This window comes from Methylobacterium planeticum, assembly GCF_008806345.1.
GTDB classification, from domain to species: domain Bacteria; phylum Pseudomonadota; class Alphaproteobacteria; order Rhizobiales; family Beijerinckiaceae; genus Methylobacterium; species Methylobacterium planeticum.
The window spans coordinates 167,039-222,128 of sequence record NZ_VZZJ01000001.1 but is presented as its reverse complement, the minus strand read 5'-3'; the positions used below and the strand labels follow the sequence as shown (position 1 = coordinate 222,128).

The window sequence follows — 55,090 nt, the reverse complement described above, 5'->3', positions numbered from 1 at the left end:
GCGGTTTCACGCGAGCAATCCTGGGCCAGCAACGTGCCGGCGCAGACGAGCGCGACCGAGAGCAATTCAGACATGACGGACCCCTTGTTCGAATGGTCGAAAGGTCCGCGGTGGTGCTCTGGCGCTCGAGCCGCCGCGTGATTATTGCCTCGGCGTGTTCCTCACTCACTTCTATCTTCGACTTAGCACGGCCTATGCCAGCCTCGTCTGTTAAATGCCTCACGCACGCGCGTGTTGCGCCTGCGCCTCACCCGGATCTTCGGTGCCGTCGACGGTCGGCACCGGGCTGTCCCGGCCGCGATCAGTCGCGGGTCGCGAGCCAAGTCGGCTCCGGATCCTCGCTCGGCATCAGGATGGCGACCGCGTCGAGGTCGACCGTGTAGTTCTGGGTCAGCAACTGCCAGACCTCGGCCTGCGACCCCGCCTTGCGGCGCAACCCGTCGAGGGCGCGGGACAGCAGGCTGGGGCTGGTCAGGGTGGGACGGGTGAAGAGGGGATCGGCGTTGAGCATCGGTCTCGTGATCCTGGACGACCTGATCAGGATCGAGCGCCATGGTTAATGGAAGGTTTACCTATCCTGGCCGCACGCGTTCGTTTTTCTTCCATCAATCCCGATCTCCGGGTCGAGAAGGCCTGGAGTTGCTTTGAAAAGTATCTTTTGGACTTCTTGCGGGGATGTCACGGGAGAGATCGAGCAATCTTTCGAGATATCTGGTGATTTTCCATTGAGTTTAGGTGCGGAGAGGCGATCGAACGATCTCGGGGAGCGTGATAAATACAGAACAACGGGGCCCTGCTTTGCGCTCGGGATCCGTTACGGCTCGCTGCAGGCGAGCACGTCCATGCCCTCGATCACGCTGGCGGCCCGTGCGCGCAGGACGCGGGACAGATTTGGGTCATCGGCGAGGCGAAGGGCGTCCCGCTTGAGGGTCCGGTCGCAGCCGCAGGAGCGGCTCCGGGCCTCGTCGTAGCAGGCGTCGTGGCGCTGGCAGGCGGCATCGAGGGCGTCCACCGGCGCGCGCGCCTGGCCGTCGGCGTCCAGGCCGCGGTCTCCCGGGCCGCAATAATTGCCGTGGTAGAGGTTCCGGCCGGTGACGACCTCCGCGACCGACCCGTCCGGCAGCGATTCGCGGGCGCGCTGGTCCTGGGTGTTGAGGGCGTTGGCCGGGCCGCCGGCCTGGGATCCCGATTGCTTCTGGAAGGAGGGGATCGGCGGCGCGTCCTCCGGCGTCGGCCCGCCGATGTCGGTGGGGGAGCCCTGCGGCGAGACCGCGTCGATGCCGCTATCCGGCGTCTGGGCCGCGACGCCGGTGGCGAGGAGGGCCGCGAACAGGAGGGGCAGGAGGCGCAGGCATTGCGTGGTCAAGGCGGGGTCCGCTCCGGTTGTGGCCGCCAGGAATGTGCAACCGGTCGTCCCGGTTCCGCCGGGCATCCCGGTTCCGCCGGGCATCCCAGTTACGCCGGGCATCCCGGGCCGCCCGGGACCCGAAGGCCGCGCGGGGGCGTGGCCGCCACTCTGGACCGGATTTTGCGCGGGTCGTGACTTCGCAGGGCGCCCGCACTCATGTAGAAGCCCGCCCGCGTCCGCCATCGATTTTGTCGCCCGGCTCTCAGAGGACCACGATGACCGACCTGCCGAACGTGCACGTGCGCGCCGAAGTCCTGGCCCAGGCCCTCCCGCATATGCAGCGCTACGATCAGGAGATCGTGGTCATCAAGTATGGCGGCCACGCCATGGGCGACCGCGCCGCGGCGGAGGATTTCGCCGAGGACATCGTGCTCCTCGAACAATCCGGCCTGAAGCCGATCGTCGTCCACGGCGGCGGTCCGCAGATCGGCCGGATGCTGGAGCGGCTCGGGATCCAGTCGGAATTCCGCGGCGGCCTGCGGGTCACCGACGAGGCCACCGTCGAGGTGGTCGAGATGGTCCTGGCCGGCTCGATCAACAAGCAGATCGTCGGCTGGATCTCGGCCGAGGGCGGCCGGGCCATCGGCCTGTGCGGCAAGGACGGGAACATGGTGCGGGCCAAGCGGGCGCTGCGCACCGTCAAGGACCCGGAGAGCCAGGAGGAGAAGGCCCTCGATCTCGGCCTCGTCGGCGAGCCCGAGCATGTCGAGCGCGGCGTCCTCGACGCGGTGCTGAAGGCCGAACTGATCCCGGTGCTCGCGCCCGTCGCCTACGGGGCGGACGGGCAGACCTACAACGTCAACGCCGACACCTTCTCGGGGGCGATCGCCGGGGCCCTGCGGGCTAAGCGCCTCCTCCTCCTCACCGACGTGCCGGGCGTCCTCGACAAGGACAAGAACCTGATCCCGGAGCTGACCGTGGAGGATTGCCGCCGGCTGATCGCGGACGGCACCATCACGGGGGGCATGATCCCCAAGGTCGAGACCTGCATCTACGCCATCGACCAGGGCGTCGAGGCGGTGGTCATCCTCGACGGCAAGGTCAACCACGCGGTGCTGCTGGAGCTGTTCACCGATTACGGCGCCGGGACCCTGATCCGGCGCAAATGAATCCCGTCGCGGCCTAGCGCGGCGGGGAGAGGTTTCCTTTCGCGGCCAAGGCATCCATCTTACCCTGCCCTGGCCGCGCAGACCCGCGCGCCGTTCACGAAACGCGAGAGCCTTGTTCCTTCCAGGCGAGAGCCATTTCACCACCGTCGAGTCCCGGGGGTTCCGAGACGTCGACACCTGGGTCTTCGACCTCGACAACACGCTGTATCCGAGCGACGCACGGGTCTGGCCGCAGGTCGACGAGCGCATCACCCTCTACGTCATGCGCCTCTACGGGCTCGATGGGCTGTCGGCCCGCGCCCTGCAGAAGCACTTCTACCACCGCTACGGCACCACCCTGAAGGCCCTGATGGTCGAGGCGGCCGTGGACCCGCACGACTTCCTCGATTTCGCCCACGACATCGACCATTCGACGATCAAGCTCGACCCGGCCCTCGGCGAGGCCATCGAGCGGCTGCCCGGGCGCAAGCTGATCCTCACCAACGGCTCGCGCCGCCACGCCGAGAACGTCGCGGCCAAGCTCGGCATCCTCGACCATTTCGAGGACGTGTTCGACATCGCGGCGGCGGATTTCGTGCCGAAGCCCGAGCGCTCGACCTACGAGCGCTTCCTCGCCCGGCACGGGGTCGATCCGCGCCGCTCGGCCCTGTTCGAGGACATCGCCCGCAACCTCGTGGTCCCGTACGACCTCGGCATGACCACCGTCCTGGTGGTGCCCCGGGTCATCGACCCGTTCCGCGAGGCCTTCGAGCAGGAGGCGGTGCGCGAGGCCCATATCGATCATATCACGAACGATCTCGCGGCCTTCCTGCAGGATTGCGTCCTGCCCGTCTCGGGCGAGGCCCCGTGACGGAGGCGGGACCGATGGCGGATCTCGCGGAGGCCCGGGCCCCGAGCCTCGCGGCCATCGAGGTGCTGGCGCACGAGGCCTTCGGACGCCTGCCCGAGGCGTTCCGGACGCTGGCGGCGGGCGTGCGCATCGCCGTCGAGGACTTCCCCGACGACGAGACCCTGGCCGAGATGGCCTGCGAGAGCGAGTTCGACCTGCTCGGCCTGTTCCGGGGCGTCGGGCTGGCGCAGGCGGGCGAGGTCGTGACCGGGCAGATGCCCAACATGGTCTGGCTCTACCGGCGCCCGCTCCTCGATTACTGGGCGGAGCACGACGAGACCCTCGGCCACCTCGTCACCCACGTCCTCGTCCACGAGATCGGCCACCATGTCGGCCTGTCGGACGCCGACATGGCGGCGATCGAGGCGGCGGCCGACGCCTAGCCCGGGTTGCCCTCGTCGCGGACCCGCCGCAGCAAGCTCACCTTCGGGCGCCGCGAGCGGAACTGGCCGCGCTCGATCGAGACGAAGACCAGGACCGTGATGGCCAGGGTGGTGAGCCACCACATCACCGTGAGGCCGACGCCGACGCACGCGATGGTGAAGGCGGTGGCGAAGGCCGCCATCGCGCCGGGCACCAGGGCCGGCGCGCCGCGGCCGCTGCGGCGCACCGAGGCGTAGAGCGCGAAGGCCGCCGCGAGGGCGCCGACGATTCCGAGCTCGTACCAGAACTCGAACAGCATCGTGGTCGGGGCGTTGGCCGGCAGCAGCCCGACGAAGCGTCCGCGCAGGGCGGTCTCGAAGCCGTGCCCGGTGACGAGGCGCACCGGCTCGGTGGTGACGACCTTCTGCCAGGCCTTGAGCGAGAGCACGCCTGGCGCCACCGGCCCGAACAGGGCCGCGCCGACCGGGCGCGCCACGAAGGGCAGCAGGGGCGCGAGGGCCAGCAGGAGCGCCGAGAGCCCCGCCGTGACGACGACGCCGAGGTTCTGGCGGGCGCTCGTCAGCGCGAAGGCGAGCGCGCCGATGCCGAGGGCGACGATCTGCGTCGAGTTCGGCGAGACCGCGAGGGCGCCGGCCACCACGAGGGCGATGGCCAGCGCCTCGCGGTCGCGTTGGCGCGAGCGCAGCCAGGCCACCGCCGGCCAGACCAGCAGGGCGAGGAGCGTCAGCCCGCGGTCGAGGGCGTTGTCCTCCTCGGGCCCGCCGCGCATCAGCGTGTCGCCGAACACCCCGATCATGATCGCCACGATGGCGGCGGCGGTGACGCCGAGGGGCAGGAGGTAGAGATTCGCCGAGCGCATCCGGTCCGGCAGGGCGAGGTAGCCCGCCAGCGTCAGCAGGATCGTGGCGATCAGGTTGAGCAGCCGCTCCGTCGCCTGGCCCGGGAACGGCGTCCAGATCAGCGACAGGGCCGACCACAGGATCACCAGGATGCCGGCGAGGAAGGCCGGCGCCGTCAGGAGCTGCGTGGCCGCCGGCCGGAGCGGGCGCTGGCGGTTGTCGATGGCGCTCGCGAGAATCAGCAGGATCACGGCGATCGGGGCGAGGACGACGGTGGCGCGGCGCGCCACCTGCGCCACCACGGGCACGATCACGAACAGCCCGAAGAAGCCGACGCGGCGCAGGAGGGCCGCGGCATCGAGCGCCGGATCGACGGTGGGATTGGACGCGCGCGCCATGATGCGACTGACAGACCGTGAGCCGGCGCGGGGGCCTCGTCGTCCGCGCGCGTGCTCCTCCCTCGTAGTTCAGCTGTGCCGGGGCCGCTGTAGACCCTGGGCAACACATGATGTCACAACGGCTTGCCGCTGTGCAGGGCACCCATGCGCCCGCAGGGCCCTCAGGCGGCCCTCAGGCGGCTGTCGGCTCGGCGCGCGGGCGCCGGCGGGCCATGCGGCGCCCGACATCCGAGAGGACGCGCCAGCCGCCCCAGCTCGCCAGGAACCCGAGGAGGCCGGCGACGAGGCCGTCGACGGTGGTCGGCACGGCGGGCTTGTAATCCTGGTAGGTGGCGCGGGCGAGCGACAGGTCGGGGTCGCGGATCACGGCGGCGAGCCGCCCGAGCGGGCTCGTCGACCCGGTGAGCGCCTGCTGCTGCGCCGAGAGCCGGGCGAGGCGCTCGATGTCCGAGCGGGCGGCCTCGCCGCGGCGCGCCACCAGGGCGTCGGCGTTGCCGCGCAGGCGGTCGACGGCGCCCTCCGGGCTGTTGCCGGTGGCGCGGGCATCCGCCTCGAGGGTCTGGACCGAGCGGCGCAACTCGTCGACGGTGCCGCCGAGGCGCTGGGCATATTGCTGCGCGAATTCGGGCCCCTGCGCCGCGATCACGCCGCCGAGGAGCCCGAGCGCGAGGCCGAGGGTGCGGATCACACGGAACACGAACGTCACCTCCGCCAATGGACGTTGAGCCAGAAGAGCACGACGGGAGGTAAGGTTCCAGACGTTGCCCGGGTTGTGCCGGGCGCCGCCCCGTCCCCGCCCCTCAGGCCGGCAGCGTCAGCAGGCCCGCCGCGCCGTCACCGCACCCGAAGGCGAGGCGCGCCCCCCGGGCATCCCAGGCGAGCGCCGTCACGCCGCTGCCGCGCTGGGCCGGCCGCACGAGCAGCTCCGAGGCGTCGGTGAAGCGCACGAGCAGGATGCAGCCGTCCTCGTAGCCCATCGCCAGGACCGGAGCCTTGGGGTGGAACGCCACGCGGGAGACCCGGGCCGGGCGCACGCCGCATTCCCGCGGGGCCTTGCCGGTGGGGCCCTCCTTCGAATCGAAGGGCCAGACGATCGTGGCCTCGGCCCCGCTGGTGGCGAGCCAGTGCCCGTCGGAGGACCACGAGACCGAGCGGACCTTGCCGGGGTAGCCCGACATCCGCATGTGGCCGCGGTCCGGCTGCAGGCGCCAGCCGTGCAGGGCGTTCTCCTGCATGGTCGTGACGACGAAGCGCCCGTCGGGCGACCAGGTCACGTCGATATGCGAGCCCTTCCACGCGATCACCTCGGGCGCGCCCTCGTGGTTCGGATACCAGAGGCTGACGCCGTTGTAGTGGGCCACCGCGAGGCGGTAGCCCTTCGGCGCGAAGGCGAGGCCGCGGGCGGTGGAGGGCGCCGTCAGCGCGCGCTCGCGGCCCTTGGCGTCGCGCGCGGTCACGGTGCGGCCCGCCGCGTAGGCGAGCCCGCCATCCGGATGCAGCGCCAGCGCGTCGATCCAGGCCCCGCCCCTGGCGGCCGCGATCTCGGTGGAGCGCCCGTCCGCCCGGGTCTCGACCACGCGCCCGTCGTCGCCGCCGGTGACGAGCCGGGCCGGGTCGCCGGCGGCGACCAGGATGCCCCCGTCGGGATGCGCGGCGACGTCCGCCTCGGCGCCCTCGCGCACGAGGCGCACCCGCCCGTCCCCGAGGGCCAGGGCCAGCGTGTCCTTGAGCCAGTGGGCCGCGGTGACGTGGGCGCCCGCCTGGATCGGCGCGACGTGGCCCGTGAGAGAGGGGGCGGGGCTGGTCGTGGAGCTCATGCGGAAAAGCCTTGCGGAGCGGAAGGTCTCGGGGCGGTCTCGTCGGGGCAAGCCCGCGGGGACCGGACCGGGTGGGCAATTCAGGGCGATGTCTGGACGGGCGCGGGCCTGCGGGCAACGATGATGGCGGCCATGATCGACAGCAAGGCCGTGATCGTTGCCGGAACCACCAGCGCGGCGAGGCCGATCCGGCCGTACACGGCCGTCCCGGCCGCAGCGCCGGCGAGGAGCGCCAGCCAGACCGCCCCGTCCCCGGCCCAGCCATAGGCCGGGCCCCGGCGCGACAGGGCGAGGGCGACCTTCTGGCCGAAGCTGAACAGGGCGCCGGTCACGAAGGTGGTGCCGGCGCGAAACCCCTGGACCTGGACCAGCACGGCATTCTGCGCCCCCATGGCGAGCGCCATGAACAGGGAGGCGAGCTCGAGATCCGGGGTCGTCAGCCCGATCGACAGGGCGCCGAGCACGGTCAGGGCCTCGAAGGCGAGGACCACCGGCGTCGCCCAGCGCGGCGCCGTCACCACCGAGAGGCCGCCGCCCAGGACGGCGCCGAGGAAGAAGGTGAAGATCAGGAGCGCCGGCAGGATGGCGTGATGGAAATCCTGGCGCCCCAGCGCCACCGAGAGCTGCGTGGTGTTGCCGCTCATGAACGACGTGTAGAGGCCGCCGAGCCGGATGAAGCCGAGCGCGTCGACGTAGCCCGCGAGCGCCGTGAGGATCAGGCCGTAGGCCAGGAGCCAGGATCTGTTCATGAATCCGAGAACGCGGAACGGGGCCGTAACGCTTCGTTAACCCTTTGGGCCTTTCCGTGAAGGCGCGGGCGGGCAGGGTTAAAGGTTCGCTCACCAAACCTGAGCAATTCGAGAGGTTCACGGCGAACATCGGCGCGAGCGGGCCCGTTGGTCCGGCGATCCGACATCGCGGCCGTCGCCGCGCGCCGGGTGAGTTGGAGTTGCGTCATGATCCCCTTCGCCTGCGCTGCCCTCACTGCCCCCGCCTTCCTCAATGGCGTCGCCGAGACCGTGCTGGTCGTCGAGGACGAGGCCGCCGTCTGCGAACTCATCGTCGAGGCCCTGCTCGACGAAGGCTACCGCGTGCTCAGCGCCGCCGACGCGGTCGAGGCCGAGGCCATCCTGGCCCGCGAGAGCGTGGACCTGCTCTTCACCGATATCGATCTGGCCCGCAACACGAACGGGATCGCGCTGGCGCGCCGCGCCCGCAGCCAGCGCCCGGACCTGCCCGTGGTCTACACGTCGGGCGGCCGCGGGAGCCTTTCGCAGGCCGACGCCGTTGCCGAGTCGATCTTCGTCCCGAAGCCCTACCGGCCGAGCCAGCTCGTGGCCCTCACGAACGGCATCCTGCGCCGCAGCCATCCCCACCACGCCTGAGCGGCCGGAACAGACGCGGCCCGCAGCCGGAGCCACAGCCATGCGCCTCGCCCTCCCCCTGATCCTCACCCTGCTGCTCCACGGCGGTGCCGCCGAGGCCGCCTGCGACGTGAAGGGCGCCAAGCTCGAGGAGGCGATCGCCCAGAAGAGCGAGCTGCGCGAGACCGCCAACAAGCAGACGGTCCGGGACCTGCGGACCCTGCGCGACGCCGCCATCGTCCTCGACACCTACAAGTACGGGGCCGAGTGCGAGCGCCTGATCGAGATCGTCAAGGCGCTCGCCGCCAACCCCGAGAAGACGATCGAGCAGGGCGGCGACACCGACGAGGACAAGGCCGAGAGCCTGGAGCAGGCGCGCGAGCCGAAGGCGCCCCCGCCGGCGGATTCGAGCACGGCACCCCGGCAAAAATAATCCGTGTACGACGTGTCCGGGCGGCGCACTCGGCCCCGCTTCGCGCGTTCTAGCCCGGCTGGCGCGCCCGAGGGGCCGCCGGATCCGGCGTGAGGCGAGGAGTACGGGGCGGCATGGCGGGGGGCGCGCAGAACGGTCATTCGGCGATCGCGCACGGAGCGCGCGACCTGCCATCCGTCATCATCGACGATTACAACATCGAGCTGGCGAACGAGGAGGGCTTCATCGGCGACCGGGTCTCGAAGGGGGCCTTCCGCGACCTCGTGGAGGATTGGCGCGAGAAGCTGCGCCAGCTCGGCGACGATCCCCTCGGCGACATCCCGAGCCAGGACATCAGCAAGAAGCGCCTCGACCGCCTGCTGCTTTCCGACGACGTGCTCGGCGCCGGCCTCGTCTTCGGAGCCGTGGAGGATTTCGCCCAGGAGCTCGCGACCGTCGTGCGCCGCTTCCTGCGCCAGAAGGATTGGCGCGACACGCAGGCGATCGTGGTGGGGGGCGGCTTCAGCGACAGCCGCATCGGCCACTTCACCATCAGCCGGGCCGCCGTGATCCTGCGCGCGGGCGGCCTCGAGGTGCATCTGGAGCCGATCCGCAACCATCCGGACGAGGCTGGCCTGATCGGGGCCGCCCACCTCGCCCCGGCCTGGATCTTCTCGGGCTACGACAGCCTGCTCGCCGTCGATATCGGCGGCAGCAACTTCCGGGCGGGCGTGCTGGTGACGAACCGCAAGAAGGCGCCGGACCTCTCGCGCGCCGCGGTCTGGCGCTCCGAGCACTGGCGCCACCGCTGCGAGGAGCCGGCGCCCTCGCGCGACGCCGCCGTCGACCGCCTCGTCGGCATGCTGCGCGAGCTGATCATCCGGGCGGAGCGCGCCCGGCTCAAGCTCGCCCCCTTCATCGGCGTAGGCTGCCCCGGACTGATCGAGGCGGACGGGTCGATCACCCGCGGCGGCCAGAACCTGCCGGGCAACTGGGAGAGCAACCGCTTCAACCTCCCCGAGGCCCTGCGACAGGCGATCCCGGAGATCGACGGGCACGAGACCATGGTGCTGATGCACAACGACGCCGTGGTGCAGGGCTTGAGCGAGGTGCCCAACATGGGCGCCTACCAGCGCTGGGGCGTGCTCACCATCGGGACCGGCCTCGGCAACGCGCGCTTCACCTATCGCAACCGGGAGAACGAGACGTCGGCGGAGGCGTGATCGCCGCGACGCAGGCCACCGGATCGAGGCCGCCGCCGCATCGGCCCGCTCACCGCGCCCGGTCGCCCGTGCGCAGCTTTGACAGGGCCCGCGAGAGCTTCTGCGCCATCTGCTCGCGCAGCTCCTCGGTCACCTCGATGTCGACGAGGCGCCAGGTCCAGCCGCGCAGGCGCAGGCGGATCCGCAACTGCCGGGCGCGGGGCGCCGAAGGCGGCACCGCGATGACCACGGTGCGGAAGCCGCGCATCTCGGAATGCGCGTAGAGCGACAGGAGACGGCCGAGCCCCTCGATGTGCAGGCCGGTCTCGCGCGAGGCGGTGGCGGGCTTCGGCATGTCGAGGGTCTCGGGCCAGCCGTCGTCGAGGAGGTCGACCACGGTCTTCGGGGTCACCATCGTCTCGGCAAGCGCGAGCGCCACGGCGACCGCGGCCTCGTTCAGGCGCTGGCGCTCGCGCGGCTCGAGCCCCGCATCCTCCGCGATCGTGGACCGGGCTGCGGCGGTGGTCTGGCGCACGAGCGAGAGGCGCAGGGTCCGGAAGTTGACGTGGCGGTCCACATAGTCGACGTCGCGCGCCTCCACCGCCCGGGCGAGTTCGTACAGCGCCCAGAACGGCGTCAGGGTGAAGGTCAACCACCCGAGGGCAATGAGGATCGGGACCGACCACCAGCGCATGGCCGGACCTCAGGCCGCCGGCGGCGTGCTCACGCCCCCGCGTGCCATCGGGCATGCCGCGAGAAGGCCGACACCACGGCGTCGTAGACCGGCCGCTTGAACGGGATGATCAGCCCCGGGATGGCCTCGAAGGCCTCCCAGCGCCACGTCTCGAACTCGGACGGATGCTGGCCGCCGCCGGGGCGGACGACGTCGATCTCCGCATCCTGGCCGAGGAAGCCGAAGGCGAACCACTTCTGGGTCTGGCCGCGGTAGCGGCCCTTCCAGGCCTGCTTCATCACGTCCGGCGGCAGGTCGTAGGGCAGCCAGTCCGGCAACTCGTCGAGGAAGCGGATCGCGCCGTCCGGGACGTTCGTCTCCTCGTAGAGCTCGCGCATCGCGGCCGCCCGAGGGTCCTCCCCCGGATCGATGCCGCCCTGCGGCATCTGCCAGGAGAAGTCGCCGGACACGTGCTCGGGCCCGCCCTCCTTGCGACGGCGGCCGATGAAGACGCGGCCCGAACGATTGATGAGGGTGATCCCGACACAGGGGCGATAGGGCAGCCCGGCGGGATCCCGGCCGGCATCGAACTCGTGCGCGCGCGTCATCGGCGGGACCATAGGGCAGCCGCTCTCGTCGCCGCAATGGAGGAAAGCGCGCCGGACCTCCGGGGATCGGCTTAATCGGCCTTGGAGAGCCGCGTTCCGCCGCCGGCGGGGCGCAGGATCGCGCTGACGGGCACGAGGCGCAGCCCGCGGGCCTCGAGATCGCGCGCCCAGCGGGCGATTCGCTCGACCGTCAGCGGCAGGGACGAGGCCGAGGCGAGGACGATTCCCTTGGAGGCGCGGGCCTGCGCCTCGAGCCGGGCGAGCTCGCGGTCGATCGCGTCCGCCCGCGGCACGGCGTCGAGGACGATCTCGGCGCGCGCGCTCGGCAGCTTCAGCTTGCCCGCGAGGCCGGGCGGCAGCCCGCGGGGCCCGGTGCCGTCGTCGACGAAGCCGAGGCCGCGCGCCGCCACCTCCTTCAGGGCGGGCTCGAGGGCGCCCGCGTCGGCCAGGAGCCTGGCGCCCATGAGGTTGACGAGGCCGACATAGCCCGGGAAGCGGCTCATCACCCAGGCGAGGCGGTCGCCGTTCTCGGCCGGGCGCAGGGAGGTGAGCAGCGTCTGGGGCCCGGGATCGCTGTCGGGGTAGTCGAAGGGCTCCATCGGCGCCTGGAGCAGGATCTCGTGGCCGAACTCGCGCGCGCGCGCGGCGCTGCGCTCGACCTCGCCGCCATAGGGCGCGAAGGCGAGGCTGACGGAGGGGGGCAGCTTCGCGATGGCGGCGGCGGTGGCGGATTGGCCGATGCCGAGCCCGGTGAGCAGGATCGCGACGCGGGGGCCGGCGCCGGGCTCCTCGGGCCGCGCGTAGACGTCGAGGGGGCGCAGGCGCCCCTCCCCCATCTTCGGCAGGGCGCCGTGGCGGCCGCGCTCGATGAGGCGCGGATCGGGGGCGGGGGCGAGCTTCACCGGGGAGGTCGGCACGCGGATCACCACGGCCTCGCTCGGCGCGGCGGTGCCGGAGGGCCGCACCACCACGACGCCGGAGGCGCTCTCGACCTCCTCGGCGCTGCGGTGCGTCGGGACCGGCGGTGGGTCGGCCTCGGCGACGCGGGCGAGCTCGGCCGGGGCGGCCTTGGCTTCGGCCGGCGCGCTCGGGCGCATCGTGATGGCGACGGTGACCCGGGGGTCGCCGCCATGCGGATCGCCGAGAAGGACCAGGAGGGCGGCAAGGAGGAGCGCGATCCCGCCCGCGCCGATCGCGAGGTGGCGTGGGCCGAGGGCGCCGCGCAGGCGCGCGAGCCGGCCCTTGAAGCCCGCCACGATCGGCGCTGCGACCCCGAGGGGCCGGGTCAGGATATCGTCGGAGGGCAGGCTCACCGCATCCTCGGGGCGCGGGGACAGCCGTCAACCCGGCCTTCGCAGGACGCGGTCCCCCGCCGCCATTGCGGGCCGTCATGGTTAACGTTCCGTCAACGCGGCACCGGGGACCAGGAACGACGAAGCCCCCGCCCGGTCGGTCCGGGCGGGGGCTCGCAGGCTGGCGGTGCCGAGCGGCCGGCCGATCAGTTCGGCATGCTGGGCTTCTGGGCGTTGGCCGCGCCCTTCTGGATGCCGCGCAGGAAGTCGAAGGCCGCGGTCAGCTGCTTGTCCTTGGCCGGATCCGGCGGGACGTAGGCGGAGGACCCGCCGCGCTCCTCGGTGTCCTTCTGCTTCAGGTGGCCCTTGAGGCCGGCCTCGCCCTTGGTCTCGTCCTTGCCCTTGAGCTCGTCGGGCACGTCCTGCAGCACCTCGACGTCGGGCTCGATGCCCTTGGCCTGGATCGAGCGGCCCGACGGCGTGTAGTAGCGCGCCGTGGTCAGGCGCAGGGCACCGCTGCCCCCGAGGGGAATGATCGACTGCACCGAGCCTTTGCCGAAGGAGCGCGTGCCGAGGATCGTCGCGCGCTTGTGGTCCTGCAGGGCGCCGGCGACGATCTCCGAGGCGGAGGCCGAGCCGCCGTTGACGAGCACGACCACGGGCTTGCCCTTGGTCAGATCGCCGGACTTCGCCGAGAAGCGCTGCGTCTCGTCCGGGTTGCGGCCGCGGGTCGAGACGATCTCGCCGCGGTCGAGGAAGGCGTCGGAGACCATCACGGCCTGGTCGAGGAGGCCGCCCGGGTTGTTGCGCAGGTCGATGACGTAGCCCTTGAGCTTGTCCTGGCCGATATCGGTCGAGAGCTTGTCGACGGCGCTGCGCAGGCCGTCGAAGGTCTGCTCGTTGAACTGGGTCAGGCGGATGTAGCCGACGTCGCCGCCCTCGGCGCGCGAGCGCACCGGCTTGATCTTGATCACGTCGCGGGTGAGCGTGACCTCGATCGGGTCCTTGGCTTCCTTGCGGGAGATCTTGAGCTTCACCGGCGAGTTGACCGGGCCGCGCATCTTGTCGACGGCCTGGTTCAGGGTGAGGCCCTGGACCTGATCCTCGTCGATCTGCGTGATCACGTCGTTCGCCAGCAGGCCGGCCTTGGAGGCGGGGGTGTCGTCGATCGGGGTCACGACCTTGATCAGGCCGTCCTCCATCGTGACCTCGATGCCGAGGCCGCCGAACTCACCGCGGGTGGTGGTCTGCATGTCGCGGAACGCCTTGGCGTCCATGTAGCTCGAATGCGGATCGAGGGAGGTGAGCATGCCGTTGACGGCCGCCTCGATCAGCTTCGACTCGTCGGGCTTCTCGACGTAGTCGGTGCGCACCTTCTCGAAGACGTCGCCGAAGAGGCTGAGCTGCCGATAGGTCTCGGCGGAGGCCGCCACCGCGCTCGGTCCGGACAGGAACTGGGTCTGCGTCGCCAGCATCGACGTGCCGGCGCCCAGAAACGCGCCGAGCATCAGGAGGGACATCTTGCGCATTATCCGCGAACCTTCTCGCTGGGGCCCTTCGCCCACCAAGGCTCCGGGTCGATGGAGCCGCCGTCTTTCTTGAACTCGACGTACAGGACCGGATCACCGCGGTCACCGTCAGTCGGAGCCGAACTCGCCGTCGCGGTCGGATTCGTCCCGCCCTCGCCCATGCCGGCCACCGGCTCACCCGCGAGCACGAACTGGCCGACCTCGACGTTGATCTGATCCATCCCTGCCAACAAGAGATAGTAGCCATCGCCCGCATTGATGATCAAGAGTCGGCCGAAGGAGCGGAACGGGCCGGCGAAGGAGACCCATCCGTCCGCCGGTGATGACACGACGGCCCTCGGTCGCGTGGCGAGCGAAATGCCGCGCGTCATCCCGCCATTGCCGTCCGGCACGTTGAAGCCGCGCAGGAGGCGCCCGCTCACCGGCTTCGGCAGCTCGCCCCGGGCCTCGACGAACTTCACCTTCGGGCTCAGCCGGGCCGGATCCCGGAAGCCCGCGGCGGCGAAGCGCTCCTGCGTCGCCCGCGCCTCGCGCTGCTCGGCCTCGCGGGCCGCCTCGACGGCGCGGCGGGCGGCGCTGACCTCCCCCTCCATCCGGTCGACGAGGTCCTTCAGGCTCCTGGCCTGCACCCCGAGCTCGGCCGCGCGGGCGCGCTCGGCGTTGAGCCCGCTCTCGACCTCGGCGAGGCGCGCGCGCCGGGCGGTGACGAGGGCGTTGAGGCGCTGCTGCTCCCTGGCCCAGCCGGCGAGGTCGTTCTGCAGGCCCTGCTTGTCGGCCGCGATCAGGCCGCGCAGGCGCACGAGCTCGGCGAGGTCGCTCGCCAGGGTCTCGGCCTCGCCGCGCAGCTCCGGCACCACGGCGCCGAGCATCATCGAGGTGCGGATCACCGCGAGCACGTCCTCGGGCTGAACCAGCACCGCCGGCGGCGGGCGCCGCCCCATGCGCTGGAGCGCCGCCAGGATCTCCGCGATGACGCCGCGGCGCGCCTCGAGGGAGCGCCGGATCGCGGCCTCGCTCGCGCCCATGGTCCGCAGGCGTTCCTCCAGGCGGCTCATCCGGTCCTCGGTGGCCTGGGACTGGCGGCCGGCATCGATCAGCGCCGCGTTCAACTTCGTCCGGTCGCCGCCGATGGCGGCGATCTCGGCCTCGTACTGGGCCCGGGCGCTGCCGCTCGCCTTGAGCGCGTCCTCGATGCGCTTCAGGTTCTCGGTGCGGCGGTCGCGCTCCTCGAGGGCGCGCTGGATCTTGTCCTGATCGGGCTTCAGGGCCGCGGCCGGCTCGGCGCGGGCGAGCGCCACGCAGGCGAGCAGACCGGCCAAGCCGACCCCGATGCCCAGACCCTCCCGCGCGCGCAGCCTCATCCTGCCCCTATGCCGGTTAAACGCCGTCCGGGCCACCGCGGTGATAGGGGTGGCCGGCCAGAATCGTGAGCGATCGATAGAGCTGTTCGAAGGCAAGGACCCGGACCAGCCCGTGGGGAAGTGTCGCAGCCCCGAAGGAGAGGGTCAGGTCGGCGCGCGCCCGCACCGTCTCGTCGAGCCCGTCCGCGCCGCCGATCACGGTCACGAGGGCGGGGCGTCCGCCGTCGCGCCAGCCGCCGACGCGCTCGGCGATGCGCTCGCTGGCGAGGTCGGAGCGGCCGCGCTCGTCGTAGGCCACGAGGACGCCGTTGGCGGGAAGGTGGGCCAGGAGCGCGGCGGCTTCCTCAGCGCAGCGGTCGGGGGCGCGACGGGCGCGGCTCTCCGGCATCTCGACGGCCTCGCAGGCGGTGAAGCCGAGGCTGCGGCCGAGGGCCACCGCGCGCTCGCGGTAGCGCGCCGCGAGGTCCCGCTCGGGCCCCTGCTTCAGGCGTCCGACGGCGGCGACGAGAAGGCGCAACGGCCCGGTGTCAGCCGGCCAGACGGCCGACCGGACGGTCGGCGCCCCACATCTTCTCGAGATTGTAGAAGCCGCGGACCTCGGGACGGAAGATATGCACGAGCACGTCGCCGGCATCGATCAGCACCCAGTCGCAGGCGGGCAGGCCCTCGACACGCGCGGTGCCGAAGCCCTTGGCCTTCATGTCCTGGATGATCTTGTCGGCGATGGCGCCCACGTGGCGCTGCGAGCGGCCCGAGGTGACGATCATCGTGTCGGCAATGGACGTCTTGCCCACCAGATCGATCTCGATGGTTTCCTCGGCCTTCATCTCGTCGAGGCAGCCGAGCGCAAGCGCTTTCAGATCATCAACCCTGTCGAGGGCGGCGTCGTCGGAACCATCGGTTCCCGTTTGAATCGTCTCGGACAGCGTCCTGGTCCCTCGAATGACAATGAAAGTCCGGCGCGCGCGCCGCGCTCATCAGAGAGTGGATTGTTCCACGCTCATTTTCAATATCCGCGTCCTACCCATCCCCGCATCCCCGGGGGCGCGGAGAGGGACCCGTCTGCCGGAGCTCCGTCGAGGAGAGCGGCGAGCGCGGACCGTGGAGGAAGACCCAGGCCGGCGCCCGCATGCCGGCGAGCGCGGCCGAATCACGCTCCGGGATCCGGGCCCGCCCCATCGCCTGCGCGCCCGGCCCCTGCAACGCCCGCAGGGTGAAGCCCGGCCGGTCGACCACCGCGATCGGCATCAAGGCGGCGATCTCCCGGAAGCCCCGCCAGCGATGGAAGGTCGCGAGGCTGTCGGCGCCCATGATCCAGACGAAGCGCAGGTCCGGCCGCCGTGCCCGGAGGTGGCGCAGGGTCTCGCGGGTGTAGCGCAGCTGCAGCGCGGCCTCGATCGTCGTCACGGCGATTCGCGGATCGGCCGCGACCCGCGCGGCCTCGGCCGCGCGCTCGGCGAGCGGCGCCAGGGCACCCCGGTCCTTCAGCGGGTTGCCCGGCGTCACGAGCCACCAGACCTTGTCGAGGGCGAGCCGCCGCAGGGCCGTGAGGCTGACGTGGCGGTGGCCGAGATGGGCCGGATTGAACGAACCGCCATAGAGCCCGATCCGCTGCCCCGGCGCCGCCGGCGGCAGGCCCGTGAAGACCATCGGATCAGACCATCGCGGCAGGGCCCGCGGGGGCGCTCAAGGACGGGTCTGGCCGCTGCCGTGGACCCGGTACTTGAAGGTCGTCAGCTGCTCGACCCCGACCGGGCCGCGGGCGTGCATCCGGCCCGTCGCGATCCCGATCTCGGCGCCGAAGCCGAACTCGCCGCCATCGGCGAACTGGGTCGAGGCGTTGTGGGTGACGATCGCGGAATCCACCTCCGCCAGGAAGCGGGCGGCCTCGGCGGCATCCTCGGTGACGATCGCGTCGGTGTGGTGCGAGCCGTTCGCCTCGATATGGGCGATCGCCGCGTCGAGCCCGGCGACCACGCGGGCCGAGATGATGGCGTCGAGATATTCCGTGCGCCAATCCTGCTCGGTGGCGGGGGTGACGCGGGGATCGGCGCCCTGCACGGCATCGTCGCCGCGCACGGCGCAGCCCGCCTCCAGCAACGCGGCGACGAGGGGCTTCAGGTGCGTTCCGGCGCAGGCGCTGTCGACGAGGAGCGTCTCGGCCGCCCCGCAGACCCCCGTGCGGCGCAACTTGCTGTTGATCAGCAGGGTGCGGGCCATGTCGAGGTCGGCGCCGGCGGCGACGTAGACGTGGCAGACGCCGTCGAGATGGGCGAAGACCGGGACCCGTGCCTCGGCCTGGACGCGCTCCACGAGGCCGCGCCCGCCGCGGGGCACGATCACGTCGATGCAGCCGTCGAGGCCGCTCAGCATGGCGCCCACCGCCGCGCGGTCCCGCGTCGGCACGATCTGGACGGCGTCGGCGGGGAGCCCGGCCTCGGCCAGCCCCTCGCCCATGGCCTTGGCGATCGCCATCGCGCTGCGATGGCTGTCCGAGCCCGCGCGCAGGATGGCGGCGTTGCCGGCCTTCAGGCAGAGCGCGCCCGCGTCGGCGGTGACGTTGGGGCGGCTCTCGAAGATGACCCCGATCACGCCGAGGGGCACGGCGATGCGCTCGATCAGGAGGCCGTTCGGCCGCTCGAAGGCGGCGAGCTGGCGCCCGACCGGATCGGCGAGTGCCCCGATCTTCTCGACCGCGTCGGCGATGCCGGCAAGGCGCGCCGCGTCGAGGGTGAGGCGGTCGATCAGCGCGCTGGTCTGCCCGGCGGATTTCGCCGCCGCGACGTCGCGGGCATTCTCCCGCAGGATCTCGTCGCGGCTCGCGCGGATGCGGTCCGCGATGGCCCGGAGGGCGACATCCTTGGTCTGCGCCGAGGCGAGGGCCATCTGGCGGGCCGCGGCGCGGGCGCGCCGGCCGATCGCGTTCATCTGGCTGCCGAGGTCATCGGCATCCGCGAAGTCGGATTTCAGGTTCAGAGCGGGCACTGTCACGATCCCTGCGGCTCGGTCGTCGTGGTGGCCGCCTGTACGATCCGCCTGTCTTTGCATGGCGAAACGGGGGGAAACAACCCGGTTTTCGGTCTTGCTGACCTACTCTGCGAACATCGCCATGTCATCGCGGTGCACCATTTCCGAGCGGCCGGGGTGGGTCAGCAGATCCGCGATATGGCTGCTCGGGCGTCCGATGATGAGGGCCGCCTCCGCGCTGTCATAGGCGACGAGGCCGCGGCCGAGGGTGCGCCCGTGCAGGTCGCGGATCTGCACCGCGTCACCGCGCCCGAAGCTGCCCTCGATCGCCCGGACGCCGACGGGCAGGAGGCTCGCGCCGCCCTGGAGGGCGCGGGCCGCGCCCTCGTCGATGACGAGGCTGCCGCGCGGCTCGAGGGAGCCGGCGATCCAGGTCTTGCGCGCGGCCGTCGGCGTCGAGCCCGACAGGAACCAGGTGCAGCGCCCACCCTGGAGGATCGAGCGCAGCGGGTTCTTCTCGCGCCCGTCCGCGATGATCAGGTGGGTGCCGCCGCCTGTCGCGATCTTGGCCGCCTCGACCTTGGTGCGCATGCCGCCGCGGGACAGATCGGAGGCCGGGCCGCCGGCCATCGCCTCGATCTCGGGGGTGATGCGCTCGACGACGGGCAGGTGGCGGGCCTCCGGGTCGGAGAGCGGCGGCGCGGTGTAGAGGCCGTCGATGTCGGAGAACAGCACCAGCACGTCGGCGCCGATCATGGTGGCGACGCGCGCGGCGAGCCGGTCGTTGTCGCCGTAGCGGATCTCGCTCGTCGCGACCGTGTCGTTCTCGTTGACGACCGGGACGGCCCGGACCTCCAGGAGCTTCAGGGTGGTGGCGCGGGCGTTGAGGTAGCGGCGGCGCTCCTCCGTGTCCTGCGGCGTCACCAGGATCTGGCCCGCCACGATCCCGTGATGGCCGAGCGCCTCGGCCCAGTGGCGGGCGAGCGCGATCTGCCCGACCGAGGCCGCGGCCTGGCTCTCCTCCAGGCGAAGCGCGCCCGGGGGGAAGCCCAGGACGGTGCGCCCCAGCGCGATGCTGCCGGAGGAGACCACCAGCACGTCGACGCCCCGGGCCTGCAGGTCCGCGATGTCCTCCGCGAGCGCGGCGAGCCAGGCGTGGCGCAGGCGCCCGCGGGCGCGGTCGACCAGCAGGGCCGAGCCGACCTTGATGACGACGCGGCGGAATTCTTCGAGGGTCGGGGTCATCGGGTGGTCGCGGGCGGGATGGCGTGTGCGGGCTGCGTGTTCGTGTGCACCAAGTCGCCGCCCTTGAACAGGAGCGGGACCGCATGGGTCCGATCCGCCGTGCCGGGGACGGTGCAGGGGCGTGCGGGTCGGTTCAGGGCTGCCACGCCTCCGCCGGCGCGGCCTGCTCCGCCGCCGCGGCGCTCACCGCATCCATCTCGGCCATGACGGCGCGCAGGGCGTCCTGCACCCCCTGCCCCGAGGCCGAGGACAGGATCAGGGGCTTGCGCTTCGAGGCCCGCTTCAGGCGCGCCACCTGTTCCTTCAGGGTGTCCGGGTCGAGGGCGTCGGCCTTCGAGAGGGCAACGATCTCGGGCTTGCCCGCGAGGGCGTGGCCGTAGGCCTCGATCTCGCCGCGCACCAGCTTGTAGGCCTTGCCGGCATGCTCGGTCGTCCCCTCGACGAGATGCAGCAGCACCCGGCAGCGCTCGACATGGGCCAGGAACTTGTCGCCGAGGCCGACGCCCTCGTGGGCGCCCTCGATCAGGCCCGGGATGTCGGCGAGGACGAACTCGCGCTCGTCGGCCCGCACCACGCCGAGGCCGGGATGCAGGGTGGTGAAGGGATAATCCGCGATCTTGGGCTTGGCCGCCGTGACCGTGGCCAGGAAGGTCGACTTGCCGGCGTTCGGCAATCCGACGAGGCCCGCATCGGCGATCAGCTTGAGGCGCAGCCAGATCCACTGCTCGGTGCCCTCGAGGCCGGGATTGGCGTGCTTCGGGGCGCGGTTCGTCGAGGTGGTGAAGTAGGCGTTGCCGAAGCCGCCGTTGCCGCCCTTGGCGAGGCGGATGCGCTGGCCGACCTCGGTCAGGTCCGCGATCAGCGTCTCGCCGTCCTCGGCGATGATCTGCGTGCCCGCCGGGACCTTCAGCACCACGTCGGCGCCCTTGGCGCCGTGGCGGTTCGAGCCCATGCCGTGCTCGCCCTTCCGGGCCTTGAAATGCTGCTGGTAGCGATAGTCGATCAGGGTGTTCAGCCCCTCGACGCACTCGATCCAGACGTCGCCGCCGCGGCCGCCATCGCCGCCGTTCGGCCCGCCGAACTCGATGAACTTCTCACGGCGGAAGGACACGCAGCCGGCGCCCCCGTCGCCGGAGCGGACGTAGACCTTGGCTTCGTCGAGGAATTTCACGGTTCTGCTCGTTCTGATTGCGGCGCCCGCGCGGGGACGCGCGGACGCTCGGAAGAAGGTGGGCCCGGGCGCAAACGATTGCCAGGACCGCGCGTTGTGCGCCCGCGCTCGCCCCGGTCAGGCATGCACCGCGACGAGATCCGGGCCCTGCCTCTCGTGACGGCGCTCCCATGCCCGCCGGTCGAGGCGGAAGCGGTCGACCGGCAGGTCGCCGCCCCGGGCCGGGAACGGCGCCAGCGCCGCGCCCGTATGGGCGAAGCCGCACTTCTGCAGGACGCGCCGCGAGGCCGCGTTCTCGATCCGGGCGGCCGAGGTCAGGACCCGGCCCGGCGTGTAGGCGAAGTAGGCCTCGACCATGGCCGCGACCGCTTCGGTGACGAGGCCGTTGCCCCAGTGGGGCGTGCCGAGCCAGTAGCCGAGATGCGGGCCGGCCTCGCCCGGGTCCGGCTCGATCCCGACGATGCCGATCAGGCTCTGCGGCTTGCCCCGCGGGGCGATGCCCATCACCAGCGAGCGGCCCTCTGTGTTGCTCCACCGCGCCTTGACGATGAAGCCGTCGACGGTGGTGCGGTCGAGGGGATGCGGGATCCGTGCGGTCATCTCCGAGACGGCCCGGTCGCCGGCGAGGGCCACGATGGCGGCCGCATCCGCGGCGCAGGGCCAGCGCAGCCACAGCCGCCGGGTCTCGAGACGGAAGACGTCGTCGCGCGTCAGGTCGGGGAACATTCTCGGCTCCGATCACCGGGCGGCAGGGCCGCCTCGGACCTTCGGACGAAGAAAGGGGAAGATGGCATCCCATCCTCCCCCGCGTTCCGTATGCACCCGGGCCCCGATGTCAGGGCCGCGAAGGAGCTTCGATCCGCCGGTTCGGTGTGGGACACCGGCGGGAAGCTCCTTCGTCCGTCGAGCTTATCCGCCGTCTACTCGGCCGCTTCCTGCTGCGGCACCACCGCCACGAAGGCGCGGCCGCGCTTGATCTCGAAGCGCACGCGTCCGTCCGTGAGGGCGAACAGGGTGTGATCCTTGCCCATGCCGACATTGACGCCGGGGTGCCATTTGGTGCCGCGCTGACGCACGATGATGTTGCCGGCGATGACGGCCTCCGAGCCGAACTTCTTCACGCCGAGGCGCTGACCGGCCGAATCGCGGCCGTTGCGGGATGAGCCGCCTGCTTTCTTGTGTGCCATGGAATCTGCTCCGAATTCGAATGGGGGCGGGGCGAGCGGCGAGAGGCTCAGCCCTTCGCGCTCTTCGCGCCGGCGTCGATGCCGGTGATGCGCACGACCGTGTGGTGCTGGCGGTGGCCGCGCTTGCGGCGCGAGTTCTGCCGGCGGCGCTTCTTGAAGGCGATCACCTTCTTGTCGCGGCCATGGCCGACGATCTCGCCCGTGACGCTGAAGCCGGACAGGAGCGGCGCGCCGACCTGGGTCGCATCGCCGTCCGTGAACAGCAGGACCTCGCCGAAGGTGACGGCCGAGCCGGCCTCGCCCTCGAGGCTGGCGATCGTGATGGTGTCGTTGGCGGCGACGCGGTACTGCTTGCCGCCGGTCTTGATGACTGCGAACATCGTTCTCTCTCGTGTTCCGATCGGCCTCCGGGGCTAACCCCTGGGCCGGCTTTTTATCAGTTCGTCCCGACCGGCAGGGAGGCCTGCGGCGAAACGCGAAACGCGCGGACTTCTGCGAGGAAGCCGCGCGTGGTGGCCGGTGGATAGGCCGAGGGCGACCGATTTGTCAATGCGGGCGGGCCGGCGCCTCAGCGCTTCATCAGCCCGCCGAGCACGTTGCGCAGGATTGCGTTGCCGACCTGGGTCCCGACCGAGCGGGCCATCGAGCGGGCGGCGTTCGCCACGACCTGCTCGGCGAGGCTCTGGGGCGGCTTGCGCCCGCCCTTCGCGGCGGGCTTCGAGCCGAGCACTCCGCCCAGCAGGCCGCCGAGGTTGCCGAGCAGGCCGCCGAGCCCGCCCTCCGATGCCTGCGCGGCCTCCGCGGGCGCCGAATCGAGGCCCTTGCGCTTGGCGAGCATCTCGTAGGCGCTCTCGTTGTCGACGGCCTCGTCGTACTTCCCCCGCAACGGACTCCGGGCGATGATCTCGGCCCGCTCGGCCGGCGTCAGCGGCCCGACGCGGCCCTGGGGCGGCGCGATCAGGGCGCGCTCGACCACGGAGGGCGTGCCCTTGGCCTCGAGGAAGCTCACCAGCGCCTCGCCGACCGCGAGCTCGGTGATGGCCTTGGCGACGTCGAAGCCCGGATTCTGCCGGAAGGTCTCGGCGGCGGCCCGCACCGCCCGCTGGTCGCGGGGGGTGAAGGCGCGGAGGGCGTGCTGCACCCGGTTGCCGAGCTGCCCGAGGACGGTCTCGGGCACGTCGAGGGGGTTCTGCGACACGAAGTAGACGCCGACGCCCTTCGAGCGGATCAGCCGCACCACCTGCTCGACCGCGTCGAGCAGGGCCTTCGGGGCGTCGTTGAACAGGAGGTGCGCCTCGTCGAAGAAGAACACCAGCTTCGGCTTCTCGAGATCGCCGACCTCCGGCAGTTCCTCGAACAGCTCGGAGAGCATCCACAGCAGGAACGAGGCGTAGAGCCGCGGCTTCTGCATCAGCTTGTCGGCGGCGAGCACGTTGACGATGCCGCGCCCGTCCCGGTCCGTCCGCATGAAGTCGGAGAGGTTCAGGGCCGGCTCGCCGAAGAACTTGTCGGCCCCCTGGTTCTCCAGCATCAGGAGCTGGCGCTGGATCGCCCCGACGCTCGCGGCCGAGACGTTGCCGTACTTGCCCGAGATCTCCTTCAGGTTCTCCGACAGGAAGCCGAGCAGCGCGCGCAGGTCCTTCAGGTCGATGACCGGCCACTGGTTCTCGTCCGCCACCCGGAACGCGATGTTGAGGACGCCCTCCTGCGTGTCGTTGAGCTCGAGCAGGCGCGCGAGCAGCAGCGGCCCCATTTCGGTGACGGTGCAGCGGATCGGATGGCCCTGATCTCCGAACAGGTCCCAGAACACGGTCGGGAAGCGGTCGGGTTCGTAGGTCAGGCCGAGCTCCTCGGCCCGCTTCACGAAGACGGGCTTCGCCTCGCCGGCCGCCGCGAGCCCCGAGAGGTCGCCCTTGATGTCCGCGGCGAAGACCGGGACGCCGGCATTCGAGAAGCCCTCGGCCATCACCTGGAGGGTCACGGTCTTGCCGGTGCCCGTCGCCCCCGCCACGAGGCCGTGGCGGTTGGCGAGCCGCAGGGTCAGCTGCTCCGGCTTGGCGCCGCTCTTGCCGATGAGAATCGTGCCGTCATCCGCCATCTGGTTCGAACCCCGCCGCCTGTGCCCGAGGTTATGCAGCCCGGGCGCCCTATTTTCCAGATGCCGTCCCGCCAAAGCTTGATTTCGTTCGGCCCAGGCCCGAAGGACGGGGCCTCATCCCAGGAGCCCGCCACGATGGAAGAATTGATTGCCCGCGTCACCAACCGGACCGGCCTCGACGCCGCCACGGCGCAGACCGCGATCGGCCACATCCTCGCCTTCCTCCAGAAGGAAGGGCCCGCCACCGAGGTGAGCCAGCTCCTGGCGGCGATGCCGGGCTCCGAGTCCCTGATCGCGCAATCCAACGAGGGCGAGGCCGGCGGTGGCCTGATGGGCATGCTCGGCGGCATGATGGGCGGGGGCGTGATGGCGCTCGGCCAGAAGCTGATGTCGGCCGGCGTGCCGATGGGCCAGATGCAGCCCCTCGGCCAGGAACTCTTCGCCTACGGCCGGGAGAAGGCCGGCGAGGACGTGATGGGTCCGATCGTCGGCGCGATCCCGGGCCTGAACCAGTTCGTCTGAGGGCGCAGACCCTCACGCGCCACCCCGCCATCACCGGTTCGTACGCCGGACCGCGTCGGAGGGTGGCGCGCCGTCGCGGCCAGGGCGCGGCGATCCCTTCGACGGCTACGATTCTGCGAGGGACGGCGAGAATCCCTCGCGCCTCGCGCAAGTCGCTGATGCGTCGGCAGATCCCGTGTCATAAAAGCGTGCGCGCTTCGTGGTGTTGTCCCACTCCGAGGCGCGGGGCCGGCCATTCCGTGGGAATGCGCTCCGTCGTCCCAGGGGCAGGCGAGAACCATGGTCGCGAACTTCGCGCGAGGCGCTTCCGCGGCGTGGCTGAGCGGCTGGGAGAAGGGCATCAACGGCCCGATCAGCCGCCTGAAGCAGCGCAGCGCCGAGGCCGGGCTGCCCGGTTTCGGCGGCCGCAGCCTGATCCCGCCCGGCGCCACCCCGATCCGCTTCGGCGAGCGCTTCAAGGCCCCCCTGGGGACGCCCGGCCTCGACCCGAGCCTCGGCCGCATCGGCAGCCTCGAGGTCCGGCTCGCCACCAAGAAATCCGAGATCCGCCGGGCGCAGCGCCTGCGCTTCCGGGTGTTCTACGAGGAGATGTCGGCGATCCCGACCGGGATGGCGATGTTCTCGCGTCGCGACGTCGATGATTACGACGCGGTCTGCGACCACCTCCTCGTCATCGATCACGCCGCCACCGAGGCCAAGCCCTTCCGGAAGCCCCGCCCGAAGGTGGTCGGCACTTACCGGCTCCTGCGCCAGGACACCGCGGACCGGCATTTCGGGTTCTACACGGCGGGCGAGTACGACATCGCGCCCGTGCTCGCGGCCAACCCGGGCAAGCGCCTGCTCGAACTCGGCCGTTCCTGCGTGCTGAAGCCCTACCGGACGAAGCGCACGGTGGAACTCCTCTGGCACGGCATCTACGCCTACGTGCTGCACCACCGGATCGACGCGCTGCTCGGCTGCGCCAGCCTCGAGGGCACCGACCCGGACCGCCTCGCGCTCCCGCTGAGCTTCCTGCACCATCACGCCCGGGCACCCGAGGCCTGGCGCGCCCGTGCGCTGCCGGAGCGCTACGTGCGGATGGACCGGCTGTCCGCCGAAGCGGTCGACCCGAAGGCAGCCCTCCAGGCCCTGCCGCCCTTGATCAAGGGCTACCTGCGGGTCGGGGCAACGTTCGGGGACGGGGCCGTGATCGACCGCCAGTTCGGGACGACGGACGTCTTCGTGGTCCTGCCGATCACCGCGATCGCGGCGCGCTATGCCGGACATTTCGGGCCCGCCGCCAACCGGCACGCCGCCTGAGCCGCCGCTGTAGCCCGCCGCGCGCGGCGGGCGAGATCACCGCGACGATGCCGAGCCAGACCAATCCGACTTCCATCCGCGCCTCCCGGGAGGACTGAATCGAGCCCGCCGAATGCGGAATCGGTCCGGCCCGCGTCGATGGGTCCCGAGCGGGCGCGGGGTCGAGCGGCGATGGGCAGGATCTGGCCGCTCGCTGTCCGCGCTCAGAACCAGATCAGGGTGGAGACGATCAGCACGAGGGCGGCCGCGACGCACAGATAGGCGGCGACCAGAAACCAGGAGCGGCGATGGATCATGAGCCGACAAGCCCCGGAGTGCGGGCTGCTTGCGGTGGCTCATCCGTGATTTGCCCTCGACACTCACAAACTCAACGAGACGGCATCGAGGAAAGTGCCGTCGGCCGGGGTCCTGATCGCCGGCCACGCGCCTGAGCACGATTGCGCGCGCGCGCCGCGCACGCGCGGCCCCGAGCCACCGCGGCACGCCGTCCGAAGCGCGATGGCTGCCAAGGCCGCGCTGCCGCCGCATTCGCCGGGCATCGCCACGGGGGCAGGCTGGGCGAGGTTACGCCCCCGCGGAGGTGGCGCGATGCGTGGCTATCGGTACGAGGCCCTCGATGGGGCGCGGGCCCTCGCGGCGCAGGTCGTGCTGGTGAGCCACGGCCTCGGCATGGCCTTCTTCCCCGTCCACAGCCCGGGGGCCGCGGCGGCCGAGTGGTTCGGGCGCCTCGCCGTGATGGTGTTCTTCTCCCTGTCGGGCTTCGTCATCGCCACCAGCCTCAGCCGCCTCGTCGCGAGCGACGGCAGCCGCTTCGGCGTTCCCTACGCGGTGCATCGCATCGCCCGGATCTGGCCTCCCCTGGTCCTCGCGATCCTGGTCACCTTCGCGGTCGGCTGGCTCGGACAGAACGGGCTTCCGCTGCTGACCAAGACCGGCGATGCCTACCGGCTCGACGCGGTCGCGTTCCTGCGCGGCATCACCCTCACCTTCGCGCCGGGGGACGCCACCTTCGTGATCGACCGGGCCCTGTGGTCCCTGCGCCAGGAGGTCTACCTCTACGCGATCGCGGCCTTGGCGGCCCTCGCATTCGCGGGCCGCGGCGCCCGCCGCGTCCTCGCCGGCGGCGCTGTCGTTGGGCTCGTCATCCTGACGGCCGACCGGTTCTTCTACCTGCAATCTCTGGCGCTGTTCGCGGCCGGCGCCGCGGCGGCCCATTTCGGCGGGCGGGAGCGTCTCCGGGCGCTCGCCCGCGCACCCTGGCTCGGCCCGGCGACCTTGTGCCTGCTCGGCGCGCCCCTGCTCTTCGTCGTCCGGCCCGGCTTCATCGATGCCATGAGCGACGGGGCCGGGTTCCTCGCCTACCAGGCGGCGCTCGGCATCCCGGTCGCGCTCTGCCTCCTCGGCCTCGCCATCGGTGACGGACCCGCCGCCCGGGCCGCCGCCCGCTGGTCCTGGGCCGCGGCCTTCTCCTACACGCTCTACGTCATCCACGTTCCGGTCATGACGCTGGTCTTCTCGCTGCGCGCCCATCTCGATCTGGCGCCCGGCCTCGCCGGCACGGTGGCGACCCTTCTTCTCGCGCTCCTCGGCGCGGAGGCGGTCTCCTGCGCGGCGGCGCTCGTGGTCGAGCGGCCGGCCCTGTTCCGCCGCATCCTGTTCCGGCTCCTCGCCGCGACGGGCCTCGCGCGCCCGGCGGTCCAGGCGGCGCCCTCCATCTGATCAGAGCCGCCCGTCGTCGACGAGGCTCGCCAGACCCTCGCGGTAGGTCGGGTATGCGAGTGCGACCCCGAGTTCCTCGCGGATCAGCCTGTTCCGCACCCGCTTGTTCTCGCCGTAGAAGCTTCGCGCCATCGGGGTGAGGTCGGCCGTCTCGAAATCCACCGCCGGCGGCAGGGGCAGCCCCGCGAGGGCCGCCGCGTGCTCGGTCACGACCTGCGGCGGGGCCGGCTCGTCGTCGGTGACGTTGTAGATCGCGCCGTTGCGCGGCCGGTGGAGGGACGCCGCGAGGGTCGCGGCGATGTCGTCCACGTGGATCCGGTTGAAGACCTGATCCCGCTTGATGATGCGCTGGGCCTTGCCCTCGCGCAGCTTCACGAACGGGTTGCGGCCGGGCCCGTAGATCCCCGAGAGGCGGAACACCTGGACGGCCTTGCCGGTCTCGGCGCCGAGATCGAGCCAGGCCCGCTCCACCGCGAGCCGGCTCCGCGAGCGCTCGCTACGGGGCACCGCCTCCGTGCGCTCGTCGATCCAGGCACCGCCCTGGTCGCCGTAGACCCCGATCGTCGAGAGGTAGCCGATCCAGCCGATGCGGCTCTCGCGGATCTGCCGGTCGTAGCGCGCCAGCACCGTGTCGCCGTCTCGGCCGGGGGGCGCGGAGACGAGGAGCGCGTCCGCCTCCGCGAGCTCGCCGGCGATGCGGGGATCGTCCGCCTCCGGCCCGAAGGCGTAGACCGGGTGGGGAGAGGCAGCCGCGAGCGCCCGGGCCTTCTCGGGCTCCGTCACCGTGCCGGCGACGCGCTGGAACCGCCCGGCCTCGCGCTCGACGAAGCGCCGCGCCGTGAAGCCGAGGCCGAAGACGAAAAGGTTCATGGGCGTCCTGTCTCCGCTCGGCCGGTGCGGCCCGCGCCGAGCACGGCGTCCCACTCGGCCAGCACCTGCGCTTCCGTTTCGCCCAGCCCGTAGCGCTTGAAAAGGTCCCGGCAGGCCGCAGGCCCCGAAAGGCGGCCGCAGGCCCAGACCGCCATGGCGCGCACGGTCGGGCTCGCATCGCCGAGGCCGCGCTCCGCCTCCGGCGCGAGGCCGGGATCGGCCGAGTTGCCGATCGCGATCATGACGTTGCGCACGAATCGGTCGCGGCCGGTGCGCTTGACCGGCGTTCCGGCAAAGCGCGCGCGAAAGCCCTCGTCGTCGAGGCGGGCGAGGTCCGCGAGCGGCGGCGCCGCGAGATCAGCGCGGGCGGCGAGCCGGGCTTCGCGGGCGGTCTCGGCGAACTTGTTCCACGGACAGACCGCGAGGCAATCGTCGCAGCCGAAGATGCGGTTGCCCATCGGCTCCCGGAACTCCGGCGGAATCGGCCCCGCATGCTCGATCGTCAGGTAGGAGATGCAGCGGCGCGCATCGAGCTGGTAGGGCGCCGGGAAGGCGTCCGTCGGGCAGATGTCGAGGCAGCGGCGGCAGGAGCCGCAATGATCCGCCTCGGGACGATCGGGCTGGAGGTCGGCCGAGGTGTAGATCGCCCCGAGCAGGAGCCAGTTCCCCAGCGTGCGGGAGATCAGGACGGTGTGCTTGCCCTGCCAGCCGAGGCCGGCCGCCTCGGCGAGCGGCTTCTCCATCACCGGGGCGGTGTCGACGAACACCTTCACGCGCACGTCGCCCTTGGCGGAGAGGTAGCCGCCGAGCTCCTTCAGCTTGCCCTTGATGACCTCGTGGTAGTCGCGGCGCTGGGCGTAGGCCGCGATGACGCCGCGCCGGCGTTCGGCGAGGAGTGCGAGGGGGTTGGCCTCCGGCCCGTAATTCATGCCGAGCATGATCACGCTGCGGACCTCGGGCCAGAGGGTCTTCGGGTCGGCGCGCTGGTCCGCGCGCTCGCCCATCCAGGCCATCTCGCCCTGCGCGCCCGCCGCGAGCCAGGCCGAGAGGCGGTTCGGCAGGCTCGGGACGGCCTCGGGACGGGTCACCCGGAGGGCGTCGAAGCCGAGGCGGCGCGCCCGGGCCTCGACCAGGCTGCGCAGCTCAAGCCCTTGGTAGATCGTGCGTTTCAGAAATCCAGATCCGCGTAATGCTCGGCCGGCGCCATGCCCGGCACCCGGTCCGCCAGGAGCGCCCGGAAGGACGGGCGCGACTTCACCCGCGCATACCAGTCGCGCGCGATCTCGTCCTCCTCCCAGGGCACGTCGCCGAGATAATCCACGCAGCTGAGATGGGCGGCGGCGGCGAGATCCGCATAGGTCAGATGGTCGCCCGCGATCCAGCGGCGGCGGGCCATCAGGTAGCCGATATATTTGAGATGGTAGCGCACGTTGATGCGCGCGGCCCGGATCGCGTTCATGTCCGGGGGGCCGCCGCCGTCGGAACTATTCATGAACCGCTTGTTGATCTTCTCGGTGACGAGGTAGCCCGTCACCTCGGCGTCGAACTTCACCAGGAACCAGTCGAGGAGGCGGCGCACCTCGACCCGGTCCGCGGTGATGTCGGGCAGCAGGCGGCGGCCGCTGAGGCCGAGGCCGCGGGTCTCGTCGAGATATTCCGCGATGATGCCGGCGCCCGGCACCGCGAGCCCGCTCTGCTCGACGAGGACCGGCGTGACGCCGGCCGGGTTGAGCAGCAGGAACGCGTCGCGCCGCTCCCAGGCCCGTTCCTCCACGAGGATCGGTTCCATGCCCATCTCGGCGAGCACGAGGCGGATGAAGCGGGATTGCGGGCAGAAGGGTGAGTGGTGAAGCGTCGCCATCGAGGCCGTGAGCGGGCGGGAGGATCAAGCGGCGGGTCGCGCCTTGCGAGAGCCCCCTGCGGGACCGAGCGCGGGATTACAGTTATTGCTCGATCGTTGCCGCCTCATTAACACGCTGGGCGCGTGTCGGTAACCGCCCGTCAACCGTGATCGGCGAACCCTGCCGCCGCGTGCGCATCCGCGCCGTGTCGTCCCTCCGCGCCCCCGGCCGCCCCGGTTGGCGTCACCCACGTGTCGAGGCAGGCTCCATGATGGATGCGATGAGCATCGCGAAGGCGGTCGTCCTCGCCGTGGTCGAGGGCGCCACCGAGTTCATCCCGGTCTCCTCCACGGGCCACCAGCTCCTCGTCGGCCACTTCATCGGCTTCCACTCGCCGAACAACACCTTCGAGGTCCTGATCCAGCTCGGCGCCATCCTGGCGATCCTGGCGGTCTATTTCCGGCGCCTGTTCGGCATCGCCTTCGCGCTGCCGAGCGACCCCAAGGCCCGCCGCTTCGTCCTCGGCATCCTGATCGCCTTCCTGCCCGCCGCGATCATCGGCGGCCTCTTCTCGAAGGTGATCAAGGCCTACCTGTTCAACCCCTGGATCGTGTGCGCGACGCTCGTGGCCGGCGGCCTCGTGCTCCTCGTCCTCGACGACACCGAGCTCGAGGTGCGCAAGACCGACGTCTACGACTTCACCCTGCCGATGGACCTCAAGATCGGCATCTTCCAGTGCCTCGCCATGATCCCCGGCGTCTCGCGCTCGGGGGCGACCATCGTGGGCGCGATGCTGATGGGCGCCGACAAGCGCTCGGCCACCGAGTTCTCCTTCTACCTCGCGATGCCCACCATGGCGGGCGCCTTCGCCAAGGACCTCCTCGACAATTACAAGAACCTCACCTCGGACGATCTCGGCCTGATCGTGATCGGCTTCGTGGTGGCGTTCATCTCGGCGCTGATCGTGGTGCGGACCGTGCTCGACTACGTCTCCCGCCACGGCTTCTGGCTGTTCGCGTGGTGGCGCATCATCGTCGGGTCCCTGGGCTTTGCAGGTTTGATCATCTTCGGCTGATCATCTTCGGCTGATCGTCCTCGGCGGATCGGCCGTGGACCCGGGCGGGCCTCTCCGCCCTCATGGCGATTGCCTCGCCTGCGGCGTCGTGCCAGGGCTTCCGCCGAGATGGGCAGGCCGCCCGGGGCCGCTCCCGGGGCATCGCCCGAGGACTGCCCGAACGAAGGCCCGCACGATGGAAGACAGACCGCTCGCCGACCTCTTCGAGCCCGCCACGCGCGAGCGCTGGCTCGGCCTCGTCGACGGCGTCCTGAAGGGCGCCGATTTCGAGAAGCGCCTCGTCTCCAGGACCGCGGACGGCATCCGGATCGAGCCGCTCTACGAGGCGGCCGAGCCCGTGGCGCAGCCGATGCGCGCCCCCGGCCCCTGGCGCATCGCCCAGCGCGTCGACCATCCGGAGGCCGCCGCCGCCAACGCCCTCGCGCTGGCCGACCTCGAGGGCGGCGCGGACGCCCTCGCCCTGGTCTTCGCCGGGGCCCCGGCGTCCCGCGGCTACGGGCTCACGGCCAGGACCGTCGAGGCGCTCGACGCGACCCTCGCGGGCGTGATGCTGCCCCTGATCGCCCTGCGCCTCGATGCCGGCGGGCAGGGCCTCGAGGCCGCCGCCCTGCTCAAGGCCCTGGTCGAGCGCCGCGGCGACAGCTTCGCCGACCTCGACATCGACCTCGGCATCGACCCGGTCGGCACGCTCGCGGCGACCGGGAGCCTCGGCGCGGTCTGGGGCGAGATCACCCCGAAGCTCTCCGCGACCCTGTCGGAGTTCGACGCCGCCGGCTTCGCGGGCCGGGCCCTTCTGGCGGACGGGCGGCCCTATCACGGGGCCGGCGCCAGCGAGGCGGCGGAACTCGCCGCCGTCCTCGCCACCGCGGTCGCGTATCTGCGCGCCCTCGAGGCCGGCGGGCACGACCTCGCCCGGGCGCGCGACGCCATCGGCATCCTGCTCGTCGCCGATTCCGACGAGTTCCTGACCATCGCGAAGTTCCGCGCCATGCGCCGGCTCTGGGCCCGGGTCGAGGCGGCCTGCGGCCTCGACCCGAAGCCGCTCCGGCTCCATGCCGAGACCGCGTGGCGGACCATGACCCGCCGCGATCCCTTCGTGAACATCCTGCGCGCCACGATGGCGGCGGGCTCGGCCGGCCTCGGGGGCGCCGATTCGGTGGTCGCCCTGCCCTACACCCAGGCCCTCGGCCTGCCCGACGCCTTCGCGCGGCGCGTCGCCCGCAACAGCCAGATCGTGCTGATCGAGGAATCGAGCCTCGCCAAGGTGGCGGACCCGGCCGCGGGTGCGGGCGGCTTCGAGAGCCTGACCGCGGAACTGACCCAGGCCGCCTGGGAGGCCTTCCAGGTCATCGAGCGCGAGGGCGGCATCGTGGCGAGCCTCAGTCTCGGCAAGCTGCAGCGGCGCATCGAGGACATGCGCGCCACCCGCGCCCGCAACGTCGCGACCCGGCGCGAAGCCCTCACGGGCGCCACCGAGTTTCCCTTCCTGGCCGAGAAGCCCGTCACCGTCCTCGACCTGGCGCCGCTCGCCGCGACGCCGCTCTCCGGCTTCGGCGCCGGCAACGCGGTGGCGAGCGACGCGCTGCCGAGCCAGCGCCTCGCCGAGCCGTTCGAGGAACTGCGCGACGCCTCCGACGCGCATCTGGCCCGCACCGGCCGGCGCCCGGGCGTGTTCCTCGCCAATCTCGGGCCGGTGCCGGCCTTCAACGCGCGGGCCGCCTTCGCGGCGAACGCGTTCGCGGCGGGCGGCATCGAGGCGCCGGGAAACGACGGCTTCGCCGACCCGAAGGCGCTGGCCGAGGCCTTCGCGGCCTCCGGCGCCGCCCTCGCCTGCCTCTGCTCGTCCGACGCGATCTACGAGGCCCAGGCGGTCGCCGCCGCCGAGGCGCTCGCAGGAGCCGGCGCCGGCACGATCTACCTCGCGGGCAAGCCGACCGACCTCGCCGAGCCCCTCAAGGCCGCGGGCGTCCACGGCTTCCTGCACGCCGGGTGCGATCTTCTGGCCCTGCTGCGGGACGCCCTCATCCGCGCCGCCAAGGTCTGAGGACGACGGGCAAGGCCTGAGGACGACGGGCAAGGCCTGAGGACGACGGGCAAGGCCCGAGGCGAGGCCGTCCGGGGATCGCTCGCCGGGGATCGCTCGCCGGGGACCGCTCGCCGGGGACCGCCCGCCGGGGACCGCCCGCCGGGGACCGCCCGCGCGACCCTGCCCCGGCCCCCCGGGGGCAACCGATCGGAAGCTCAGGAGTTTCCGGCACGACCAAGCTTCGAGATGCGGGATATCATGAGAGCAGCGATCCTGGCCGCGGCCACCCTCACCCTCGCGGCCTCCGGCCTCGATCCCGCCGAGGCTGCCCGCAGGAAGGTCCAGGTGCCGAACAGCTACGACGGCACCTGGAGCATCGAGGTCATCACCACCGACGGCCCCTGCGACCGGGCCTACCGCTACGGGGTCCTGATCCAGAAGGGCGAGGCCCGCTATCCGGGCTCCGACTTCACCATCACGGGCCGCGTCGCCACGAACGGCGCCGTGCGCGCCACCATCGCGCGGGGCTCCGACAGCGCGAACGTGGTCGGCCGCCTCGGCCGGCAGGGCTACGGCAACGGCACCTGGACGACGAATGGCGGCATCAGCTGCCGCGGCCAGTGGAACGCCGAGCGCAGGGGCTAGGCGGCCGGGTCCGGGCTCCCCCGGCCGCGGCGGAGCGCGCGGCGGTCAAGCGGCGGCTCGAGCCCGGCGCCGGCACGTCGCCACCTGTGCCCGGCCGGCGACAGGGCCGGACAAAGCGCCGATGCCCCGGTTTTGGCCGGGGTAAGCCCTGTTCCAGTCGCAATCTTCGGGAAATACTTGACCTCGTCCGGTTCCGTTCGAGGCTTCCCCGATGAAGGCCCTGTTTCTCGGCATCCTTGCCGCCGCCCTCGCCTCCACCGCCGAGGCGCGCCCCGGCGGCCCGGCCCAGCCGGCGGCGGGCACCGTCCTGACGCCCCTGCAGCAGGCTGCGACCGACTGCTTCGCCGACACCGTGATGGCGAACCCCGCCGCCATGAATCATGCCCGCGCCGGCCGCTGGTACGAGGCCGCCGGGGTCATCGGCTTCCTCTGCCGCCCCGAGGTGGACGCGATGGTGCAGGCCTACGACCGCATCCACGGTCCCGGAATGGGCACGCGCTACTTCAAGGGCGCCTACGCCAAGCATCTCGACCGCGAGCTCTCCGCCCGCCTGCAGCCGCTCCTGGAGCGCAAGGCGGTGGCGAGCGCCGAGCCGGCGCCCGAGAAGGTCTCCGACGAAGCCCCCGCCGAGCAATAGGCCCCGCAACCATCGCGGCCGCTTCGCTCTTGACCCCCGAGAGGGACGGGAGCGCGCGATGGCCTATGAACTCCATTACTGGCCGATGCTGCAGGGACGCGGCGAGTTCGTGCGCCTCGCCCTCGAGGATGCGGGCGCCGACTACGTCGACGTCGCGCGCGGGTCCGAGGCCGACGGCCAGGGGATCGGCGCGCTGACGCGCTTCCTCGAGGATCCGTCGATCCCTCGCCCCGCCTTCGCGCCCCCGGTCCTGCGGGACGGCGACACCCTGGTCGGCCAGACGGCCGCGATCCTGCTCTATCTCGGACCGCGCCTGGGCCTCGTCGGCGACGCGGAGGCCGACCGGATCTGGACGCACCAGATCCAGCTCACGATCGCGGACGTGGTGGCGGAGGCGCACGACACCCACCACCCCATCGCCGTGAGCCTCGCCTACGAGGAGCAGAAGCCGGAGGCCGCGCGCCGCGCGCAGGCCTTCCGCCGCGACCGCATCCCCGAATTCCTGGCGTGGTTCGAGCACATCCTCGACCGGAACGACGGCCGGCACCTCGTGGGCGACCGCGTGACCTACGCCGACCTCTCCCTGTTCCAGCTCGTGGACGGCCTCCTCTACGCCTTCCCGAAGGCCGCCGCGGCCGCGCTCGCCGCGAGCCCGAAGGTCGCTTCCCTGCACGGGGCCATTCCCGAGCGTCCCCGCCTCGCCGCCTACCTCGCGAGCCCGCGCCGGATCCCCTTCAACCAGCAGGGCATCTTCCGCCGCTATCCGGAACTCGACGCCTAGGGCCTTGCGGCCCGCGCGCCCTCAGGCCGCGGCGGCGGCCCTCTCGCCGCGGGCCCGGTAGGACAGGGCCTCGGCGAGATGGATGCGCCGGACCTCCGCCTCGCCGTCGAGGTCGGCCAGGGTCCGGGCGACCCGCAGAGTCCGGTGGAAGCCCCGGGCCGACAGCCGCATGCTCTCGGCGGCCTGCCGGATCAGCGCGGCGCCCTCGGCATCCGGGGCGGCCACGGCCTCGATCACCGGGGCCGGGCAGGTCGCGTTGGTGGTGGCGTCGGGCAGGCCGCGGGCGGTGTAGCGCGCCGTCTGCAACGCGCGGGCGACGCCGACGCGGAGCGCGGCCTGCGCCGAGCCCTCCGAGGGCGGCGGCAGGATCAGGTCGGCCGCCGTGACCGCCGCGACCTCGATGCGCAGGTCGATCCGGTCGAGGAGCGGCCCGGAGATGCGGGCGCCGTACTGGGCCATGCAGCGCTCGTTCGGGCCCCGCCGGCAGGCGTAGCCCGGCTCCAGGGCCTGGCCGCAGCGGCACGGGTTCATCGCGGCGACGAGCTGGAAGCGCGCCGGGTAGGTGACCCGGTGATTCGCCCGCGCGATCATCACCGAGCCGGTCTCCATCGGCTGGCGCAGGGAATCGAGGGTCTGCGGGTTGAACTCCGGCAGCTCGTCGAGGAACAGCACGCCCCCGTGCGCCAGGGAAACCTCCCCGGGCCGGGCGTTGACGCCGCCGCCGACCAGCGCCGCCATCGAGGCCGAGTGGTGCGGCTGGCGGAAGGGGCGGCGGTTCGACAGCGCCCCGTCCTTGAGCGCGCCCGCCACCGACTGGATCATCGAGACGTCGAGGAGCTCGCGCGGAGAGAGCGGCGGCAGGATCGAGGGCAGGCGCGCGGCGAGCATCGACTTGCCGGCCCCGGGCGGCCCGCTCATCAAGAGGTTGTGGCCGCCGGCCGCCGCGATCTCGAGGGCGCGCTTGGCCCCCTCCTGCCCCTTGATGTCGGCGAGGTCCGGCATCGGCCCGGCGGGCGCGGCGATGGCCGGGACGGGGCGCGCCATCACCTGGCTGCCCTTGAAGTGGTTGGCGAGCTGGATCAGCGAGCGCGGCGCGAGCACGTCCATGTCGCCCCCCGCCCAGGCGGCCTCGGGGCCGGTCGCGGCCGGGCAGATCAGCCCGAGGCCGCGGGCATGGGCGGCCATCGCGGCGGGCAGGACGCCGTTCACCGCCGTGATCGAGCCGTCGAGGGCGAGTTCCCCGAGGACGCAGTAGCCCGCGAGCGCGTCCGCCGGGAGCGCGCCGATCGCCGCCATCACCCCGAGGGCGATCGGCAGGTCGTAGTGCGAGCCCTCCTTCGGCAGGTCGGCGGGGGCGAGGTTGACGGTGATGCGCTTGGCCGGGAGTGCCAGCCCCGAGGCGATGAGCGCGCCGCGCACGCGCTCGCGCGATTCCGCCACCGCCTTGTCGGGCAGGCCGACCACGCCGAACTGCACCGAGCCCGGGATGATCTGCACCTGCACGTCGACGGCGCGCGCCTCGATTCCCTCGAAGGCGACGGTGGCGACGCGGGTGACCATGCGGGGGATCCTCGGGCGAGGCCGAAAGCGTAGGCGCCGATCGTTGCGGACACAACCACGGAACCAGCCCCTGGCTCGACGGTTCAACGGCGGCCAACACCAATGAGGAAGGACACCGCCATGCGCCTCTCCACCGCCGCCCTCGGCGTCGCCCTCGCGGCCAGCATTGCCGGCATCGGCCTTGCCGGGACCGCCCTCGCCGACGAGAAGCTCCCGGCCGAGCAGCAGACCAAGGTCGAGGCCCTGCTGAAGCAGGAAGGCTTCACCAGGTGGAAGAAGATCGAGCTCGACGACGGCATGATCGAGGTCGACGACGCGATCGACGCCAGCGGCAAGCAGTTCGACCTGAAGCTCGATCCGAAATCTCTCGCCATCGTCAAGCGCGAGGCCGAGTAGCGCCGGCGGGTCCGGGAGCGGCTTGCGTTCGGGGCGGCGCCCGGCCATATAGGCGGCGGGAGGTTGGTGAGGGACGTTTCACTCGCCAACCGGGTCAGGTCCGGAAGGAAGCAGCCCTAACGAGACCGAGCGGGTCTTTGTCAGCCTCCCACCCGTTCCCACCGCTCCCGCGGGCGCGGCCCGCCCGAGCGGACCGGGACCCCATCCCAGACCTCTCCCAAGACGCATGGACGCGACTCCCGGCACGCATGACGACGAGCCGGGCCTGCCCGGGTTCCCCGCCCCGGCGGCCGCGGCGACGCCCTATCGCGTCCTGGCCCGGAAGTACCGCCCCAAGGATTTCGACGACCTGATCGGCCAGGGCGCCATGGTGCGCACCCTGGCCAACGCCTTCGCGGCGAACCGCATCCCGCAGGCCTGGATGCTCACCGGCGTGCGCGGCGTCGGCAAGACCACCACCGCCCGCATCCTCGCCCGCGGCCTCAACTACGCCCGCGCCGGCGCGCCCGATACCGGCCCCACCATCGCGATGCCGGAGCTCGGCCTCCACTGCCAGGCGATCATGGAATCGCGGCACATGGACGTGCTGGAGATGGACGCCGCCTCGCATACGGGCATCGACGACGTCCGGGGCATCATCGACGGCATCCGCTACAGCCCGGTCTCGGCCCGCTACAAGGTCTACATCGTGGACGAGGTCCACATGCTCTCCGAGAAGGCCTTCAACGCCTTCCTGAAGACCCTTGAGGAGCCGCCGCCCCACGCCAAGTTCGTGTTCGCCACCACCGAGATCCGCAAGGTCCCGGTGACGATCCTGTCGCGCTGCCAGCGCTTCGACCTGCGCCGCGTCGAGGCGGAGACGCTCTCTGCCCACCTCGCCCGCATCTGCGCCGGCGAGGGCGTCACCGCCGAGGAGGAGGCCCTCGCGGCGATCACCCGGGCGGCCGAGGGCTCGGTGCGCGACGCGCTCTCCCTCCTCGACCAGGCCATCGCCCACGGGGCCGGCGCCGTCACCGCCCGGAGCGTGCGCGACATGCTCGGCCTCGCCGACCGCGGGCGCATCGTCGACCTGTTCGAGGCGGTGATGCGCGGCGACGTCCCGGCGGCCTTCGGGGAGCTGCGCGCCCAGTACGAGGCCGGCGCCGACCCCTCCGTGGTGATCGCGGACCTCGCGGGCTTCACCCACCTCGTCACCCGCCTGAAGCTGGTGCCCGAGGCCGCCGCCGCCGACCCGACCCTCAGCGAGGTCGAGCGCCGCCGCGGCGCGGAATTCGCCGCGAGGCTCTCGGTCCGGGTGCTCTCGCGCGCCTGGCAGATCCTGATCAAGGCGATCCCCGAGGTGCAGGCGGCCACCCGCGCCCTCGCCGCCGCCGAGATGGTGCTGGTGCGCCTCGCCTACGCGGCCGACCTGCCGACCCCCGACGAGGCCCTGCGCCAGATGAGGGCGGAGGCGCTGACCGGCGGCAGCCCGGCGCTTCCGGCCGCGCCGCAACGGCCCCTCCCGCCGGTCCAGGCGATCCCGGCGCCGGCGCCCGAGGCGCCGCCCCGCCCGAGCCTCTCGATCGCGGGCGGCACCGCCGCCCTGGCGCGGCCCGCGCCCGCCGCCGAGGCCGCGCCGCCCGTCGTTCAGGCCGTGCCCGCACTCCAGGCGGCGCCCGCGCCCCAGGCGGCGCCCGCGCGCGCCGTTCCGGAGCCCGCCGGCCCCCGCCTGGGGCGCTTCGAGGATGTCGTGGCGCTCGCCGACGCGCGGCGCGACATCGGCCTGAAGACCGCGCTGGAGCGCGACGTCCACCTCGTACGCTTCGAGGAGGGCCGCATCGAGTTCCGGCTCGCCGAGGGCGGTCGCCAGAGCATCGCCAACGACCTCGCCCGCGCCCTCGACGCCTGGACCGGCCGCCGCTGGATCGTCGCCCTCTCGAAGGAGGACGGCGCGCCGACCCTCGAGACGCGCGCCCGCGCCGTCACCGAGAGCCGCCACCAGAACGCCGCCGCGCATCCGCTGGTGCGGGAGGTCCTGTCGCGCTTCCCCGGGGCCCAGATCATCGACGTGCGCGACAAGGCCCCCGAGGGCGCCGAAGGTGCTGGCGCCGGGATCCTCGGCGAGGCCGACGCCGTCCCCCTCGAGGCCGGCGAGGACGACGAGCCGTAGCGCCGCGGGCCTCGAATCCCTAGATCAGGCCTTCGAGCATCCACCACACCAGCCGGGACCGATCCGCATGCGCGACCTCATGGGCATCATGAAGCAGGCTCAGGCCATGCAGGAGAAGATGGCCAACCTGCAGAGCGAACTCGACGGCGTCGAGGTCTCCGGCGCCTCCGGCGGCGGGGCCGTGCGGGTGACGATGACGGCCAAGGGCCTGGTCAAGGGCGTCACGATCGACCCGGGTCTGATGGTCGCCGACGAGCGCGAGATCCTCGAGGACCTCGTCGTCGCCGCCGTCAACGATGCGCGGCTGAAGGCCGAGCAGACGGCGCAGGAGCGCATGGCCGAGCTGACCAAGGGCCTGCCCCTGCCCCCCGGGATGAAGCTCCCCTTCTAGGGGGCCCGTCCGGGCAACGCTGCGCGGTATACCCGCCACGATTGTGTGGGCGTGGACGAACCGGTAGAGCTAAGCTGACCTCAAGGTAGGGTCATGGCCCGCTCGACCGACGCACCCTCCGCACCGGCGGTTTCCGGCCCGCCCCCCGCGGCGCTGGATCTGCGCAGCCTCGCGCCCCTGGTCGTCGGCTTCCTGCTGCTCCTCGCGGTCGTGGTTGGCGGCGCGGCCGTCCTGACGATGCAGCGCGTGAGCGCCGCCGAGACCCTGCGCAGCTTCGACCTGCGCAACGCCACCGCGACCCTGTTCTCCACCCTCCAGGATGCCGAGACCGGGCAGCGCGGCTACCTGCTGACCGGCGACGACGCCTACCTCAATCCATACGGCGAGGCGGCCGCGCGCCTCGAATCCAGCCTCGCGCGGGTCGAGGCCGCGATGGCGACCGACCCGCGCGTCACCGGCCTCGTGGCCGAGCTGCGCGCCGCCGCGACCGGGAAGATCGCCGAGCTCGGCCGCACCGTCGCGCTCCGGCAGGCCGGCCAGGAGGCGGCGAGCCGGGACCTGATTCGGTCGGGGCACGGCAAGGCCCTGATGGACCGGGTGCGCGATCTCGTCGACCGGCTCCAGACCGAGACCGCGCGCCTCCTCGAGATCCGCCTGCAGCGCGCCGCAGGGACCGCCCGCCTGCTGCAGATCATGATCGCGGTCGCGGTGCTGCTGGCGCTCGGGCTGGCGGCCTACGCGATCATCGACGCCCGCAACCGCACCGGGCGGCTCCTCGCCGCCCACGCGGCCCTGACGGCGAGCCACGACGCCCTCACGGCCACGATCGCGAGCCGGGACGCCCTCGAAGAGCAGCTGCGCCAATCCCAGAAGATGGAGGCGATCGGCCAGCTCACCGGCGGGCTCGCGCACGACTTCAACAACATGCTGGCGATCATCCTCGGCAACCTGAACCTGCTGAAGCGCCGGCTCGAGCGCGGCGAGACGCGGGTCGGCCACTACATCGAGCACGCCCTGACGGGGGCCGAGCGCGCCGCGACGCTGACGCACCGCCTCCTCGCCTTCGCGCGCAAGCAACCCCTCACCCCGGAGGCCGTCGACGGCAACCGCCTGGTCTCGGGCATGTCCGAATTGCTGCGGCGGACGCTCGGCGAGACCGTCCAGATGGAGACCGTCCTGGCCGGCGGGCTCTGGCCGACCCGGGCCGACGCCAACCAGCTCGAGAGCGGCCTCCTCAACCTCGCGGTCAACGCCCGGGACGCGATGCCGAACGGGGGGCGCCTCACCATCGAGACCAGCAACGCGCATCTCGACGACGCCTACGCGGCGGCCCATCTCGGGGTGCCTCCCGGCCAATACGTGATGATCGCCGTCACCGATACGGGCAGCGGCATGGCTCCGTCCGTGGTCGAGCGGGCCTTCGATCCGTTCTTCACCACGAAGCGGGTCGGCCAGGGCACGGGGCTCGGCCTCAGCCAGGTCTACGGCTTCGTGAAGCAGTCGGACGGGCACGTGAAGATCTATTCCGAGCCCGGCCACGGCACGACGGTGAAGATCTACCTGCCGCGCCTCGTCGGCGAGAAGCCGGTCCTGCCGGAGCGCCGCATTCCCAGGGACATCCCGGAGGGCGACCCCCGCGAGGTCATCCTCGTGGTCGAGGACGAGGACGACGTCCGCCGCATGGCGGTCGAGGCCCTGCGCGACCTGCGCTACACCGTGATCCACGCGAACGGCGCGACGCAGGCCCTGCGCCTCCTGGAACAGCACGGCGACATCGCGCTGCTGTTCACGGACGTCGTGATGCCGGAGATGAGCGGCAAGGCGCTCGCCGACGCGGTGCGCCGCAGCCGGCCCGGCCTGCCGGTGCTCTACACCACGGGCTACACGCGCAACGCCATCGTGCATAACGGCGTCGTGGATGCCGACGTGCAACTCCTCGGCAAGCCCTACACGCTGGAGCAGCTGGCCTGGAAGATCCGCGCGGTGCTGAGCGCGGACAAGCACGAGCGCGGCTGAGGCGGCGCGAACCTCCTCGGCCCAGCGGGCCGCTCCGGGATGCGCCGGCATGACGGAGAAAGAGGGCGAAGCCCGCGGCTCCGCCCTCCCCCGATAGGCCGACGGCCCGGAGCTTACGCCGCGATGGCCTGGGTGGTCGGCTCGGCGGCCTTCACCTCGGCGTCGACATGCGCCTCGAAGCGCTTGAAGTTCTCCTTGAACATCGCGACGAGCTTCGTCGCGGTCTCGGCGAAGGCGGCCTTGTTGTTCCAGGTCTTGACCGGCTCCAGCACGTGCTGCTCGACCCCCGGCACCGCGGTGGGGACCGCGAAGCCGAAATAGGGGTCGCGCCGGAACTCGGCCTGCGACAGCGAGCCGTCGAGGGCGGCGGCGAGGAGGCGCCGCGTCACCCGGATCGGCATGCGCCGGCCGGTGCCGACCCCGCCCCCGGTCCAGCCGGTGTTGACGAGCCAGCAATCGACCTGATGCTCGGCGATGAGGTCGCGCAGCAGGTTGCCGTAGACGCTCGGGTGGCGCGGCATGAAGGGGGCGCCGAAGCAGGTCGAGAAGGTCGCCTCCGGCCCCGTGAGGCCGCGCTCCGTGCCCGCCACCTTCGCGGTGTAGCCCGAGAGGAAGTGGTACATCGCCTCGGCGCCCGAGAGCTTGGCGATCGGCGGCATCACCCCGAAGGCGTCGCAGGTGAGCATGACGATGTTCCTCGGGTGCCCGGCGCGGCCCGTGGCGCTCGCATTCGCGATGAAGTCGAGCGGATAGGCGCAGCGGGTGTTCTCGGTGAGCGAGGCGTCGTCGAAATCCGGCACCCGGGTCTCGGGGTCGATCACCACGTTCTCCATCACCGTGCCGAAGCGCTCGGTCGTGGCGTAGATCTCAGGCTCGGCGTTGCGCGAGAGCCGAATGGTCTTGGCGTAGCAGCCGCCCTCGAAGTTGAAGATCCCGTCCGGGCTCCAGCCGTGCTCGTCGTCGCCGAGCAGCATGCGCGAGGAATCGTTCGAGAGGGTGGTCTTGCCGGTGCCCGACAGGCCGAAGAACAGCGCCGAGCCGCCCTCGGCGTCGAGCGCGGCGTTCGCCGAGCAGTGCATCGGCATCACGCCGGCCTTCGGCAGGGTGAAGTTCAGGTAGGTGAAGACCGACTTCTTCATCTCGCCCGCGTAGGCCGAGCCGCCGATCAGCACGATCCGGCGGGCGAAGTCGACCGCGATCACGGTCTTCGAGCGGCAGCCGTGCCGGGCGGGATCGGCCTGGAAGCTCGGCAGGTCGATGAGGGTCAGGTCGGGGACGTAGGCGGCGAGGTCGTCGCGCTCGGGCCGGATCAGCAGGTTGCGAATGAAGAGCGAGTGCCAGGCGAACTCGGTGAAGACCCGCGCCCTGACCCGGTGGCCCGGATCGGCGCCGCCGTAGAGGTCCTGGGCGAACAGCTCCTTGCCCTCCGCGTGGGCGAGGAAGTCCGACAGCAGGGTGTCGAACTGGTCCGGCGTGATGGCGCCGTTGTTCTCCCACCAGATCTCGTTCTCGGTGGCGGCGTCGCGCACCACGAACTTGTCCTTCGGCGAGCGGCCCGTATGGCTGCCGGTGGTGGCCACGAGGGCGCCGCCGCGGGCGAGCCGGCCCTCCCGGCGGGCGAGGGATTCCTCGTAGAGACGCGGGGCCTCGAGGTTCCAGTGAACGGCCTTCAGGTTTCGCAGGCCGATCGCGTCCGCGCCGTGGCCTGCATTGTACTGTCCGATGTTACTCACGAGCGTTGCTCCCGGCCCCTGATCGCGCCATGTCCCTCTCCCGGGCCATCGCGGACGCCGGGACCGTCGAGATGCGTCCGTGCAGTCGTTCAGGAGCGCCGCACGCTGGTTCACCGCTTCTCGTTGCACCAACTGGTTAAACGGCGAACCTTTGCGGTCAATCGGACTTACGGCTGATGTCGAGACTGGGACGCGGCTTTGTCAGGGCCCGGCCGGCCCTCGGTCCGGTCGCCGACCGATCGGCGCGCGCCGGGCGGGGAGCGGCCCTTGCGCGCACGCGCGTGCGGGTGCAATCGCAAAGACCCATATGGGGTGCAGCCGGGCCGGCCTCCCGGCGCCGCCCCGCCCTCCGCGCCCCGCGAGATGCCGCCTTGTTCGCGACGCGCGTCGCCCCTGTTTGAGACGGACACCCGATGCCCCAAGCCGTCGCCGGTCCCGAGATCGAGCGCCTGATCCAGCTCCTCGCCCGCATGCCGGGCCTCGGTCCGCGCTCCGCCCGGCGGGCGGCCCTGCAGCTGATCAAGAAGCGCGACACCCTGCTCGGGCCCCTGGCCGATGCCATGCGGGTCGCGGCCGAGCGCATCGTGGTCTGCCGGGATTGCGGCAACGTCGACACCAGCGACCCCTGCACGATCTGCCGCGACGCCGCCCGCGATCCCACCACCCTCGTGGTGGTGGAGGACGTCTCCGACCTCTGGGCCCTGGAGCGCTCGGGCGCCGTGCAGGCCCGCTACCACGTGCTCGGCGGCGTGCTCTCGCCCCTCGACGGGGTGCGGCCCGAGCACCTCAACCTCGCCTCCCTGGTCGAGCGGGCGAGCAACCCGGCCGTGACAGAGATCATCCTGGCACTGAACGCCACCGTCGACGGCCAGACCACTGCCCATTACGTCACCGAATCCCTCGGGCATCTCGGCCTGACGGTGACGAAGCTCGCCCACGGCGTACCGGTCGGCGGCGAGCTCGACTACCTCGACGAGGGCACCCTCTCGGCCGCCATCCGCAGCCGCACCGCGTTCTGATTCAGGCGGCGCAGAGCGTGCGCAGGTTGCTCTCGATCAGGTCGCGCATCAGGCCCATCACGTCGCGGTCCTGGCGGCTGTAGGTCTTCTCGCGCGCGTCGAGGACGCAGAGGGTTCCGAACAGGGTGCCGTCCGGCCAGCGGATCGGGTAGCCGAGATCGGTCAGGAGCCCGTGCTCCAGGAGGCAGGGATTCGTGTCCCAGGGGAGCGCGTCCGCCCGCGCGTTCGGCACGCGCAGCGCCCGGCCCTCGCGCAGGACCGCCTCGCAAGACAGGCCCGAGCCTTCGAGCAGGCTGCGCCAGCCGACCGCGTGCTGATTGCGGGGGTCGTCGTTCACGACGCAGACCTCGATCTCGGGGCCCGGCCGCCGCATGATCAGCCCGACCGGGACCTTGAGCCGGACCGCCACCGCGTTGACGATGTACCGCCAGCTCTCCAGCACCTCGTCGGACACTTCCGGGTACGGGGCCCTCCCGTCGGCCGTGGGCTGTCCCGGCGCGCGGCGCCGCTCCCCCGTCGCCGGTCACCTCCCATCCGTCGCGAGGCCGGCCGCGGGCAAGTCCTTGCGGCTCATTTGACCGCTCCGGTGGCGCATCCTATCTGCAGACACCCGCGGGGTTCGCCCGTGGCCGATCCCGCCGAGCCGATTGCGTCATGAGCGTTCGTCCCCTCGTCATCCTGCCCGATTCCCGCCTGCGCCTGATCTCGGAGCCGGTCGGTCCCATCACGGACGAGATCCGCAAGCTCGCCGCGGACATGCTCGAGACCATGTACGACGCGCCCGGCGTCGGGCTCGCGGCGATCCAGATCGGTGTTCCCCGCCGAGTCGTGACCATCGATACGTCGAAAGACGAAAATGCGCGCGAGCCGCGGGTGTTCCTGGATCCGGAAATCGTCTGGTCCTCCGAAGAGAAGCGCGTCTACGACGAGGGCTGTCTCTCGATTCCCGAATATTACGCCGAGGTGGAGCGCCCCGACCGGGTGCGGGTCCGGTACCGGGATCTCACGGGCGCAACACACGAGATCGACGCGGACGGTCTGCTCTCGACCTGTATTCAGCACGAGATCGACCATCTCGACGGAGTTCTGTTCATCGACCACCTGTCGAAGCTCAAGCGAGATCGGGTGAACAAGAAATTCGTCAAGGCTGCCAAGCGCGGCGAGGCCGCCTGAGCTGAGAAACATTCTGGCGGGACGATGCCAGCGAGAATCGAGTTCCAGTGAGAATCGTCTTCATGGGCACCCCGGACTTCGCGGTGCCGACCCTCGCGCGCATCGCCGCCGACGGCCACGTGCTCGCCGCCGTCTACACCCGCGCGCCGGCCCGCGCCGGGCGCGGCCTGGCCCTGAAGCCCTCGCCGGTCCACGCCCTCGCCGACAGCCTCGGCGTGCCGGTGCTGACGCCGGAGCGCCTCAAGGGCGAGGCCGCGGCCGAGACCTTCCGCGGGCACGGGGCCGACATCGCGGTCGTGGTCGCCTACGGCCTGCTGCTGCCGCAGGCGATCCTCGACATCCCGCGCCACGGCTGCCTCAACCTGCACGGCTCGCTGCTGCCGCGCTGGCGCGGCGCCGCCCCGATCCAGCGGGCCGTGATGGCGGGCGATGCCGAGAGCGGCGTCGGCGTGATGCGGATGGAAGCCGGCCTCGATACCGGCCCGGTGGCGCTGGAGGCGCGCCTGCCGATCGGGCCCGGCATGACGGCCGGCGCCCTGCACGACGCGCTGATGCCCCTCGGCGCCGACCTGATGAGCCGCGCCCTCGCCATGCTCGCGGCCGGCGAGCTCCGGTTCACGCCACAGGCCGCGGAGGGCGTCGTTTACGCCCACAAGATCACCAACGCGGAAGCCCGGATCGACTGGGGCCGCCCGGCCGCGATCGTGGCGCGCCACATCAACGGCCTCTCGCCCGCGCCGGGCGCCTTCTTCGAGGCCGACCTCGGCAAGGGGCCGGAGCGGGTCAAGGTGCTGCGGGCCGAGCCGGCGGAGGGCCGGGGCGTGCCCGGCACGCTGCTGGACGCCGCCGCCACCATCGCCTGCGGGGTCGGCGCCGTGCGGCTTTGCGCGCTGCGCCGCGCCGGCAAGGGCGGCACCGCGACGGGCCCGGACTTCCTGCACGGCGCCCGGCTCGAGCCGGGTACGCGCCTGCCGTGACCCCGTCGCGCTGATGCCCCGCTACAAGCTCGTCATCGAGTACGACGGCGCGCCGTTCCGCGGCTGGCAGCGCCAGGCCGAGGACCTGACGGTGCAGGGCGCGATCGAGGATGCGGTGATGCGCTTCTCGGGCGAGAGCGCGCGCCTCACCTGCGCCGGACGCACCGATGCGGGGGTGCACGCGACGCATCAGGTCGCCCATGTGGTCCTCGCCAAGGCCTGGCGCACCGACACGGTGCGGGATGCCGTGAACGCGCATCTGCGCCCGCTGCCGGTGGCGATCCTCTCGGCTGAGATCGTGGGCGAGGGCTTCGACGCGCGCCACTCCGCGATCCGCCGGCATTACCGCTACCGCATCCTGAACCGCCGCAGCCCCGCCGCGCTCACCCGCGCCCAGGTCTGGCACGTGCCCTGGGCGCTCGATGCCGGCCTGATGCACGAGGCCGCGCGGGGGCTCCTTGGGCACCACGACTTCACCGCCTTCCGGGCGGCCGAGTGCCAGGCGAACAGCCCGGTGCGCACCCTGGAGCAACTCGACGTGGCGCGGCTGCCCATGGGGCTGACGGACGAGATCGTGATCGCGACCTGCGCCCGCTCGTTCCTGCACCATCAGGTCCGCAGCATGGTCGGCACCCTGATGCTCGCGGGCTGCCGGCGCCTCAGTGCCGCGGAGGTCGCCGACATCCTCGCCAGCCGCGACCGGGCCCGCTGCGGCCCGATGGCGCCGGCCTGCGGCCTCACCTTCGTGGGCGTCGACTACGCGGCGAAATAGGCGTCGAGGACGCGCCCGTAGATCGCCGTCAGCCGCTCCAGGTCGGCGACGGCGACGCATTCGTCGGTCTGGTGCATGGTCTCGCCGACGAGGCCGAACTCGATCACCGGACAGGCGTCCTTGATGAAGCGCGCATCCGAGGTGCCCCCCGTCGTCGAGAGCTTCGGGGTCAGGCCGGTCTCGGCCCGGATCGCCTCCGCCACGAGATCCACGAAGGCGTCCGGCCGGGTCAGGAAGGCCGGCGCGTTCGAGGGCTGGAGATCGAGGCTGAAGCGGACGGCGTTGCCGGCCGCCCGCTCGAGGCGGCGGCGGATCTCGGCCCCGAGGGTCTCGGCGCTCCAGCCCTCGTTGAAGCGGATGTTGAAGACCGCGCGGGCATCGGCCGGGATCACGTTGGTGGCGGGGTTGCCGACGTCGATCGTGGTGAATTCGAGGTTCGAGGCGTCGAAATGCGCCGTGCCGCCGTCGAGGGGCTCGGTCGCGAGGGCGGAGGCGAGGCGCAGCATCCCGGGGATCGGGTTCTCGGCCCGGTGCGGGTAGGCGACGTGGCCCTGGCGCCCGTGCACCGTCAGCTTGCCGGTGAGCGAGCCGCGGCGGCCGATCTTGATCATCTCCCCGAGGCGGCTCGGGTTCGTCGGCTCGCCGAGCAGGCAATGGTCGAAGCGCTCGCCGCGGGCGCGGGCCCAGTCGAGGAGCTTCACGGTCCCGTTGATCGCCGGACCCTCCTCGTCGCCGGTGATCAGGAAGCCGATGGAGCCGCCGAAATCCGGGCCGTCGCGCCGCACGAAATCGAGGGCGCTCGCCAGCATGCAGGCGATGCCGCCCTTCATGTCGACGGCGCCGCGCCCGTAGAGCAGCCCGTCCTCGACGGAGCCCGCGAAGGGCCCGTGGCGCCAGGCCTCGACCGCGCCCGGCGGCACCACGTCGGTATGACCGGCAAAGAGGAGGTAGGGCGCCCCCGAACCGATGCGCGCGTAGAGGTTCTCGATGTCGGGGGTGCCGGGCTCCGAGAAGACCGGGCGCTCCACCCGGAAGCCGGCCTCCTCCAGCACGCGCTGCAGGAGGTCGAGGGCGCCGCCCTCCGCGGGGGTCACCGAGGGGCAGCGGATCAGGGCCTGGGCGAGGGCGAGCGGCGCGAGGTCTGTGGGCACGGGGGCGGGACGGCTTCGGCTTGCGGGGGTCGGACGCGGGTGCGAGCCGACACCCTAGAGGACCCGGGCCCAAAGAAAAGCCGGGCGCGGGCGGGGCCTCCCCGCCGTGCGGTCTTCCGCGCCGGCCCGTGCGGGACTAGATCCACCGGATGGCACTCTCCGGCGACGAGATCGAACGCTATGCCCGCCACCTCGTTCTGCGCGAGGTCGGCGGCCCCGGGCAGGCGCGGCTGAAGGCGGCCCGCATCCTCGTGATCGGCGCGGGTGGCCTCGGCGCGCCGCTGATCCAGTACCTCGCGGCGGCCGGCATCGGCACGATCGGCATCGCCGACGACGACTCCGTCTCGCTCTCGAACCTGCAGCGGCAGGTCATCCACACGACACCCGATCTCGGGCGCCCGAAGGTCGAGAGCGCGGCCGACGCGGTGGCCCGGCTCAATCCGCACGTGGAGGTCGTGGCCCACCCGTTGCGGATCACGGCCGAGAACGCCGACGCGCTGATCGCGCGCTACGACCTCGTGGCCGACGGCTCGGACAATTTCGCGACCCGCTACGCCGTCTCGGATGCCTGCTTCCGGGCCCGGCGGCCGCTGGTGACGGCGGCGCTCGGACAGTTCGACGGGTCGCTCACGACGATCCGCGCCCACGAGACCGGCGCGGACGGGCAGCCGAACCCGACCTATCGCTGCCTCTTCCCGAACCCGCCGCCGCCCGGCAGCGTGCCCCCCTGCGCGGAGGCGGGCGTTCTCGGGGCGCTCGCCGGCGTGATGGGCTCCCTGATGGCCATGGAGGTGCTCCGCGCCGTCGCGGGATTCGGCGAGCCCCTGGTCGGGCGCCTCCTCATGGTCGATGCGCGCTCCATGCGCTTCGAGACGCTGGCCTATGCCTGGGACGAGGCCAACCCGCTGAACGGCAGCGCAGCCTAGCCGATTCCCGCGTCTCGGATGTCGCGCGCGGCTCCCCGTCCCGAGGACGTCCGGATCTGAAGAAAATTGCCGAGCCGCCGGTCGAGCCGCCCGCTCGGTACGGGTTCGGACGCTCCGCCCTGGTAAAATAGTGCCGCGTCTCGTAAGCAGTTTGGCCCGAGATAAATCTGCGGACCCGGCGGGCGGGAGGAAACACGTGCTTCAGACCGATCTCCTGATCATCGGATGTGGTCTCCTGACCATCACGCTCGTCCTCGCCGGCTCGCTCTACACCCGCAGCCGCCACGGCACCCTGAAGGCCCGTTCGTAACCCCGGCACCGCCGGGTCCCGGCTCGCCGCGCGCGGGCGCCTCCGGATCGATCGATCGCTCCCGCGCTCGGTGGGCTCAGCCGCCGACGCGGCGCTGACGGCAGTCACACCGTGACGACGCAAGGCAGTCCCGTGAGGCACGGAGCCCGGCGATCGTCGGACGGCCTCGCCCGCGGCAGGTCCGCCGCGCGAAATGGATGGCCCGGCGCTGATCCCGGTCGCGGTCCGGGACCGCTAGCCGAATGAGGCGCGCGCCGACCGAACCGGCGCAGGCAACGGGCCGCGCTCCCGAAACACGGGCGCGATCCCCGGGTCGCGGCTTCACGTGCATGGCCCCGCATCCTCGTCGGCATCCGGACCACCGCCCGGCCAGCCGGAGGTGCCGTCCGATTCGCCGTGTCAGGACCGATGCTTCGTCCGATTGGCGAGGCTTGGGAATGGATAATTTTCGATCATCAGCAGCGAAGTGCCCAGTCTAACAGGACAAATATGCTCACCTATTCCCGAATAGATCCAAAATTGTCCTTGAAATTTTTTGTTCCATTGCTTTGCAAGACTTGCTATTCATGGACCTCGCCGAGTTTCACGGTGGCGATGCGTACGAAGAGCAGTAGGGGCTGACGGCAAAGCTCGATCGGGACAACGACGCACGCTCTCGCGGCGATGCGCAACCTGTATCGGGCCTGCCGAACCAGCCGGACCGGATTGGATGCGGTCGTCCGGCACTCCGATCATTCGACGATGGTGCAGGCTCGGCGCGAAGGCGTCGCGACAACGTGAGTCCACCTCATGCCGCGCTTCTTCCTTCACTTCAAAACACCGATTGAGACTCATCGCGATGAGGAGGGTTCGGTCTTCCCGAGCCTCGAGGACGCTTATCTCGACGTCTGCGACGCCATTCCGGACATCGCCGCGGACCTGTGGCGGAGTGCCCTGCGCGCCCGCAACGACGATCCGATCCGCTGCAGCTTCGAGATCGCGGATGCGCAGGGGCGCATCCTGATGGAGGTGCCCTTCGCGGAAATCCTCGATCCTCAGAGGTACCGGCGGCAGGCGGTGTTGCGGCCTGATCTCTGCTGAGACGCTGCGGCCCAGCTCCACGCCCGGTTCGCCACGGGAGTGGGGCCGACATGCGGCCGGTCGGCCGTCGCCGGACGACACCCGGAGAGGGAGGCGCGTCAGTGCAAGATGCCGGAGGATGCCGGGCGAGGTTGACGGCCGGCCTCCGACGCGGCCCTGGACGCGGCGGTCCTGGAATGCCCCGGCCAGACGTTGCAGGGGCGCGACGCGCCGATCCTGCGGGAAGCCCCGAACGCGGGGATCGCGTCGCCGCTCCAGGCGATCGATGCCCTCGATGCCTGCGGCGCCTTCGCCCCGGCGCCGGTCCGGGAGGCCCCGATCGTCCCGCGCGGGGCGGACGTCCTCGGCGCGCTCTGAGCGATCCTGCGCCGGCCTCCTCGCGCCCGGATCAGCGGCTGCCGGTGCTTCGGGGCAGGTCCCTCGGCAAAGCGCGGTCCGGCAGCACCGGGACATGACCGCCTCAGGCGGTGGCGAGGCAGCACTTCTTGAACTTCCGGCCGCTGCCGCACGGGCAGGGATCGTTGCGGCCGACATCCCGGAACAGGTTGCGGACGGGCTCGCCCGCGCCTTCGGCGGTCCAGGCGAGCGCCGCGACGGGGTCGTCGAGGTAGCCGAGGCCGCGCTCGTCGAGGTCGCGCCGGTCGTCGGGGCGGGTCTCGGCCCGGCGCAGGGCCGGCCTGAACCAGGCCGGGTCGCTGAACTCGTCGGTCAGCCGCCCGTCCTTGCGGGCGGCCTCGACGCGGGGCGCCAAGGCGCGCAGGCCGAGGAGCGCGATCGCCTCCTCCCAGCCGATCCAGCCGATATCGCCCTCGACGGCGACGCGCTTGTCGTCGAAGCGCATCAGCAGGTCGCGGACGGGATCGAGGGGGATCCGGCCGTCGCGCACGAGAAAGACCAGCGCCGCCAGTGCCTCGTTGCGCACGAGATCGTCGACCGTGGTGTCGAGGATGAGGGCGAACAGGCCGTCGGGCTCGCCGTCGTAGAGGCCGGCGAGCACCCGCGGCAGGGTCGTGCCCGCGGCGTCGCCCAGGAGATCCTCGAGGGTGTCGGCATCCTGCCGCAGCAGGCGCAGCAGCGGCGCGAAGGCCCGTGCGTCCCGCGCGGCGGCCAGCGCGTGAAGGCCCCAGAACAGCAGGTTCGCCTCACCGTCCGCGAGCTCGGTTCCGTCGCCCGCGGCCGCGATCAGCCGCAGCGTCTCGTCCGCGATGGCTGCGGGCTCGGCGGCGGCCCGGCGCAGAGCCTCCGCCGGGAGATGGTCCGCGCCGGAGAGTTCGGCGATCAGGGCGCTGTCCGGCATATCTCCCCTCCCGATCTCAGGACCGGAGGCTCGCGCCGGTCTTGCGCGACACCTCCGCGACGATGCGGGCGCTCACGGCCTCGATCTCCGCATCCGTCAGGGTCTTCTCGACGGGCTGCAGCCGCACCGCGATGGCGACCGACTTCGAGCCCTCGGGGATCCCCGTGCCCTCGTAGATGTCGAACACGTCGATGCCGGCGATGAGCTTGCGCTCGGCCGCCTGCGCGGCCCTCACGACGTCACCGGCCGGAACGTCGCGGGCGACCACGAAGGCGAAGTCGCGCGAGATCGGCTGGAACTCGGACAGGGCGAGCGCCGGCTTGACCTTGGTCGGCCTGTACTTCGGCGGCGGCAGGGCATCGAGCACGATCTCGAAGCCCACCAGCGTCCCCTTGAGGTCCAGGGCCTTGGCCACGCGCGGGTGGATCTCGCCGAAATGGCCCACCGGGTTCTTCGGGCCGAACTGGAGCGTCGCCGAGCGGCCGGGATGCAGCCAGGCTGGGCCGCCCGGCACCACCTGCAGGCCGCCGGTCGGGATGCCGAGGGCGGCCACGAGCGCCAGCGCGTCGGCCTTGGCCTCGAACACGTCGACGGACTCGGACGCGCCGTCCCAGTGGCGCCCGCTTCCCGCATGGCCGGCGGTCGCCCGGCGCACGGCCGCCGCCCGGATGGTCTGGCCCTCCGGCTGGTCGTCGGCGAAGCACTGGCCGACCTCGAACAGGGCGACGTCGGGGTAGCCCCGGTCGGCGTTGCGCTGCGCGGCCCGCAGCAGCCCGGGCACGAGGCTCGGGCGCATGTCGGACAGGTCCGAGGCGATCGGGTTCGCCAGCGCGAGGCTCGGGCCGCCGCCGCCGAACAGCACCGCGTCGTCGTGCGGGATGAAGGACCAGGTCACGGCCTCCATCAGGCCGCGGCTCGCCAGGGCGCGCTTGGCCGCGCGGGTGCGCCGCTGGATCACGGTCAGGACGGGTTTGGCCACCGCCGCCGCGAGGCGCGGCAGCGGCTTCGGCTCGATCCGGTCGAGCCCGGCGATGCGGATGATCTCCTCGACGAGGTCGGCCTTGCCCTCGATGTCGGGCCGCCACGAGGGGGACAGCACCTTCACCCGGTCGCCGGTGCCGGCGACGTGGAAGCCGAGGGTCTCCAGCGTCACCTTCATCTCGGCGCGCGAGAGCTCGATCCCGGCCAAGCGCCGTACCTCGGTCCAGGGGAAATCGATGATGCGCTCGACCTCCGGCGGCTCCCCGGCGACCACCGGCTGGGTCGGGATGCCGCCGCAGAGATCGAGGACGAGGCGGGTCGCCATGTCGAGGCCCGGCAGGGTGAAGGCCGGATCGACGCCGCGCTCGAAGCGGTAGCGCGCATCCGTGATGACGCCGAGGCGCCGCCCGGTCTGGGCGATGTTGGTCGGGTCCCAGAGCGCCGATTCGATCAGGACGTCGACGGTGCTCTCGTCGCAGCCCGAGGCCTCGCCGCCGATGATGCCGGCGATCGACTCGACCCCCCGCCCGTCCGCGATCACCACCGCGTCGTCGGTGAGGGCGTAGGTGCGGCCGTCGAGGGCCTTGATCGCCTCGCCCGCCTGGGCGCGGCGCACCTGCAGGCCGCCCGAGACCTTCGCGGCATCGAAGACGTGGAGCGGGCGGCCCCGGTCGAAGGTCATGTAGTTGGTGATGTCGACGAGCGCGTTGATCGGGCGCAGGCCGATCGCCCGGAGCCGCGCCTGCATCCAGGCCGGGGACGGGCCGTTCCTCACGCCGCGCACGAGGCGCAGCGCGAAGAGCGGGCAGAGGTTGCGGTCGGCCGGGTCGAACACGAGGCGAACCGGGACCGGGCAGGGCCCCTCCCCGCGCACCGGCGGCAGCGGCCCGTGCTTGAGGGTGCCGATGCCGGTCGCCGCGAGATCGCGGGCGATGCCGTGGATCGAGGTGCAGTCGGGCCGGTTCGGCGTGAGGTTGATCTCGATCACCGGATCGTCGAGCCCCGCATAGGCGGCGTAGGGCTGGCCGACGGGGGCGTCCCCGGGCAGGTCGAGGATGCCGTCGTGGTCGTCGCCGAGACCGAGCTCCGCGCCCGAGCAGAGCATGCCGCGGCTCTCGACACCGCGGATATGGCCCACCGCCAGGGTGATGTTCTTGCCCGGCACGTAGGTCCCGGGCGGCGCGAACACGGACGTCATGCCCGCCCGCGCGTTCGGGGCACCGCAGACCACCTGCAGCGGCTGCCCGTCCCCGGCATCGACGGTGCAGACCCGCAGGCGGTCGGCATTCGGGTGCTGCTCGGCGGTGAGCACCTTGGCGACGACGTAGGGCTTCAGCTCGGCGGCCTTGTCGGCGATGCCCTCCACCTCGAGCCCGATGCGCGTCAGCGTCTCGGCGATGGTGTCGAGGGAGGCCTCGGTGTCGAGGTGATCCTTGAGCCAGGAGAGGGTGAATTTCATGGGTGCCGTCCCTCGGTGCCCACCCCGCCGATCGAGCGGGGGCGCCGGCCAGGAAGATGAAGGAGCGACACGGGCCGAGTCCGGGTCGCCGCGGAGATCAGGTCAGCCCGTCAGCCCGCCGACGAGGCTCGGCACGTCGAGGGGCCGGAAGCCGTAATGGTCGAGCCAGCGCACATCCGCCTCGAAGAAGGGGCGCAGGTCCGGCATGCCGTATTTCAGCATGGCGATGCGGTCGATGCCGACGCCGAAGGCGAAGCCCTGGATGCCGTCCGGGTCGAGGCCGCAATTGCGCAGCACGTTCGGGTGGACCATGCCGCAGCCGAGGATCTCGA

The 55,090-nt window shown here is 71.9% G+C and carries 57 protein-coding genes and 1 other RNA gene (2 of these 58 cut by a window edge); 26 read left to right on the top strand and 32 right to left on the bottom strand.

The window, feature by feature from the left end:
• From F6X51_RS01075 to F6X51_RS01065, 3 genes are all read right to left on the bottom strand, one after another.
• A protein-coding gene (locus F6X51_RS01075) for a hypothetical protein (protein WP_150961126.1) crosses the window boundary here: on the bottom strand, positions 1-74 show its 5' end (the start). Its footprint begins 175 nt before the window's first position; the window shows 74 of its 249 coding nt (coding positions 1-74); the start codon lies at positions 72-74; its stop codon lies off the left edge, out of view.
• 227 nt (positions 75-301) lie between these two features.
• Entirely contained in the window at positions 302-511 is a 210-nt protein-coding gene (locus F6X51_RS01070) for a hypothetical protein (protein ID WP_150961124.1), read from the bottom strand.
• 303 nt (positions 512-814) lie between these two features.
• Positions 815-1,366, bottom strand: coding sequence for a hypothetical protein (locus tag F6X51_RS01065; RefSeq protein ID WP_150961122.1), 552 nt, complete (start codon positions 1,364-1,366; stop codon positions 815-817).
• 257 nt (positions 1,367-1,623) lie between these two features.
• Between F6X51_RS01065 and argB the strand changes: the two genes are divergently transcribed.
• From argB to F6X51_RS01050, 3 genes are all read left to right on the top strand, one after another.
• Positions 1,624-2,517: an acetylglutamate kinase gene (gene argB, locus F6X51_RS01060; protein ID WP_150961120.1), complete on the top strand. Its 894-nt coding sequence runs from the start codon at positions 1,624-1,626 to the stop codon at positions 2,515-2,517.
• Between the two features lie 112 nt (positions 2,518-2,629).
• Complete coding sequence (locus tag F6X51_RS01055; protein WP_150961118.1) at positions 2,630-3,367, top strand: pyrimidine 5'-nucleotidase; 738 nt, start codon at positions 2,630-2,632, stop codon at positions 3,365-3,367.
• Between the two features lie 14 nt (positions 3,368-3,381).
• A complete protein-coding gene (locus tag F6X51_RS01050; protein WP_150961116.1) occupies positions 3,382-3,789 on the top strand; it encodes a metallopeptidase family protein in 408 nt (135 codons plus the stop codon).
• Here F6X51_RS01050 and F6X51_RS01045 read toward each other — a convergent pair.
• The 4 genes from F6X51_RS01045 to F6X51_RS01030 all read right to left on the bottom strand — a co-directional run bounded on the left by F6X51_RS01045 (position 3,786) and on the right by F6X51_RS01030 (position 7,593).
• Positions 3,786-5,027 carry a peptide ABC transporter permease gene (locus F6X51_RS01045; RefSeq protein WP_150961114.1) on the bottom strand — a complete coding sequence of 414 codons (1,242 nt, stop codon included), beginning with the start codon at positions 5,025-5,027 and terminating at the stop codon, positions 3,786-3,788. The genes F6X51_RS01050 and F6X51_RS01045 overlap by 4 nt on opposite strands.
• 172 nt (positions 5,028-5,199) lie before the next feature.
• On the bottom strand, positions 5,200-5,724 hold the full coding sequence (locus tag F6X51_RS01040) for a DUF2937 family protein (protein WP_150961112.1): 525 nt from the start codon (positions 5,722-5,724) through the stop codon (positions 5,200-5,202).
• Positions 5,725-5,827: 103 nt separating this feature from the next.
• Positions 5,828-6,844, bottom strand: a complete 1,017-nt coding sequence (locus F6X51_RS01035) for a WD40 repeat domain-containing protein (protein WP_150961110.1) — start codon at positions 6,842-6,844, stop codon at positions 5,828-5,830.
• A gap of 80 nt (positions 6,845-6,924) precedes the next feature.
• Entirely contained in the window at positions 6,925-7,593 is a 669-nt protein-coding gene (locus F6X51_RS01030) for a YoaK family protein (RefSeq protein WP_150961108.1), read from the bottom strand.
• A 207-nt stretch (positions 7,594-7,800) separates the two neighbouring features.
• Here F6X51_RS01030 and F6X51_RS01025 point away from each other — a divergent pair, with 207 nt between their 5' ends.
• The 3 genes from F6X51_RS01025 to F6X51_RS01015 all read left to right on the top strand — a co-directional run bounded on the left by F6X51_RS01025 (position 7,801) and on the right by F6X51_RS01015 (position 9,843).
• On the top strand, positions 7,801-8,229 hold the full coding sequence (locus tag F6X51_RS01025) for a response regulator (protein WP_150961106.1): 429 nt from the start codon (positions 7,801-7,803) through the stop codon (positions 8,227-8,229).
• A 40-nt stretch (positions 8,230-8,269) separates the two neighbouring features.
• Positions 8,270-8,641, top strand: coding sequence for a photosystem reaction center subunit H (locus F6X51_RS01020; RefSeq protein ID WP_150961104.1), 372 nt, complete (start codon positions 8,270-8,272; stop codon positions 8,639-8,641).
• A 113-nt stretch (positions 8,642-8,754) separates the two neighbouring features.
• A complete protein-coding gene (locus F6X51_RS01015; protein ID WP_150961102.1) occupies positions 8,755-9,843 on the top strand; it encodes an ROK family protein in 1,089 nt (362 codons plus the stop codon).
• 49 nt (positions 9,844-9,892) lie between these two features.
• Here the strand turns inward: F6X51_RS01015 and F6X51_RS01010 are convergent, their stop codons facing one another.
• The 15 genes from F6X51_RS01010 to F6X51_RS00940 form a co-directional block, all read right to left on the bottom strand.
• Positions 9,893-10,516: a DUF2939 domain-containing protein gene (locus F6X51_RS01010; protein WP_150961101.1), complete on the bottom strand. Its 624-nt coding sequence runs from the start codon at positions 10,514-10,516 to the stop codon at positions 9,893-9,895.
• A 29-nt stretch (positions 10,517-10,545) separates the two neighbouring features.
• Complete coding sequence (locus F6X51_RS01005) at positions 10,546-11,103, bottom strand: RNA pyrophosphohydrolase (RefSeq protein WP_150961098.1); 558 nt, start codon at positions 11,101-11,103, stop codon at positions 10,546-10,548.
• A 71-nt stretch (positions 11,104-11,174) separates the two neighbouring features.
• Positions 11,175-12,416: a divergent polysaccharide deacetylase family protein gene (locus F6X51_RS01000; protein ID WP_150961096.1), complete on the bottom strand. Its 1,242-nt coding sequence runs from the start codon at positions 12,414-12,416 to the stop codon at positions 11,175-11,177.
• Positions 12,417-12,601: 185 nt separating this feature from the next.
• On the bottom strand, positions 12,602-13,924 hold the full coding sequence (locus tag F6X51_RS00995; protein ID WP_150961094.1) for a S41 family peptidase: 1,323 nt from the start codon (positions 13,922-13,924) through the stop codon (positions 12,602-12,604).
• Positions 13,924-15,285 carry a murein hydrolase activator EnvC family protein gene (locus F6X51_RS00990; RefSeq protein ID WP_150961092.1) on the bottom strand — a complete coding sequence of 454 codons (1,362 nt, stop codon included), beginning with the start codon at positions 15,283-15,285 and terminating at the stop codon, positions 13,924-13,926. Before F6X51_RS00990 ends, F6X51_RS00995 begins: the two co-directional genes overlap by 1 nt.
• A 16-nt stretch (positions 15,286-15,301) precedes the next feature.
• Entirely contained in the window at positions 15,302-15,802 is a 501-nt protein-coding gene (gene rlmH / locus F6X51_RS00985) for a 23S rRNA (pseudouridine(1915)-N(3))-methyltransferase RlmH (RefSeq protein ID WP_150961090.1), read from the bottom strand.
• Positions 15,803-15,812: 10 nt separating this feature from the next.
• Positions 15,813-16,211: a ribosome silencing factor gene (rsfS, locus tag F6X51_RS00980; RefSeq protein WP_407658405.1), complete on the bottom strand. Its 399-nt coding sequence runs from the start codon at positions 16,209-16,211 to the stop codon at positions 15,813-15,815.
• A 94-nt stretch (positions 16,212-16,305) separates the two neighbouring features.
• Entirely contained in the window at positions 16,306-16,935 is a 630-nt protein-coding gene (locus tag F6X51_RS00975; protein ID WP_150961086.1) for a nicotinate-nucleotide adenylyltransferase, read from the bottom strand.
• A 36-nt stretch (positions 16,936-16,971) separates the two neighbouring features.
• The gene (locus F6X51_RS00970) at positions 16,972-18,270 is read right to left on the bottom strand and encodes a glutamate-5-semialdehyde dehydrogenase (protein ID WP_150961448.1); all 1,299 of its coding nucleotides are present in this window, start codon (positions 18,268-18,270) and stop codon (positions 16,972-16,974) included.
• A 105-nt stretch (positions 18,271-18,375) separates the two neighbouring features.
• Positions 18,376-19,497: a glutamate 5-kinase gene (gene proB / locus F6X51_RS00965; RefSeq protein WP_150961084.1), complete on the bottom strand. Its 1,122-nt coding sequence runs from the start codon at positions 19,495-19,497 to the stop codon at positions 18,376-18,378.
• Between the two features lie 133 nt (positions 19,498-19,630).
• Positions 19,631-20,668 carry a GTPase ObgE gene (gene obgE / locus F6X51_RS00960; RefSeq protein ID WP_150961082.1) on the bottom strand — a complete coding sequence of 346 codons (1,038 nt, stop codon included), beginning with the start codon at positions 20,666-20,668 and terminating at the stop codon, positions 19,631-19,633.
• A 117-nt stretch (positions 20,669-20,785) separates the two neighbouring features.
• Positions 20,786-21,394: a GNAT family N-acetyltransferase gene (locus F6X51_RS00955; protein ID WP_150961080.1), complete on the bottom strand. Its 609-nt coding sequence runs from the start codon at positions 21,392-21,394 to the stop codon at positions 20,786-20,788.
• Positions 21,395-21,588: 194 nt separating this feature from the next.
• Entirely contained in the window at positions 21,589-21,855 is a 267-nt protein-coding gene (gene rpmA / locus F6X51_RS00950; RefSeq protein WP_150961078.1) for a 50S ribosomal protein L27, read from the bottom strand.
• Positions 21,856-21,902: 47 nt separating this feature from the next.
• On the bottom strand, positions 21,903-22,235 hold the full coding sequence (rplU, locus tag F6X51_RS00945) for a 50S ribosomal protein L21 (protein ID WP_150961076.1): 333 nt from the start codon (positions 22,233-22,235) through the stop codon (positions 21,903-21,905).
• Positions 22,236-22,423: 188 nt separating this feature from the next.
• Positions 22,424-23,953 (bottom strand): helicase HerA-like domain-containing protein, encoded by a 1,530-nt coding sequence (locus tag F6X51_RS00940; protein ID WP_150961074.1) that lies wholly within the window; start codon positions 23,951-23,953, stop codon positions 22,424-22,426.
• A 135-nt stretch (positions 23,954-24,088) separates the two neighbouring features.
• Here F6X51_RS00940 and F6X51_RS00935 point away from each other — a divergent pair, with 135 nt between their 5' ends.
• The 3 genes from F6X51_RS00935 (at position 24,089) to F6X51_RS00925 (ending at position 27,493) form a co-directional block, all read left to right on the top strand.
• Positions 24,089-24,475 carry a DUF2267 domain-containing protein gene (locus F6X51_RS00935; protein WP_191969974.1) on the top strand — a complete coding sequence of 129 codons (387 nt, stop codon included), beginning with the start codon at positions 24,089-24,091 and terminating at the stop codon, positions 24,473-24,475.
• A 279-nt stretch (positions 24,476-24,754) separates the two neighbouring features.
• On the top strand, positions 24,755-25,774 hold the full coding sequence (locus tag F6X51_RS00930; protein WP_150961070.1) for a GNAT family N-acetyltransferase: 1,020 nt from the start codon (positions 24,755-24,757) through the stop codon (positions 25,772-25,774).
• A gap of 588 nt (positions 25,775-26,362) precedes the next feature.
• Complete coding sequence (locus tag F6X51_RS00925) at positions 26,363-27,493, top strand: acyltransferase family protein (protein ID WP_191969973.1); 1,131 nt, start codon at positions 26,363-26,365, stop codon at positions 27,491-27,493.
• Here F6X51_RS00925 and F6X51_RS00920 read toward each other — a convergent pair whose 3' ends face one another.
• The 3 genes from F6X51_RS00920 to F6X51_RS00910 are packed head-to-tail and all read right to left on the bottom strand — an operon-like array spanning position 27,494 to position 30,224.
• Entirely contained in the window at positions 27,494-28,363 is an 870-nt protein-coding gene (locus F6X51_RS00920; protein WP_150961066.1) for an SDR family oxidoreductase, read from the bottom strand.
• A complete protein-coding gene (gene queG / locus F6X51_RS00915) occupies positions 28,360-29,505 on the bottom strand; it encodes a tRNA epoxyqueuosine(34) reductase QueG (protein ID WP_281407613.1) in 1,146 nt (381 codons plus the stop codon). Before queG ends, F6X51_RS00920 begins: the two co-directional genes overlap by 4 nt.
• 26 nt (positions 29,506-29,531) lie before the next feature.
• Positions 29,532-30,224 (bottom strand): glutathione S-transferase family protein, encoded by a 693-nt coding sequence (locus F6X51_RS00910; RefSeq protein ID WP_150961062.1) that lies wholly within the window; start codon positions 30,222-30,224, stop codon positions 29,532-29,534.
• Positions 30,225-30,475: 251 nt separating this feature from the next.
• On the opposite strand from F6X51_RS00910, the gene F6X51_RS00905 reads away from it, so the two are divergent.
• The 5 genes from F6X51_RS00905 to F6X51_RS00885 all read left to right on the top strand — a co-directional run bounded on the left by F6X51_RS00905 (position 30,476) and on the right by F6X51_RS00885 (position 35,368).
• Positions 30,476-31,279, top strand: a complete 804-nt coding sequence (locus F6X51_RS00905) for an undecaprenyl-diphosphate phosphatase (RefSeq protein WP_150961446.1) — start codon at positions 30,476-30,478, stop codon at positions 31,277-31,279.
• Positions 31,280-31,454: 175 nt separating this feature from the next.
• Positions 31,455-33,323, top strand: a complete 1,869-nt coding sequence (locus F6X51_RS00900; RefSeq protein ID WP_150961060.1) for a methylmalonyl-CoA mutase family protein — start codon at positions 31,455-31,457, stop codon at positions 33,321-33,323.
• Positions 33,324-33,563: 240 nt separating this feature from the next.
• Positions 33,564-33,950, top strand: coding sequence for a hypothetical protein (locus F6X51_RS00895; protein ID WP_150961058.1), 387 nt, complete (start codon positions 33,564-33,566; stop codon positions 33,948-33,950).
• A gap of 211 nt (positions 33,951-34,161) precedes the next feature.
• Positions 34,162-34,587 carry a hypothetical protein gene (locus F6X51_RS00890; RefSeq protein ID WP_150961057.1) on the top strand — a complete coding sequence of 142 codons (426 nt, stop codon included), beginning with the start codon at positions 34,162-34,164 and terminating at the stop codon, positions 34,585-34,587.
• A 58-nt stretch (positions 34,588-34,645) separates the two neighbouring features.
• Entirely contained in the window at positions 34,646-35,368 is a 723-nt protein-coding gene (locus F6X51_RS00885; RefSeq protein WP_150961054.1) for a glutathione S-transferase, read from the top strand.
• 21 nt (positions 35,369-35,389) lie between these two features.
• Here the strand turns inward: F6X51_RS00885 and F6X51_RS00880 are convergent, their stop codons facing one another.
• Positions 35,390-36,928 carry a YifB family Mg chelatase-like AAA ATPase gene (locus F6X51_RS00880; protein WP_150961052.1) on the bottom strand — a complete coding sequence of 513 codons (1,539 nt, stop codon included), beginning with the start codon at positions 36,926-36,928 and terminating at the stop codon, positions 35,390-35,392.
• 120 nt (positions 36,929-37,048) lie between these two features.
• Between F6X51_RS00880 and F6X51_RS00875 the strand changes: the two genes are divergently transcribed.
• The 5 genes from F6X51_RS00875 (at position 37,049) to F6X51_RS00855 (ending at position 41,880) form a co-directional block, all read left to right on the top strand.
• Entirely contained in the window at positions 37,049-37,324 is a 276-nt protein-coding gene (locus F6X51_RS00875) for a PepSY domain-containing protein (RefSeq protein WP_150961049.1), read from the top strand.
• Positions 37,325-37,381: 57 nt separating this feature from the next.
• Positions 37,382-37,477: signal recognition particle sRNA small type (ffs, locus tag F6X51_RS00870), an RNA gene on the top strand.
• A gap of 73 nt (positions 37,478-37,550) precedes the next feature.
• Positions 37,551-39,473: a DNA polymerase III subunit gamma/tau gene (locus F6X51_RS00865; protein ID WP_150961047.1), complete on the top strand. Its 1,923-nt coding sequence runs from the start codon at positions 37,551-37,553 to the stop codon at positions 39,471-39,473.
• 67 nt (positions 39,474-39,540) lie between these two features.
• Complete coding sequence (locus F6X51_RS00860; protein ID WP_150961045.1) at positions 39,541-39,864, top strand: YbaB/EbfC family nucleoid-associated protein; 324 nt, start codon at positions 39,541-39,543, stop codon at positions 39,862-39,864.
• A gap of 93 nt (positions 39,865-39,957) precedes the next feature.
• Entirely contained in the window at positions 39,958-41,880 is a 1,923-nt protein-coding gene (locus tag F6X51_RS00855; protein ID WP_150961042.1) for a CHASE3 domain-containing protein, read from the top strand.
• A 113-nt stretch (positions 41,881-41,993) separates the two neighbouring features.
• Here F6X51_RS00855 and F6X51_RS00850 read toward each other — a convergent pair whose 3' ends face one another.
• Complete coding sequence (locus F6X51_RS00850; protein WP_150961040.1) at positions 41,994-43,613, bottom strand: phosphoenolpyruvate carboxykinase; 1,620 nt, start codon at positions 43,611-43,613, stop codon at positions 41,994-41,996.
• Between the two features lie 413 nt (positions 43,614-44,026).
• Here F6X51_RS00850 and recR point away from each other — a divergent pair, with 413 nt between their 5' ends.
• Positions 44,027-44,632, top strand: a complete 606-nt coding sequence (gene recR / locus F6X51_RS00845) for a recombination mediator RecR (protein WP_150961038.1) — start codon at positions 44,027-44,029, stop codon at positions 44,630-44,632.
• 1 nt (position 44,633) lies between these two features.
• Here the strand turns inward: recR and F6X51_RS00840 are convergent, their stop codons facing one another.
• Positions 44,634-45,074 carry a GAF domain-containing protein gene (locus F6X51_RS00840; RefSeq protein ID WP_150961036.1) on the bottom strand — a complete coding sequence of 147 codons (441 nt, stop codon included), beginning with the start codon at positions 45,072-45,074 and terminating at the stop codon, positions 44,634-44,636.
• Between the two features lie 212 nt (positions 45,075-45,286).
• Between F6X51_RS00840 and def the strand changes: the two genes are divergently transcribed.
• The 3 genes from def (at position 45,287) to truA (ending at position 47,554) form a co-directional block, all read left to right on the top strand.
• A complete protein-coding gene (gene def, locus F6X51_RS00835; protein ID WP_150961034.1) occupies positions 45,287-45,805 on the top strand; it encodes a peptide deformylase in 519 nt (172 codons plus the stop codon).
• A 62-nt stretch (positions 45,806-45,867) separates the two neighbouring features.
• Positions 45,868-46,782 (top strand): methionyl-tRNA formyltransferase, encoded by a 915-nt coding sequence (gene fmt / locus F6X51_RS00830; protein ID WP_191969972.1) that lies wholly within the window; start codon positions 45,868-45,870, stop codon positions 46,780-46,782.
• Between the two features lie 13 nt (positions 46,783-46,795).
• Entirely contained in the window at positions 46,796-47,554 is a 759-nt protein-coding gene (gene truA / locus F6X51_RS00825; RefSeq protein WP_150961030.1) for a tRNA pseudouridine(38-40) synthase TruA, read from the top strand.
• On the opposite strand, the gene dapE is transcribed toward truA, so the two are convergent.
• A complete protein-coding gene (gene dapE / locus F6X51_RS00820) occupies positions 47,539-48,705 on the bottom strand; it encodes a succinyl-diaminopimelate desuccinylase (RefSeq protein WP_150961028.1) in 1,167 nt (388 codons plus the stop codon). The two genes, truA and dapE, sit on opposite strands and share 16 nt — an antisense overlap.
• 149 nt (positions 48,706-48,854) lie before the next feature.
• On the opposite strand from dapE, the gene F6X51_RS00815 reads away from it, so the two are divergent.
• From F6X51_RS00815 to F6X51_RS27645, 3 genes are all read left to right on the top strand, one after another.
• Positions 48,855-49,631 carry a HesA/MoeB/ThiF family protein gene (locus F6X51_RS00815; protein ID WP_150961026.1) on the top strand — a complete coding sequence of 259 codons (777 nt, stop codon included), beginning with the start codon at positions 48,855-48,857 and terminating at the stop codon, positions 49,629-49,631.
• A gap of 1,099 nt (positions 49,632-50,730) precedes the next feature.
• On the top strand, positions 50,731-51,021 hold the full coding sequence (locus tag F6X51_RS00810) for a DUF6894 family protein (protein WP_150961024.1): 291 nt from the start codon (positions 50,731-50,733) through the stop codon (positions 51,019-51,021).
• 192 nt (positions 51,022-51,213) lie between these two features.
• Positions 51,214-51,378 (top strand): hypothetical protein, encoded by a 165-nt coding sequence (locus tag F6X51_RS27645; protein WP_191969971.1) that lies wholly within the window; start codon positions 51,214-51,216, stop codon positions 51,376-51,378.
• Positions 51,379-51,481: 103 nt separating this feature from the next.
• On the opposite strand, the gene F6X51_RS00805 is transcribed toward F6X51_RS27645, so the two are convergent.
• From F6X51_RS00805 to pheS, 3 genes are all read right to left on the bottom strand, one after another.
• Positions 51,482-52,318 (bottom strand): DUF1186 domain-containing protein, encoded by an 837-nt coding sequence (locus tag F6X51_RS00805; RefSeq protein WP_150961022.1) that lies wholly within the window; start codon positions 52,316-52,318, stop codon positions 51,482-51,484.
• 16 nt (positions 52,319-52,334) lie between these two features.
• The gene (pheT, locus tag F6X51_RS00800) at positions 52,335-54,758 is read right to left on the bottom strand and encodes a phenylalanine--tRNA ligase subunit beta (RefSeq protein ID WP_150961020.1); all 2,424 of its coding nucleotides are present in this window, start codon (positions 54,756-54,758) and stop codon (positions 52,335-52,337) included.
• Positions 54,759-54,860: 102 nt separating this feature from the next.
• Positions 54,861-55,090, bottom strand: partial view of a phenylalanine--tRNA ligase subunit alpha gene (pheS, locus tag F6X51_RS00795; protein ID WP_150961018.1) — the final stretch only. Its footprint extends 853 nt past the window's final position; only the last 230 of its 1,083 coding nucleotides appear in the window; the start codon falls outside the window, past its right edge; it ends in the stop codon at positions 54,861-54,863.

Bases quoted from the DNA above. Each gene is read 5' to 3' on its own strand.
- F6X51_RS01070 (WP_150961124.1), bottom strand. From the start codon at position 511: ATGCTCAACGCCGATCCCCTCTTCACCCGTCCCACCCTGACCAGCCCC.
- argB (WP_150961120.1), top strand. From the start codon at position 1,624: ATGACCGACCTGCCGAACGTGCACGTGCGCGCCGAAGTCCTGGCCCAG.
- F6X51_RS01050 (WP_150961116.1), top strand. From the start codon at position 3,382: ATGGCGGATCTCGCGGAGGCCCGGGCCCCGAGCCTCGCGGCCATCGAG.
- F6X51_RS01045 (WP_150961114.1), bottom strand. From the start codon at position 5,027: ATGGCGCGCGCGTCCAATCCCACCGTCGATCCGGCGCTCGATGCCGCG.
- F6X51_RS01035 (WP_150961110.1), bottom strand. From the start codon at position 6,844: ATGAGCTCCACGACCAGCCCCGCCCCCTCTCTCACGGGCCACGTCGCG.
- F6X51_RS01030 (WP_150961108.1), bottom strand. From the start codon at position 7,593: ATGAACAGATCCTGGCTCCTGGCCTACGGCCTGATCCTCACGGCGCTC.
- F6X51_RS01025 (WP_150961106.1), top strand. From the start codon at position 7,801: ATGATCCCCTTCGCCTGCGCTGCCCTCACTGCCCCCGCCTTCCTCAAT.
- F6X51_RS01020 (WP_150961104.1), top strand. From the start codon at position 8,270: ATGCGCCTCGCCCTCCCCCTGATCCTCACCCTGCTGCTCCACGGCGGT.
- F6X51_RS01015 (WP_150961102.1), top strand. From the start codon at position 8,755: ATGGCGGGGGGCGCGCAGAACGGTCATTCGGCGATCGCGCACGGAGCG.
- F6X51_RS01010 (WP_150961101.1), bottom strand. From the start codon at position 10,516: ATGCGCTGGTGGTCGGTCCCGATCCTCATTGCCCTCGGGTGGTTGACC.
- F6X51_RS01005 (WP_150961098.1), bottom strand. From the start codon at position 11,103: ATGACGCGCGCGCACGAGTTCGATGCCGGCCGGGATCCCGCCGGGCTG.
- F6X51_RS00995 (WP_150961094.1), bottom strand. From the start codon at position 13,924: ATGCGCAAGATGTCCCTCCTGATGCTCGGCGCGTTTCTGGGCGCCGGC.
- F6X51_RS00990 (WP_150961092.1), bottom strand. From the start codon at position 15,285: ATGAGGCTGCGCGCGCGGGAGGGTCTGGGCATCGGGGTCGGCTTGGCC.
- F6X51_RS00975 (WP_150961086.1), bottom strand. From the start codon at position 16,935: ATGGTCTTCACGGGCCTGCCGCCGGCGGCGCCGGGGCAGCGGATCGGG.
- proB (WP_150961084.1), bottom strand. From the start codon at position 19,497: ATGACCCCGACCCTCGAAGAATTCCGCCGCGTCGTCATCAAGGTCGGC.
- F6X51_RS00955 (WP_150961080.1), bottom strand. From the start codon at position 21,394: ATGTTCCCCGACCTGACGCGCGACGACGTCTTCCGTCTCGAGACCCGG.
- rpmA (WP_150961078.1), bottom strand. From the start codon at position 21,855: ATGGCACACAAGAAAGCAGGCGGCTCATCCCGCAACGGCCGCGATTCG.
- rplU (WP_150961076.1), bottom strand. From the start codon at position 22,235: ATGTTCGCAGTCATCAAGACCGGCGGCAAGCAGTACCGCGTCGCCGCC.
- F6X51_RS00940 (WP_150961074.1), bottom strand. From the start codon at position 23,953: ATGGCGGATGACGGCACGATTCTCATCGGCAAGAGCGGCGCCAAGCCG.
- F6X51_RS00935 (WP_191969974.1), top strand. From the start codon at position 24,089: ATGGAAGAATTGATTGCCCGCGTCACCAACCGGACCGGCCTCGACGCC.
- F6X51_RS00930 (WP_150961070.1), top strand. From the start codon at position 24,755: ATGGTCGCGAACTTCGCGCGAGGCGCTTCCGCGGCGTGGCTGAGCGGC.
- F6X51_RS00925 (WP_191969973.1), top strand. From the start codon at position 26,363: ATGCGTGGCTATCGGTACGAGGCCCTCGATGGGGCGCGGGCCCTCGCG.
- F6X51_RS00920 (WP_150961066.1), bottom strand. From the start codon at position 28,363: ATGAACCTTTTCGTCTTCGGCCTCGGCTTCACGGCGCGGCGCTTCGTC.
- F6X51_RS00910 (WP_150961062.1), bottom strand. From the start codon at position 30,224: ATGGCGACGCTTCACCACTCACCCTTCTGCCCGCAATCCCGCTTCATC.
- F6X51_RS00905 (WP_150961446.1), top strand. From the start codon at position 30,476: ATGGATGCGATGAGCATCGCGAAGGCGGTCGTCCTCGCCGTGGTCGAG.
- F6X51_RS00900 (WP_150961060.1), top strand. From the start codon at position 31,455: ATGGAAGACAGACCGCTCGCCGACCTCTTCGAGCCCGCCACGCGCGAG.
- F6X51_RS00895 (WP_150961058.1), top strand. From the start codon at position 33,564: ATGAGAGCAGCGATCCTGGCCGCGGCCACCCTCACCCTCGCGGCCTCC.
- F6X51_RS00890 (WP_150961057.1), top strand. From the start codon at position 34,162: ATGAAGGCCCTGTTTCTCGGCATCCTTGCCGCCGCCCTCGCCTCCACC.
- F6X51_RS00885 (WP_150961054.1), top strand. From the start codon at position 34,646: ATGGCCTATGAACTCCATTACTGGCCGATGCTGCAGGGACGCGGCGAG.
- F6X51_RS00880 (WP_150961052.1), bottom strand. From the start codon at position 36,928: ATGGTCACCCGCGTCGCCACCGTCGCCTTCGAGGGAATCGAGGCGCGC.
- F6X51_RS00875 (WP_150961049.1), top strand. From the start codon at position 37,049: ATGCGCCTCTCCACCGCCGCCCTCGGCGTCGCCCTCGCGGCCAGCATT.
- F6X51_RS00865 (WP_150961047.1), top strand. From the start codon at position 37,551: ATGGACGCGACTCCCGGCACGCATGACGACGAGCCGGGCCTGCCCGGG.
- F6X51_RS00860 (WP_150961045.1), top strand. From the start codon at position 39,541: ATGCGCGACCTCATGGGCATCATGAAGCAGGCTCAGGCCATGCAGGAG.
- F6X51_RS00855 (WP_150961042.1), top strand. From the start codon at position 39,958: ATGGCCCGCTCGACCGACGCACCCTCCGCACCGGCGGTTTCCGGCCCG.
- recR (WP_150961038.1), top strand. From the start codon at position 44,027: ATGCCCCAAGCCGTCGCCGGTCCCGAGATCGAGCGCCTGATCCAGCTC.
- def (WP_150961034.1), top strand. From the start codon at position 45,287: ATGAGCGTTCGTCCCCTCGTCATCCTGCCCGATTCCCGCCTGCGCCTG.
- fmt (WP_191969972.1), top strand. From the start codon at position 45,868: ATGGGCACCCCGGACTTCGCGGTGCCGACCCTCGCGCGCATCGCCGCC.
- truA (WP_150961030.1), top strand. From the start codon at position 46,796: ATGCCCCGCTACAAGCTCGTCATCGAGTACGACGGCGCGCCGTTCCGC.
- F6X51_RS00815 (WP_150961026.1), top strand. From the start codon at position 48,855: ATGGCACTCTCCGGCGACGAGATCGAACGCTATGCCCGCCACCTCGTT.
- F6X51_RS00810 (WP_150961024.1), top strand. From the start codon at position 50,731: ATGCCGCGCTTCTTCCTTCACTTCAAAACACCGATTGAGACTCATCGC.
- F6X51_RS00805 (WP_150961022.1), bottom strand. From the start codon at position 52,318: ATGCCGGACAGCGCCCTGATCGCCGAACTCTCCGGCGCGGACCATCTC.
- pheT (WP_150961020.1), bottom strand. From the start codon at position 54,758: ATGAAATTCACCCTCTCCTGGCTCAAGGATCACCTCGACACCGAGGCC.